The organism is Halomonas sp. PBN3, assembly GCF_000475415.1.
GTDB lineage: Bacteria > Pseudomonadota > Gammaproteobacteria > Pseudomonadales > Halomonadaceae > Halomonas > Halomonas shengliensis.
Map to the genome: position 1 here is coordinate 1 of NZ_AXCA01000176.1, position 46,654 is coordinate 46,654.

The window sequence follows — 46,654 nt, forward strand, 5'->3', positions numbered from 1 at the left end:
TGGCGGGCCCGAGGCGTGTCAGCCGTGGCCGCGGTCGGGGTGGGGCACCGGCTTCTCGCCGACCTCCTCGGGGCGCAGCTCCGCCGGGCGCCCGGCAGTCTTCTCCACGTGCTTGAGCTTGAGGTGAAGGCCGGTCTTGGCCAGCAGGTGAGCGCTCACCGGGGCGGTGATGAACAGGAACAGGGTGATCAGCATCTCCTGGATGTCCGGTTTGCCCTCGGTGACCCAGAAGTAGAGCATCGAGGCGGCCAGCATGCAGCCGATCCCCAGGGTGGTGGCCTTGGTGGGGCCGTGCAGGCGCATGTAGAAGTCGCGCAGGTGTGCCAGGCCCAGCGAGCCGATGAAGACGAAGGCGCCGCCGGCGATCAGCAGCAGCGAGATCACGCCTTCCAGAATCACGTAGTGTGTCATGGCCCCTCCTATTCGATGATGTCGCCGCGCAGCAGGTACTTGCATACCGCCACGGTGCTGATGAAGCCGAGCATGGCGATCAGCAGCGCCGACTCGAAGTAGGTCTTGGTGTTGAGCCACAGCCCCAGCAGCACGATCAGCGCGATGGAGTTGATGTACATGGTGTCCAGCGCCAGCAGACGGTCGGGCATGTCGGGGCCGATGGTCAGGCGGTAGACGTTGAGCGCCAGCGCCGCCACCACCAGGGCCAGGCAGGTAAAGAGAGCGACCTCTAGCATTCGTAGATCTCCTTCAGTGGCCGTTCGTAACGCTCGCGAATGGTCTCGATCAGTGCGTCATCATCCTCCACGTCCAGGGCGTGGATCAGCAGCGACTTGCCATCCAGGCGCAGGTTGGCCGACACCGTGCCCGGCGTCAGGCTGATGGTGTTGGCCAGCAGGGTGATGGTGAAGCGATCCTCCAGCATCAGCGGGTACTCCACGAAGTGGGGCCGCAGGCGCCGCCAGGGGTTGATGATCAGCCAGGCCACCTGGACGTTGGCGATCACGATATCGCCGAGTACGCGCAGCGCAAAGCGCAGCAGCAGACCCGGCTTCTTCACATGGGGCTGGGCGTCCCAGAAGCGGTGGGTCACCAGCGGGATGGCCACCGCCAGGGCGCCGCCCAGCAGGATATGGCCGAAGGCGACGCTGCGCACCATCAGCAGCCAGACAACCAGCAGCAGGATCGACAGCAGCGGGGTGGGCAGCCAGGGACGAGGCGTGATCATGGGGCGTCTCCCTCGGTGGACAGCAGGGCGCGGGTCACCGCCTCGGGGCGTGCCAGCTGCGCGGCGGTGGCGTCGGTGTAGTCGGCGAGGGGCCCGGCGAGGAGGACCAGTAGCGGCGAGGCGCCGATCAGCCAGGCCACGCCGAACCACTGGCGCGGCGGCAGGCGCTGGCCATCCGCCTCGCCGCTGCTGCGCCAGAACAGCGTCGAACCGGCCCGGGAGAGGGCGACGATGGCGGCCAGCCCCGACAGCAGCAGGATCGGCCACAGCCAGGCCCGCTGGCCGCCCTCGGCGGCCACCAGCAGCAGCGCCTTGCCGATCGCCCCGGAGAGCGGCGGCATGCCGGCCACCGCCACCGCGCCGGCGAAGAACAGCAGCGCCAGCCAGCGTCCCTGGCGCAGCGGCCGGCCCCTGACGATGCGGGTGCCCGCCTTGCCGCGCTGGGCGCCGATCATCTCGGCCAGCAGGAAGAGCCCGCCGGTGACCAGGGTGGTGTGGATCAGGTAGTAGAGCAGCGCGGAGATCGCCGCCGGGGTACCGATGCCGATGCCCGCCAGCAGGGTGCCCACCGAGACCAGCACCAGGTAGGCCACCAGCAGGCGCAGGTCGCGCGCCGCCAGGGTGCCGGCGCTGGCGGCCACCAGGGTGGCCAGGGCGAACCACCACACCCAGCCCTGCTCCAGGTCGGCCAGGGGACCGGCGCCCTCGCCGAACACCAGCGAGTAGACCCGCAGGATGGCGTAGATGCCGACCTTGGTCATGATGGCGAAGAGCGCGGCCACCGGCGCCGGGGCCGCTGCGTAGGCCCTGGGCAGCCAGAAGTAGAGCGGCAGGATCGCCGCCTTGAGGCCGAACACCACCAGCAGCATCAGCGCGCCGGCCATGACCAGCCCCTCGCGCTCGGCGGGCAGCGCGGCGAGGCGCGTGGCCATGTCGGCCATATTGAGGGTGCCGGTGGCGCCGTAGAGGATGCCCACGCTGATCAGGAACAGCGATGAGCCCGCCAGGTTGAGCACCACGTAGTGGACCCCGGCCATGATGCGATCGCGGCCGCCGCCGTGCAGCAGCAGGGCGTAGGAGGCGAGCAGCAGCACCTCGAAGAACACGAAGAGGTTGAACAGGTCGCCGGTGAGGAAGGCGCCGTTGAGGCCCATCAGCTGCCACTGGAAGAGGCCGTGGAAGTTGCTGCCGCGCTCGTCGTCGCCGGCGCAGGCGAACACCACCGCGCCCAGCGCCAGCACCGCGGTGAGCAGCACCATCAGCGCCGAGAGGCGGTCGAGCACCAGCACGATGCCGAAGGGAGGCTGCCAGTCGCCCAGGGCATAGTAGGTCACCTCGCCGCCGGCGGCACGCACCACCAGGGCGATGGCCACCAGCAGCAGGGCCAGGGTGGCGCCGACGCCCACCAGGCGCTTGACGCGCACGCTGCCCTGGCGCTGGAACAGCAGCAGCAGGCCGGCGACCAGCGGCACCACCACCGGCAGCACGATCAGGTGAGACATCATCGGCGACCCTCCCCGGCTTCATGCTTGCGGCCGTCGACGTGGTCGTTGCCGGCCTCGCTGCGCGCCCGCATGGCCAGGATCACCACGAAGGCGGTCATGGCGAAGCCGATCACGATGGCGGTCAACACCAGCGCCTGGGGCAGCGGGTCGGCGTAGTCGCCTGCCCCGTCGACCAATGCGGCGCCATCGGTGGTCAGGCCGCCCATGGAGAACAGGAAGAGGTTCACGGCATAGGAGAGCAGGGTCAGGCCCACCACGACGGGGAAGGTTCGCGAGCGCAGGATCAGGTAGAGCCCGCAGGCGGTGAGAACACCGGTGGTGATGGCGTAGAGGCTTTCCATCAGGAGGACTCCTTGGAACTGTCGGGAGACGGTGCGCTTGCGGTGCTGGGCTCCTTGGCCGGGCGGTGCGGCGTGGTCACCTTGCCCAGGTTGGCCAGGATCATCAGGGTGGCGCCGACCACCGCCAGGTAGACCCCCAGGTCGAAGAGCATGGCCGTGGCCAGCTCGAACTTGCCCACCAGCGGCAGCGAGAAGTAGCCGAACGAGGAGGTCAGGAACGGATAGCCGAACAGCCAGCTGCCCAGGCCGGTCAGGGTGGCGATACCCACCCCGGCCACCGCCACCGGCTGGTAGGGGAAGTCGAGTCGCTGCTGGGCCCACTCCACCCCGCGAGCCATGTAGAGCAGGATCAGCGCCACCGCGGTGACCAGTCCGGCGATAAAGCCGCCACCGGGCTCGTTATGGCCGCGCAGGAAGATGAAGGCGGAGACCAGCAGCGCCAGCGGCAGCAGCGCCATGGAGATGGAAGTCAGGATCGCCGGGTAGCGGTCCGGCGACCACACGCGGCCTTCACCGTCGCTGTGGGGCATGAACACTCGCAGCCGGTTGAGCAGCTTGAAGATCGCCAGGCCGGCCAGGGCCAGCACGGTGATCTCGCCCAGGGTATCGAAGCCGCGGAAATCCACCAGGATCACGTTGACCACGTTGTGGCCGCCACCACCGGGCACGCTGTTCTCCAGGAAGAAGCCGGAGATGGGGGTGGTGTCGCGGGTCAGTACCGCATAGTTGAGGCTCGCCACCACCAGCCCCAGGGCCCCGGCCAGCACCACGTCGCGCAGGTTGCGCCGGTTGGAGGACTCGGTGGGGGTCTTCTGGGGCAGGAAGAACAGCGCCAGCATCAACAGGATCATGGTCACTACCTCGACCGAGAGCTGGGTCAGCGCCAGGTCCGGGGCCGAGAAGCGAGCGAAGGTCAGCGAGACCACCAGGCCCACCACCGAAAGCATGATCAGCGAGATCAGGCGGAAGCGGTGGGTGACCGCGGTAGCGATGCCGCCGAACACCAGCAGGGCAGCGCCCAGCAGCACCACGCCGTCGACGGGCTGGTTGCCGAGTGCGCCGGTCAGCCCGCTCATGCGCGCCAGGCCCAGCCCACCCATCAGCAGCGAGGCGAACAGCAGCCAGGTCATGTAGCGCTGCAGGGAGCCGCCGTCGAAGCGGCCCAGGCTCCGCTCGGACCAGCGACCCAGGCGCTGCAGCGCCGCCTCGAACACCAGCCGGGCGTCGATGGGGCGGAAGCCACGATGGAAGTGGCGCAGGTCGGCATGGCGCCAGTAGGCCGCCGCCCCGGCGACCAGCGCCACCACGCTCATCCCCAGCGGCAGGTTGACGCCGTGCCAGATCGCCAGGTGGAACGCGAAGGGCTCGCCCAGCACCGCCGCCACGGCCAGGCCCAGCAGCCCCTCGGCGAGCACCGGCGCCAGGCCCACCAGCACGCACAGCACCACCAGCAGCTCCACCGGGGCTCGCATCAGCCACGGCGGCTCGTGGGGTGCCTTCGGCGGCGCCTGCCTGGCGGGCTTGAAGAACACCGCATGCACCAGGCGCAGGGAGTAGGCCACCGAGAGGATGCCACCGATCGTCGCCAGCACCGGCAGCACCCAGCTCAGCCCCGCCAGCACCGGGGTCTCCAGGGTCTCGGTGAAGAACATCTCCTTGGAGATGAAACCGTTGAGCAGCGGCACCCCGGCCATGGCCGCCCCGGCCAGGCTGGTCAGCAGGGCGGTGACCGGCATGGCCGTCTTCAGGCCGCCCAGGCGGCCGAGCTCGCGGGTGCCGGTCTCATGGTCGATGATGCCGGCGCTCATGAACAGCGCCGCCTTGAAGGTGGCGTGGTTGAGGATATGGAAGAGCGCGGCGAGCACGGCCATGGGGCTGCCGATGCCCAGCAGCACCGTGATCAGCCCCAGGTGGCTCACCGTGGAGAAGGCCAGGATGCCCTTGAGGTCGGTCTTGAGCAGGGCGAACCAGGCGCCATAGAGCATGGTGGCCATGCCCACCAGGGAGACCACCGCCGACCACAGCTCGCTGCCGGCGATGGCCGGGTGCAGGCGTGCCATCAGGAAGATGCCCGCCTTGACCATGGTCGCCGAGTGCAGGTAGGCGGAGACCGGGGTCGGCGCGGCCATGGCATGGGGCAGCCAGAACTGGAAGGGGAACTGCGCCGACTTGGTGAAGGCGCCCAGCAGCACCAGCGCCAGCATCAGCGGGTAGCGCGGATCGGCCAGGATCGCCTCGCCGCCGGCCAGGACGTCGTCCATGGCGTAGCTGCCCACCATGTCGCCCAGCAGCAGCAGGCCGGCGAGCAGCGCCAGGCCGCCGGCGCCGGTCACGGTCAGCGCCATGCGCGCCCCCTTGCGGGCGTCGCTGCGATGCGACCAGAAGCCGATCAGCAGGAAGGAGGAGAGGCTGGTCAGCTCCCAGTAGAGCCACAGCAGGATCAGGTTGTCGGCTATCACGATGCCGACCATGGAGGCCATGAACAGGATCAGGTAGGCGTAGAAGCGCCCGAAGGGCTCCTCCGGCGCCAGGTAGAAGTGGGCATAGAGCAGGATCAGCAGGCCGATGCCCAGGATCAGCAGGTTGAAGAGCAGCGACAGGCCATCCAGGCGGAAGGCCAGCTCGAGCCCCAGGGTGGGTATCCAGGCGACGCCGGCGCGCAGCGCCTCGCCGGCGGAGAGGGCCGGCAGCTGGGCCAGCATCAGCGCCAGCGCCAGCGCCGGCAGCGCGGCGCTGGCCAGGGAGCAGAAGCGCCGGCCGCGTCGGGCCGTGGCGATCGGCACCAGCATCCCCGCCAGCGGCAGCAGGGCTATCCACATCAGTGTCATCGGTCGCTCATCCTGCGAAGGTGAAGTGGGGGAGGGGCGCAGGATGCCCGCTGGGCCGGAGGATGCAAGCGACATCGGGCCGCATCCCGTCCCTGGGGCGCTGGCCCGTCCACGGCGGTACGCCGTTCATCCTAACGCAAAGCGCACTTCCACGCGCTACCCCACCCTTGTGTTTCAATATCTTGTATGGCTAAAGTGACCCGGTCGACCAACGGGAGGGCGTACCATGCAACTCGCCGTGCTGGGAGGTTTCGTGGTGGCGAGCCTGGTGCCGCTGCTGCACCGCTGGTTCGGAGCAGGCACCGCGCGGGTACTGGCGCTGCTGCCGGCGGCCATCGCCGCCTGGCTGCTGGGTCAGTGGCCGCTCATCGCCGCGGGCGAGACCCTGTGGCTCGAGTGGGCCTGGGTGCCGGGCCTCGACATCACCCTGACCTTCCTGATCGATGGCCTGGCGTGGCTCTTCGCCATGCTGATCTCGGTGATCGGCACCCTGGTGCTGCTCTACGCCGGCGACTATCTCCACGGCCACCGCGACCTGCCGCGCTTCCTGGTGGTGATCACCGCCTTCATGATGTCGATGCTGGGCCTGGTGCTGGCCGACAACCTGGTCGCCCTGTTCGTGTTCTGGGAGCTGACCAGCATCACCTCCTACCTGCTGATCGGCTTCAACCACACCGACCTCGCCGCCCGCAAGTCGGCCCAGCAGGGGCTCTTCGTCACCGTGGGCGGTGGCCTGGCGCTGCTCGCCGGCTTCGTCATGCTGGCCCAGGCCGGCGACAGCTGGTCGCTGGCCGAGCTCACCACCCGGGGCGAGGCGCTCAAGGCCCACGCCCTCTACACGCCGCTGCTGATCTGCGTGCTGCTGGGTGCCTTCACCAAGTCGGCCCAGTTCCCCTTCCACTTCTGGCTGCCTAACGCCATGGCGGCACCCACCCCGGTCTCGGCCTACCTGCACTCGGCGACCATGGTCAAGGCCGGGGTCTACCTGCTGGCGCGGCTGCATCCGGCGCTGGGCGGCACCGAGCCCTGGGTGATCACCCTCTCCCTGGTGGGGGCGCTGACTATGGCCACCGGCGCCTTCCTGGCGATCCAGCACACCAATATCAAGAAGCTGCTGGCCTACTCCACGGTGATGGCGCTGGGCACCCTGACGATGCTGCTGGGCATCGGCAGCGAGTACGCCCTGACCGCCTTCGTGGTCTTCCTGCTCGCCCACTCCCTCTACAAGGGCGCGCTGTTCATGGTGGCAGGCATCCTCGACCACGAGGCGGGCACCAAGGACGTCACCGCCATGGGCGGGCTGCGTCACCTGATGCCACGCACCGCCCTGGTCGCCGCGGTGGCGGCGCTGTCGCTGGCCGGGCTGCCGCCGCTGCTGGGCTTCCTCGGCAAGGAGCTGATGCTGGAGGCGGTGCTGGGGGCGGCCCACTACCGTGGGGTGATCCTGCTGCTGGCCTTCGTCGCCGCCTTCCTGACCCTGGCGGTGGCGGCCATCGTCGCCCTGCGCCCCTTCTTCGGGCCGCTGCGCGAGACCCCCCGGGTGCCCCATGAGGCCCCGGCCGGCATGCTCGTCGGTCCCGCCCTGCTGGCCGCGCTCTCGCTTGCGTTCGGCCTGGCGCCGGGGCTGCTCGACCCGCTGGTCGATGCCACCCTGGCGGGGCTCGGGGTGGCCGGGGCCGAGACGCACCTGGCGCTGTGGCACGGCATCAACCTGCCGCTGCTGCTCTCCCTGGCGAGCCTGGCGCTGGGGGCCCTGGTGGCCCGCCGCTGGGATCGCCTGCGCGGCCAGCTGGCGCGCCTCGAGCCGCTGATGGCGCGCGGCCCCGAGGCGGGCTACGAGGCCCTGATGGCCGGCATGGTGCGCCTCGCCGAGTGGCAGACCCGTTTCCTGCAGAACGGCTATATTCGCAACTACCTGGTGATGACCCTGCTGGTGCTGGTGGGGCTGGTCGGGCACGCCCTGCTGGTGCGCCACACGCCGAGCCTCTCCTTCGCGCTGGACGTCTACCTCCACGAGGCGATGGTGGCGGGGCTGATGGTGGCCGGGGCGATCGCCGCCTGCGTGATGCCCTCGCGGCTCGCCGCGGTGGCCGCGGTAGGGGTGATGGGCTTCTCCATCGCCCTGACCTTCGTGCTGTTCAGCGCACCGGACCTGGCCATCACCCAGCTGCTGGTGGAGACCCTGACGGTGATCCTGCTGGTGCTGGTGCTGTTCCGGCTGCCGCGTTTCGCGACCCTCTCGACCCCGGCGGAGCGGCTGCGCGACCTGGCGGTGGCGGGGCTCTCCGGCGGGCTGGTGACGTTGCTGATGCTTGCCGTGCTCTCCGGCGAGCGGCTGCCGCGCATCTCCGACTATATGGTCGCCAACAGCCAGCCGCTGGGTCACGGCCACAACATCGTCAACGTCATCCTGGTGGACTTCCGCGCTCTGGATACCCTGGGCGAGATGTTCGTGCTGGCGCTGGCGGCCATCGGCGTCTATGCGATGCTGCGCTTCCACGCCGAGGAGTACGATGCCAGGGATGCCGCCAACACCCGGAGGAGCGACGATGGTTAGATCCGGCACGCTGATCCTCAACGTGGCGGCGCGGCTGCTGCTGCCGCTGCAGCTGCTGTTCTCGCTGTTCCTGCTGCTGCGCGGCCACGACGAGCCGGGTGGCGGCTTCATCGCCGGGCTGGTCGCCGCGGGGGGCTTCGCCCTCTACCTGTTCGCCTACGGGCGGCGCGCCCTGGGGGCCATGCTCAAGGTCTCGCCGCGGGACCTGGTGGGGGTCGGCCTGCTGCTGGGGGTGGCCTCCACGCTGCCGGCCTGGTGGCATGGCCAGCCCTTCTTCACCGCCCAGTGGTGGACCATCCCGGTGATCGACTTCAAGGCCTCGACGCCACTGATCTTCGATATCGGGGTCTACCTGGTGGTGCTGGGCTCGGTGCTCACCGCCATCACCGCCCTGGTCAAGACCGACCATGAAGAGGACGACAGACGCTGAGGAGGTGTCATGGAACCCTTGCTGGCCGTGGCGATCGGCACGCTGTTTGCCGCCGCCATCTACATGATGCTGCGCCGCTCCATCGTCAAGCTGGTGATCGGCCTGATGCTGCTCTCCAACGCCGCCAACCTGCTGATCTTCGCCACCGCCGGCCTGACCCGGGGCGCGCCGCCGCTGGTGCCCGAGGGGCTCACCGCCCCCCAGGGGGCGGTGGCCGACCCGCTGCCCCAGGCGCTGGTGCTCACCGCCATCGTCATCGCCTTCGGGGTGCTGTCGTTCGCCGTGGTGCTGGTGCGGCGCGCCTGGGAGATCGTGCGCGCCGATGATCTGGACCGGATGAAGGAAACCGACACGTGAACCCCGAGATCGCGCTGCCCATCCTGATCCCGCTGATGTCGGGGGCCGTGTCGTTGGTGTTCTGGCGCTCGCGGCTGATGCAGCGGCTGGTCGCCGTGGGCGGTACCGCGGCTTTGCTGCTGACCAGCGTCTGGCTGCTCGCCGCGGTGAACCGCGAGGGGATCCTGGTGATGCACATGGGGGGCTGGGCGGCGCCCTTCGGCATCAGCCTGGTGGCCGACCTGCTGGGCGCCATCATGGTGGTGCTCACCGGCATCATCGGCTTCGCGGTGGCCCTCTACTCGCTGGCCACCGCCGGGCGCGGCCACGAGGCCTACGGCTACTTCCCGCTGATGCACCTGCTGCTGGCCGGGGTGGCCGGCGCCTTCCTCACCGGCGACATCTTCAACCTCTACGTGTGGTTCGAGGTGATGCTGGTGGCCTCCTTCGCGCTGCTGATCCTGGGCAGCGAGAAGCCGCAGATGGAGGGGGCGATCAAGTACGTGACCCTGAACCTGCTCTCCTCGGTGATCTTCCTGATCGCCGTGGGGCTGCTCTACGGCATGGTGGGTACCCTCAACATGGCCGACATCGCCCGGCGGCTGGCCGAGGTGGAGGAGCAGGGCATGGTCGACGCCCTGGCGATGATGTTCATGGTCGCCTTCGGCATCAAGGCGGCGGCCTTCCCGCTGTTCTTCTGGCTGCCGGCCTCCTACCACACCCCGCCGGTGGCGGTGTCGGCGCTGTTCGCGGGGCTCTTGACCAAGGTCGGGGTCTATGCGCTGTTCCGGGTGTTCACGCTGATCTTCCACCACAGCCCCGGCTATACCCACGAGATCCTGCTGTGGGGGGCGGGGCTGACCATGCTCACCGGGGTGCTGGGCGCGGCGGCCCAGTTCGAGTTCCGCCGTATCCTGTCGTTTCACATCGTCAGCCAGATCGGCTACATGATCCTGGGGCTGGCGCTGTTCACGCCGCTGGCGATCATCGGCGGGGTCTTCTACATCATGCACCACATCATCGTGAAGACGAACCTCTTCCTGGTCAGCGGCATCGTCCATCGGCTGCGCGGTAGCTACCAGCTCAAGCGCCTGGGTGGCTTCTATCGCAGCCATCCGTGGCTCGCCGTGCTGTTCCTGATCCCGGCGCTGTCGCTGGCCGGCATCCCGCCGCTCTCGGGGTTTTTGGCCAAGTTCATCGTGATCCGTGCCGGCATCGAGGCCGAGGCCTACGGGGTCACCGCCATCGCCCTGCTGGTGGGGCTGCTGACCCTCTACTCGATGATCAAGATCTGGGCCGAGGTGTTCTGGAAGTCGGTGCCGCCGGAGGGGGACGTCGACCCCTATCCCGAGGTGCGCCAGCGCGAGCTGTGGCTGATGGTGGCGCCGGTGGCGGGGCTGGCGCTGTGTACCCTGTTCATCGGCCTCTACCCGGCGCCGATCCACGCCCTGGCCGAGGCCTCGGCGGCCCAGCTGCTGGACCCGGAGGCTTACATCCGGGCGGTGCTGGGCGCCCAGGGGGAGGGAGTGCCATGATCGGTGCGGCCTGGAACCTGCTGCTGGGGGGCGCCTGGGTGTTGCTCACCGGCGACTTCAGCGGCCTCAACCTGCTCGCCGGCCTGGTCTTCGGCTACCTGGTGCTGGCGCTGATCCAGCCCCAGGTACCGGCGCTTTCCGGCTATGCCCAGCGCCTGCCGCGGCTGCTGGCCTTCATCGGCTTCTTCCTCAAGGAGCTGGTGATGGCCAACCTCAAGGTGGCCTTCGATATCGTCACCCCGCCCTGGTACATGAAGCCCGGGGTGATCGCCATGCCGCTCCAGGCGCGCAGCGAGTTCGAGATCGCCTTCGTCGCCAACCTCATCTCGCTGACCCCGGGCACCCTGAGCCTGGACGTCTCCGACGATCGCCGGGTGCTCTATATCCACGCCATGTTCCTGGACGACGAGGAGGAGCTGAGGCGCGACCTGGCGGAGCTGGAGCGCCGTGCCCTGGAGCTGTTCCATTGATTCCCCTGACGAGCCCGAGAGGAGGGTGCCCATGTCGCCTATCATCCTGCTGAGCCTGGCGCTGATGGCGCTCGCCCTGTGCCTGGCCTTCGTGCGCCTGTTCCGGGGCCCCAGCCTGCCCGACCGGGTGGTGGCCCTGGAGCTCTTCTCGTCGATCCTGGTGGGCATCATCGGGGTGGTGGCCATCGCCACCGATGTCGCCAGCCTGCTCGACGTGGCCATTGTCATGGCGCTGATGGCCTTCATGGCGGCCATCGGCTTCGCGCGCTTCCTGGAGCGGGGAGGGCCACGCGATGACTGAGCTACTCACCGAGCTGCTGATCCTGGTCGGGGCCGTGTTCATGCTGCTGGCGGCGTTGGGGGTGGTGCGCCTGCCCGACCTGCTCACCCGCATGCACGCCACCACCAAGGCGGCCACCCTGGGCGCCACCCTGATCATGCTGGCGGTGGCCCTCCACTTTGCCCAGGTGGCGGTGGTGGCCCGCGCCCTGGGGGTGATCCTGTTCATCCTGATGACCGCGCCGGTGGCCGCCCATGTGATCGGCCGTGCGGGCTACTTCGTCGGTTCGCGGCTGTGGGAGGGCACGGTCAAGGACGAGCTCAAGCCCCACTACGACCCCCTGACCCACGAGCTCAAGAGTGGCCGCGAGGGTCAGGGCAAGCCTCGCCCCGACGAGTCCGACGCCCCCTGATGACGCGCCTTGCCAGCGCCATGAGGCCGCCCACGGGCGGCCTCATGCGTTGAGGGCAGGGGATCGGTTTTATTTGTACAGAAGCTTTACTAATATTTGTATTGTGTTAATGATTGTCGAGGCCTCGCCATGCACCGCAAGCCCCACCTGCCCAGAAGCCCTGCCGGCACTGTGCTCGGCCCTTCGCCTGGCTGGCGCCGGTGGCCTGGCAGGGGGTCGCCATCAATGCCTTCCTCGCCTATGCCGCGGTGATCCTCTCCTTCCTGGGCGGCATCCAGTGGGGGGTGGCGATGTCGCTGGAGGCCGCCGGCGGTCCCGGCTTCCGGGCCCGGCTGATGCTCAGCATGGCCCCCAGCCTGATCGCCTGGCCGTCATTGTTGCTGCACCCGGTGACCGGGGCCTGGGTGCTGGCGCTGGGCTTCGTGGTGGTGCGCCTGCACGAGCTGGGGCGCGACAGCCGTGAGCTGCTGCCGAGCTGGTTCCAGTCGCTGCGCCACCTGCTGACCGCGGTGGTGCTGGCCTGCCATGGCGCAGTGATCTGGCGGCTCGCCGGTGCCTGACGGGGCTGGCCGCGGGGCGCCAACTGCGCGATGATCGCGACTCGTTGCCCGTTTCGCCAAGGAGAGCCCCATGCAACGGATGACCCTGACCTGCTGCCTGGCCCTCGCCCTGCTGGCCGGCTGCCAGAGCGGCCCGGCCCTCGAGGCGCAGGCCGCCGATGACGCCGTATCGGCACCCGCCGAGGCGGCGCCCGAGGCCACCACCGCCGAGACGCCGGCGGCCGAGAGGCCTGCCGCCGGCGAGACCTTCGACGCCTGGCTGTCACGCTTCCGCCGCGAGGCCCGCGCCGAGGGCATCTCGGCGGCGACCCTGGAGCGGGCCCTGGCCTCGCTGCGCTATCGCCCCCGGGTGATCGAGCTCGACCGCTCCCAGCCCGAGTTCGTGCGTCCCATCTGGCAGTACCTCGACAGTGCCGTCTCCGCCCGGCGGGTCACCACCGGTCGCGAGCGCCTGGCCGAACACCGTGACACGGCGCGGCGCATGGAGGTGCGCTACGGGGTGCCGGCGGAGGTGATCGTCGCCATCTGGGGCATCGAGAGCAACTACGGCGGCAACTTCGGTGACTTCTCCACCCTCGAGGCGCTGGCCACCCTGGCCTACGACGGCCGGCGCCGCGACTTCGCCCGCGGCGAGCTGCTCGCCGCCCTGCGCATCATCGAGGCCGGCGACATTGCCCCCGAGCGCATGCTGGGCTCCTGGGCCGGCGCCATGGGCCACACCCAGTTCATCCCCTCGAGCTTCGCGGCCTACGCCGTGGATGGCGACGGCGATGGCCGCCGCGACATCTGGGGCAGCATCCCCGACGTCATGGCCTCCACCGCCAACTACCTGGCGCGGGCCGGCTGGCAGGAGGGGCAGCCCTGGGGCGTCGAGGTGACGCTGCCCGAGGGGTTCGACTACGCCCAGACCGAGCTCTCCCATCGCCGCCCCGCCCGGGAGTGGGCCGCGCTGGGGGTGCGCCCCGTGGACGGCGGTGCCCTGCCGGCCTTCGATGCCGCCGCGGTGATCACCCCGGCCGGGGCGGCCGGCCCCGCCTTCCTGGTGGGCCCCAACTTCCGCGCCATCTTGCGCTACAACAACGCCACCAGCTACGCCCTGGCGGTGGGCAGCCTGGCCGACGAGATCGCCGGCCGCGAGGGCATCGTCGGGGGCTGGCCCCGCGACGAGCAGCCGCTGGCGCGCACCCAGGTGCGCGAGATGCAGCGCGAGCTCAATGCCCGCGGCTTCGAGGTGGGCACCCCGGACGGCATCCTGGGGCCCAATACCCGGCGCGGCCTGCGCGAGTATCAGGCGGCGATCGGCGAGGTGCCGGATGGCTTCGCCACGCGCCGCCTGCTGGAGCGCCTGACCCGATGACTTCATCAAGGAGACGAGGATGACGATGCGATGCAAGGCCTGGGCCCTGGCGGCCGCCCTGCTGGCCGGCGCCGCGCCGGCGCTGGCCGAGGAGAAGGTGTTCGGCTGGGTGGAGAAGGCCCTCGTCGAGCCCTGGGGCGTGGAGGTCAAGGCCAAGCTGGATAGCGGCGCGCTGACCTCGTCGCTTGACGCCCGTGACATCGAGCGGTTCGAGCGCGACGGCGACCGCTGGGTGCGCTTCCGCCTCAAGCTGGAGGACGAGGAGAGCGGCGAGGTGTTCAGCGAGCGCCTGGAGCTGCCGCTCTACCGCAGCCTCAGGCTGCGCGGTGCCGGCGGCACCGACCGTCGCCCGGTGGTGCTGATGAAGGTGTGCATCGGCGACACCATCTACGAGGAGCAGTTCAGCCTGCGCGACCGCGGCGACATGAACTACCCGCTGCTGCTCGGCCGGCGCACCATCGGTCACCTGGGCCTGCTCGACGTGCGTGAGACCTTCCTCAGCGAGCCGCGCTGCGACGACGACTCGCCGCTGGTGGAGCACGACCCGGAAGAGGAGGAGGGCGTCGAGGATCCCTGACCCATGGCATGGCTCCCGGTGAGGGCCGGCGCAGAGCCGGCTTAGAGCAGAGCCGGCCTAGAAGAGCCGCGCCAGCAGGGCGGTGACCGCCGTCTCCACCCGCAGGATGCGCGGCCCCAGGTGGATCCCCTCGCACCCCGCCGCGAGCAGTCGCTCCACCTCCCAGGGGATGAAGCCTCCCTCGGGGCCCACCAGCAGCAGCGTCGGCTCGTCGAGGCCCCGCGGGCAGGCCGCCGGCATCCCCGGGTGGGCCAGCAGGCCCCGCCGACCCTCGAGCAGCCCGGGCAGGGTGTCCTCCACGAAGGGGCGAAAGCCCCGCGCCAGGGTGACCTCCGGCAGCCGGGTGTCGCGGGCCTGCTCCAGGCCCAGCACCAGGTGCTGGCGGATCTTCTCCGCCTCGAGCTCCGGCGACATCCAGTAGCTCTTCTCCACCCGTCGGGTGTGCAGCAGGGTGATGCGCTTCACCCCCAGGGCGGTGACGTGTTCCAGGGTGCGCGCCAGCATGCGCGGGCGCGGCAGCGCCAGCACCAGGTGCACCGGCAGCGCCGGCGGCGGCGCCTGGTCGAGCCCCTCCAGGGCGAAGGTGGCCGCCTGCGCGTCGAGGGAGAGCAGCTCCCCCCGGCCGATGGCGCCATCCACCACGCCGACGGTCAGGCGGTCCCCCGGGGCGGCGCGGTGCACCTCGCGCAGGTGGCGCAGGCGGCGCGGGTCGGTCACCCGGGCAAGGCCCTGATGGGCGATATCGTCGGGGGCTAGCAGGATCAGGTTCATCGGGGACTCGCCGCGTTGGAAATCGAAAGAGGACTATGCCTTGCATGGTCGGTGTCGCGGTGCACAATGGTCCCACAGGGGCAGTCGTCCCCCCATGACGAATGAGGAGCAGCGCCGTGCGCGTGATTCGCAAGTATGCCAACCGCAGGCTCTATGATACCCAACAGAGCCGCTATGTGACCCTCGAGGACCTGCGCCAGCTGGTGCTCGACAGCGAGCCCTTCCGCGTCGAGGATGCCAAGAGCGGCGAGGACCTGACCCGCACCATCCTGCTCTCCATCATCATTGAGCAGGAGCAGGCCGACGGCGACGCCGAGGTCTTCTCCAACGACCTGCTGGCCCAGTTCATCCGCGTCTACGACATGGCCCAGCCGCTGCCCCTGGCACGCTACCTGGAGCAGGGCACCCGACTGATGATGGAGCAGCAGCAGCGCATGCAGGACCAGTGGCAGCAGGCCATGCGCCACTCGCCCATGGAGCTGATGCGCGAGCTTGCTGAGGAGAACATGAAGTTCTGGCAGCAGACCATCGGCCAGGCCACCGGCGCCGGCAGCCAGGAGGGCCACAAGGGCAAGGAGGATGGCGGCAAGGGCTGAGCCGGCCGTCACGCATCCGCCCCGGCTTTCTGACATAATGCCGCCTCGATTCGAAACGCCGCCCCGGCGGCCAGCAGCATGAAGGTGGATAGGATGAAGGTGCTGATCATCGGCGGCGGTGGCCGCGAACACGCCCTGGCCTGGAAGGTCGCCCAGTCGCCCGCGGTGACGCTCACCTATGTGGCGCCGGGCAATGCCGGTACCGCGCGGGAACCGGGCCTGACCAACGTCGATATCGCCGCCGACGACCTCGAGGGGCTGGTGGCCTTCGCCCGCGAGGCGGCCGTTGACCTCACCATCGTTGGTCCCGAGGCGCCGCTGGTGCTCGGCGTGGTGGACCGTTTCCGCGAGGCTGGCCTGACGATCTTCGGGCCCACCGCCGGCGCCGCCCAGCTCGAGGGCTCCAAGGCCTTCACCAAGGACTTCCTGGCCCGCCACGCCATCCCCACCGCCGAGTACCGCACCTTCACCGCGGTGGCCCCGGCCCTCGACTACCTGGCCGAGCAGGGCGCCCCCATCGTGATCAAGGCCGACGGCCTGGCCGCCGGCAAGGGCGTGATCGTCGCCATGACCCTCGCCGAGGCCGAGGCCGCGGTGCGCGACATGCTCGAGGCCAACGCCTTCGGCGATGCCGGGGCGCGGGTGGTGATCGAGGAGTTCCTCGACGGCGAGGAGGCGAGCTTCATCGTCATGGTGGATGGCGAGACGGTGCTGCCCATGGCCACCAGCCAGGACCACAAGCGGGTCGGGGAGGGCGACAGCGGTCCCAACACGGGCGGCATGGGGGCCTACTCGCCGGCGCCGGTGGTCACCGACGAGGTGCACGAGCGCATCATGGCCCGGGTGATCCGGCCCACGGTGGAAGGCATGGCCGCCGAGGGCCACCCCTACACCGGCTTCCTCTACGCCGGGCTGATGATCGACGCCGCGGGCAACCCCAAGGTGATCGAGTACAACTGCCGCTTCGGCGATCCCGAGACCCAGCCCATCATGCTGCGGCTGAATTCCGACCTCGCCGCGCTCTGCCTGGCCGGGGCGCGCGGCGAGCTCGCCGGCCACACCTGCGAGTGGGACACCCGCGCCGCGGTGGGCGTGGTGCTGGCGGCCGGCGGCTACCCGGGCAGCTATCGCAAGGGCGATGCCATCGAGGGCATCGAGGCGGCCGAGGCCACCGGCTGCAAGGTGTTCCACGCCGGCACCGCCGAGCAGGGGGGGGAGCAAGAGCCCCAGCTGGTGACCGCCGGCGGGCGGGTGCTCTGCGTCACCGCCCTGGGCGAGGGGGTGGCGGCCGCCGCCGCCAACGCCTACCGCGGCGTCGACGCCATCCGCTGGGAGGGCGCCTTCTGCCGACGTGACATCGCCCACCGGGCGATCGCCCGGGAGCGCGGCGAGCGCTGAGCCAGGCCGCGGCCCACCATAACAAGACCCACAAGGAGGCGAGCATGGAGCGCGTCAGGCTCGAGTTTCCCGAGGCGGCCATCGTCCACCGCCAGCCGCTGACGGTGCGCGTCACCGACATGAACTACGGCCGCCACCTGGGCCACGATGCCCTGGTGTCGCTGCTCCATGAGGCGCGCATCCAGGCCCTGGCCGCGCTGGGGCTCAGCGAGTGGGACCTGGGCGGCTATCCCAGCGTGGTGGCGGATCTCGCGGTGCAGTACCAGTCCGAGGCGCGCTGGCCCGATGCCCTGGTGGTGGAGACGGCGATCCCCGCCCCGCAAGGCAAGGCGCTGACCGTCTTCCAGCGGGTGGTCCATGCCGAGGGCGGCCGCCCGGTGGCCACGGCGCGCCTCAACCTGCTGCTGGTGGACCCCGCCAGCGGCCGGCCGGTGGCGGTGCCCGAAGCGGTAAAGGCGGCTCTCGCCGTGGCGGGAGAGGCCTGATGTCCCGGGAGTATCCGATCATCGCCGTGACCGGCTCCTCCGGGGCCGGCACCACCACGGTGAAGCGCACCTTCGAGCGCATGTTCGCCCGCGAGGATGTGCACGCCGCCTTCGTCGACGGCGACGCCTTCCATCGCTACACCCGCGAGGAGCTCGGGCGGATCTTCCGCGAGGAGCCGGAGCGCAAGGACGAGCTCTCCCACTTCGCGGTGGAGGCCAACCTGCTCGAGGAGCTGGAGACGCTGTTCCATGAGTACGGCGAGGGCGGCAGCGGTACCTATCGCCACTACATCCATGCCGAGGACAAGCAGATGATCGAGGCCGGCTACCGGGTCGGCACCTTCACCGAGTGGCAGTCGCTGCCCTACGGCACCGACCTGCTGTTCTACGAGGGGCTCCACGGCGGCCTGGTCACGCCGGAGCACGACATCGCCCGTCACGTCGACCTGCTGGTGGGGGTGGCCCCCACCATGAACCTGGAGTGGATCCAGAAGATCGACCGCGACACCAAGCTGCGCGGCTACTCCCAGGAGGCGGTGATCGATACCATCCTGGGCCGCATGGGTGACTATGTGCGCTATATCCAGCCACAGTTCTCGCGCACCCATATCAACTTCCAGCGGGTACCCACGGTGGACACCTCCAACCCCTTCGAGGTGCAGGACATCCCCACCGACGCCGAGTCCTTCGCGGTGATCCGCTTCCGCGACCCGGCGACGGTGGACTTCCCCTACCTGCTGGCGATGATCCAGGATGCCTTCATGAGCCGTCCCCATACCCTGGTGGTGCCCGGCGCCCGGGTGTCGCTGGCCATGGAGCTGATCCTGGGACCGCTGGTGCGCCACCTGCTGGCCCAGCGGCGCTTCCGTTGACCGCGACCCTGCCCACAAGGAGGCCCGAGATGGAGTGCCTGTTCTGCAAGATCATCAATCGCGAGATCCCCGCCGAGATCGTCCATGAGGATGACCAGGTGGTGGCCTTCGAGGACATCAACCCCCAGGCACCCACCCACCTTCTCCTCATCCCCCGCAAGCATATCGCCACCCTCAACGACCTCGAGGAGGGGGATGCGGCGCTGGTGGGACGGCTGCAGCTCACCGCCGCACGCCTGGCCAGGGAGCGGGGCTTTGCCGAGGAGGGCTATCGGGTGGTGATGAACTGCAATGACCAGGGCGGGCAGACCGTCTATCATATCCACATGCACCTGATGGGCGGCCGACGCTTTACCTGGCCGGCTGGGTAGTCGGCGTTACTGCGGGCAACCGCGCGATCGACGGTGTTCGGCGCATCGGGTGCATCCCGCCTACCGACAAGACGACGGCGCCACCCTCCCGGGTGGCGCCGTCGTGCCTTGATACCTCGACGCGCTACGCCTCCACGATGGTGTAGGAGTGGGTCACCTCGACCCCGCCCTTGACCAGCATGATGGAGGCGCTGCAGTACTTCTCGGCGGAGAGCTCCACGGCGCGTGCCACCTGCTTCTCCTTGAGCCCCTTGCCGGTGACGGTGAAGTGGACATGGATCCTGGTGAACACGCTGGGGGTGGCGTCGGCGCGCTCGGCCTCGATGCTCGCCACGCAGTCGCTGACCTCGGCGCGGGCCTTCTCCAGGATATTGAGGATATCGAAGGAGGTGCAGCCGCCCATGCCCATCAGCAGCAGCTCCATGGGGCGCGGGCCGGTGTTTCGGCCGCCGTGGTCGGGCGGCCCGTCGATGACCACGCTGTGGCCGCTTCCCGATTCGGCGACGAACTGGCGGCCGTCGGTCCATTTCACGGTGGCTTTCATGTCTCGAGTGTCCTTGTCGTTCGCTGGATATGTCGCCGGGGCGGTGCCCGGCGCCCCTGGCGGTGTGCTTTTGACGCAGCGGTGAAAACGATGAGCAGCATACCAGCTGCATCGTATGGGCTCAGCTGCGAGGGAAACCCGGGCTCAGTTCCCTGTCCAGTGCGTCGAGCCTTGCCGGCGTGCCCACGTCCACCCAGCGGCCACGGTGGTGGTGTCCTGCCACGCGCCCTTCGGCCATGGCGCGACGCAGCAGCGGCGCCAGGGCGAAGGCACCTGGGGGTTCGCCGGCCACCAGCGCCGGGTCGAGCAGGCCGATGCCGGCGTAGGTGAGGCGTGGCTCGCCGTCGGCGCGGACGCGGCCGGCAGCGTCGAGGTGGAAGTCCCCGGCCGGGTGGTGGTCGGGGTTGTCCACCAGCACCAGCCGCGCCAGGTCGTGATCCTCGAGGTCGGACAGGCCGGCCGGGTCGAGGTCGCACCAGACGTCGCCATTGATCAAGAGGAAGGGGGCATCACCCAGCAGCGACAGCGCCTGGCGGATGCCGCCGCCGGTCTCCAGCGGCGTCGCCTCGCGGCTCCAGGCGATGCGTACCCCGTGGTCGGCGCCATCGCCCAGCGCCGCGATGATCTGCTCGGCGCGGTAGCTGACGTTGATCACGATCTCGGTGATGCCCGCCGCGCGCAGGCGCTCCAGGTGGTGGACGATCAGCGGTCGCCCTCCCACCGGCAGCAGCGGCTTGGGGCAGCGGTCGGTCAGCGGGCGCATGCGGGTGCCGAGGCCCGCGGCGAGGATCATCGCCTTCATGCCGCCTCCTCCAGGCGCGCCAGCAGGGCAGGGCGGAAGGTCTCGGTGAGCCAGGCCCGGAAGGCATCGTGGCCGGTGAGGCCCGCCAGGCTCTCCTCCAGGTGGGCGAGGAAGTGGGGCAGGCGCTCCAGGTAGCCGCGCTTGTGGTCGCGCAGGGTCAGGCGGCAGAAGATGCCCAGCACCTTGAGCGAACGCTGGGCGGCCATGGCGTCGGCCCAGGCCAGGAAGGTGGCCTCGCCAGTGCTCGCGGGCAGGCGGCCGTCGGCCACGGCGCGGCGGCGGAAGGCCTCGACCATGTCGGCGAAGGCCTCTCTGGCGAGGCGGCGGTAGCGCCCGCGCAGCAGCGAGACCAGGTCGTAGGTGACGGGGCCGGCCACCGCGTCCTGGAAGTCGATCAGCACCAGCGCGTCGCCGCGCACCATCAGGTTCATGGCGTCGAAGTCGCGGTGCACCGTCACCACCGGCTGGGCCAGGGCCGACTCCACCAGTGCCTGGCGCAGCGCCGCCCAGCCCGGCGGCGGCGCGAGCCCCAGCCACTCGCCGAGGCACCAGTCGGGGAAGAGGTCGAGCTCGCGGCCGAGCAGGGCGGCGTCATAGCGCGGCAGCTCATCGGGTCCGGCGCGGTTCTGCAGCTCATGGATCAGCGCGATGGCGCGCCCGAGCCAGGCCCGCTGGCCTGCGGCGTCGTCGAAGCACTGCTGCAGCGGGGTGTCGCCGAGGTCCTCGAGCTCCAGGAATCCTGCCGCCAGGTCGTCGGCATGGAGGTGCGGCACCGGCAGCCCGGCGGCCTCCCAGCGCCGCGCGATGGCCACGAAGGGACGGGAGTCCTCCTGCTCGGGCGGCGCGTCCATCAGCATGCGGCGGCTGGCATCGGGCAGGGTCAGGCGGAAGTAGCGGCGGAAGCTGGCGTCGCCGGCGGCCAGGCGCAGGTCGAGGGCCTCGGGGGCCAGGCCGTGGCGCTCGGCGGCCCAGCGGGCGAGCCGTTCGCGGCGTGAGGCGTCGTGGGCGGCGTCGGTCATGGGGCTCCTGGAGGTGGCCGGTTGACGGTGGTGGGCGGGCGCCGCATGCTGGGCGCTGCATCGCTGGCGCCGGCAGCACAGGCCGACGGCGGCCTGTATAATAGCGTTTCACCCCGCCGAGGACATCGACCAAGATGGGCAAGCGACTCTCATGGATGACCCTGGCAGGCCTGGCGGCCACCACGCTCGCCGGCGGACCGCTGCTGGCGGCGCCCCCCGAGCCCCTTCCCGCCGAGCGCCTCGACTTCGAGCCCTGGGGCAGCGAGCGGCCGGCGGATGCGCTGTGCCGCGGGCGCTACGTGATGCCCGCGTATCGCCTGCCGCCCCCCGAGCCCGGCAAGGTCGCCAGCGAGTCCCGGAGCGCCAGCTACGGCGAGGATGGCGAGACCCTGCTGCGCGGCGAGGTGGTGCTGCGACGCGATGACGCCCAGCTCGAGACCCCCCAGGTGCGGGTGCCGGCCAGCCGCGAGCGCGCCTTCGCCGAGGGGCCCATGGCGCTGCGTGACCGGGGCCTGCTGGTGCGCGGCGAGGCCGGCGAGCTCTCGCTGGTCAGCGATGCCGCCAGCATCGATCAGGCCCACTACGTCTTCCATGACCGCCACCTGCGCGGCGATGCCCAGCGCCTGGCGCGCCTGGAGGATGGCCGCTATCGGCTCACCTCGGCCGCCTTCACCACCTGCGATCCCGGCGACAACCTCTGGCGCCTGGTGGGGGGTGACGTGGTGCTCGACCGCGAGAGCGGCTTCGGCACCGCCCGGCATGCCCGCCTGGAGGTGAAGGACGTGCCGGTCTTCTACTGGCCCTGGGTACGTTTCCCCATCGACGACCGTCGCCACACCGGCTTCCTGTGGCCGGCGGTGGGCTTCTCCACCGACTCCCTGGACTACGCCCAGCCCTTCTACTGGAACATCGCCCCCAACCACGACGCGACCCTCACCCCGCGCTGGATCAGCGATCGCGGCCTGCTGCTGGGGGGCCAGTACCGCTACCTCTTCGCCGAGTCGGCCGGGCAGATCGAGGGCGCCTGGCTCGGCAGCGACGACGGTGGCGACGGCGACAACCCCTATGACCCGGCGCGCCGCTACCAGGGCGAGGATCGCTGGTACCTCGACTACCGCCACGCCGGCACCCTGAGCCCGCGCAGCCGCTACCGGCTGCGCTACGGGGCGGCCAGCGATGGCCGCTACTTCGACGACTTCGGCAGCGACTTCGCCGAGCAGAACACCTCGGCCATGGAGCGCCTGGCCCAGGTCGACTACCGCGGCGACACCTGGCGCCTGGACGCCCGTGCCCAGGGCTTCCAGAAGCTCGACGACCCGCTGCTCGACCGCGACAAGCCCTTCTACCGCCTACCCAGCCTCAGCGCCGCGGCGCGCTGGCGCCAGGCGAGCGGCTTCTACCAGCACTGGAACTCCAACTACAGCTATTTCTGGCGCGACGTGGAGGAAGACGAAATCCCGTTGGAGCGGGAGGCGGCCACCGGCTCGCGGCTGCATCTGTCGCCGGCCCTGGGCTGGCGCCTCGACGAGAGCTGGGGCCACCTGGAGCCGCGCCTGGAGTGGCTGGGCACCGCCTACGACCTGGACTACGGCGAGCGCGACACCGACCGCGACACCTCGCTGACCCGCAGCGTGCCGGTCAGCTCCGTGGACGCCGGCCTGGTGTTCGAGCGCGAGCTCGACCTGGGCGGGCGCGGCTACCGCCAGACCCTGGAACCCCGCGCCAACTACGCCTATGTGCCGGCCCGCGACCAGAGTGACTTCCCCGACTTCGACACCAGCGAGCGCGCCTTCTCCTGGGGCCAGCTGTGGTCGCCGCACCGTTTCTCGGGCAGCGACCGGGTGGGCGACCTCAACCGCCTCTCCCTGGGGGTGGAGTCGCGGCTGCTGGAGGACGACAGCGGCCGCCAGCGGCTCTCCCTGGGGCTCGGCCAGGCGCTCTACTTCGAGGACCGCACCATCGACATGGATGGGGATCCGGACAGCTTGCCGGATCGTGAACGCCGCTACGCGGACTACTACCGCGCCACCCGCGACCGCTCACCGCTGGTCACCCGGCTCGACTGGCGGCTCACCGATCGCTGGCGTACCGGCTGGCAGTGGCTCTACGACGATCACCTGGAACGCACCGAGCGCGCCGGGGTCGACCTCCAGTACCGTTCGCCCGCGGGGCATGCGCTGAACCTCGGCTATCGCTGGGAGTTAAGAGGCTTCGACCCCTCACTGGATCAGGATGACGACGACTTCCGTCCCTACGATCGCGAGGAGTACGACGTCTCCTTCGCCTGGAAGGCGGGGCAGCGTGTCGACTTGATCGGCCGTCTGCTCTACGACAACACCAACGACCGTGCTCTCGAGCAGCTCGCCGGGGTGCAGTGGAACGACTGCTGCTACGGCGTGCAGCTGGTGTGGCGCGAGTGGATCGACGACAACGACACCGGCGTTGAAAGAGACGATTTCACCGACCGCGGGGTCTTCCTGCGCTTCGTGTTCAAGGGCCTCGGCGGCGTCGGCCGCGAGGCGGACAGCTACTTCGAACAGGCCATCCCCGGCTACCGCAGCACCGCCTTCTGAGCCGGATGGCAGAGCACCCGACAACGATGAGAGGACCGCACAACATGCGCACCCGCCGCACCCCCCTGCTGGCCACCGGCCTGGCCATGGCCCTGGGCCTCGCCACCCTGCCCGTCGGGGTCCAGGCCCAGGAGTTCCCGTCCACCCAGCGTGAGGCCCTGGATCGCATCGTGGCGGTGGTCAACGAGGGGGCGATCATGCAGAGCCAGCTCGAGGATCGCCTGGCCCAGGTGCGTAGCCAGATGGGCGCCCAGCAGCAGGAGCTGCCGCCCGCCGGGGCCCTGCGCCAGCAGGTGCTGGAGCAGATGATCCTCGAGGAGATCCAGCTGCAGATGGCCGAGGAGGCCGGGCTCACGGTGGATGACACCGAGCTCAACCGGCAGGTGCGGGGCATCGCCGAGCGCAACGGCATGACCCTGGAGCAGTTCGCCGACGCCCTGGAGGCCGACGGCCTGACCCTTGCCAGCGTGCGCGAGGAGATCCGCCGCGAGCTGACCCTGCGCCAGCTGCAGCAGCGCCGCGTGGGCAGCCGGGTCAACCTCTCCGAGCGCGAGGTGGAGCGGGTGATGGAGCAGGAGGGGCTCGGGCGCGAGCAGGCCCAGCAGCGGCTCTTCCAGCGCCGTGCCAACGAGGAGCTCGACGCCTGGCTGCAGGAGATCCGCTCCCAGGCCTTCATCGACAACCGACTCGACGCGCGCTGATGACGGCGCCGGCCCCGGTACTGGCGCTGACCTGCGGCGAGCCGGCCGGCATCGGACCGGAGCTCTCGCTGATGCTGGCCGCCGAAGGGGTGGCCGGAGCCCGGCCGGTGGCCGTGGGCGACCCCGGCCTGCTCGCCGAGCGCGCCGCGGCCCTGGGCCTGGCGGTGGAGCTCGTCGAGCTTTCCCCCGGCGAGGCGGTGCCCGACGCCACTCCCGGCCGGCTGGGGGTGTGGCCGGTGGCCCTGCGCACACCGTCGCGCCCCGGCGTGCTGGCGCGTGCCAACGCCGACCATGTGCTGGAGACCCTGGACGTGGCGATCCGCGCCTGCCGCGAGGGCCATGCCGCCGGCATGGTCACCGCGCCGCTGCACAAGGGGGTGATCATCGAGGCGGGCCATGCCGGCTTCACCGGCCATACCGAGTACCTGCGCGACGCCTGCGGGGTCGAGGAGGTGGTGATGATGCTCGCCACCGATGCCGCCCTGCACGCCGAGCGGCCCGGCTGGGCCGGCGGGCGCTCGCTGCGGGTGGCGCTCGCCACCACCCACCTGCCGCTGCGCCGGGTGGCCGACGCCATCACCGCCGAGGGGCTGACCCGGGTGCTGCGCATCCTCGATGGCGACCTGCGCCGCCGGTTCGGCATCGCCGCGCCGCGCATCGCGGTGTGCGGGCTCAACCCTCACGCCGGCGAGGACGGGCATCTGGGGCGCGAGGAGCTCGAGGTGATCACCCCGACCCTGGCGGCGCTGCGCGCCGAGGGGCTCGCCCTTGACGGGCCGCTCCCCGCGGATACCCTGTTCACCCCGCGCCACCTGGAAGGGGTCGACGCGGTGCTGGCCATGTACCATGACCAGGGCCTGCCGGTGCTCAAGTACGCCGGCTTCGGGCGTGCCGCCAACGTCACCCTGGGGCTGCCGCTGGTGCGCACCTCGGTGGATCACGGCACCGCCCTGGACCTGGCTGGCACCGGCCGCGCCGACCCCGGGAGCCTGCGGGTCGCCGTGGCGCTGGCCGCCGAGATGGCCGGCCGTGGCCCCACCCAATAGTGATAGAAGGACACCCCTGAATGGCATCTCGCCCCCCGGTTCACCGGGCCCGCAAGCGCTTCGGCCAGAACTTCCTGCGCGACCCGGGCGTCATCTCGCGCATCGTGCGGGCCATCGCGCCGCGCCCCGGCGAGCGGATCGTCGAGATCGGCCCCGGCCAGGGGGCGCTCACCGAGCCGCTGCTGGAGGCCGCCGGCGGCCGCCTGGAGGTGATCGAGCTCGACCGTGACCTGATCCCCGGGCTGCGGGTGCAGTTCTTCACCTACCCCGACTTCGTGATCCACGAGGGCGACGCCCTCAAGGTGGACTTCCGCGCCCTGCGCGGCGAGGGCGCGCCGCTCCGGGTGGTGGGCAACCTGCCCTACAACATCTCCACCCCGCTGATCGCCCACCTGCTGGAGGCGGGCGACGCCATCGCCGACATGCACTTCATGCTGCAGAAGGAGGTGGTGGAGCGCCTGGCCGCCGTGCCGGGCGGCGCCGACTGGGGGCGGCTCTCGGTGATGGCCCAGTACCGCTGCCGGGTGGAGTCGCTGTTCGTGGTGCCGCCGGAGGCCTTCGTGCCGCGTCCCAAGGTGGATTCCGCCATCGTGCGCCTCACCCCCCACGCCGCGCTGCCCCACCCGGCCCGCGACGAGGCCCTGCTGGCGGCGGTGGTCAAGCAGGCCTTCGGCCAGCGCCGCAAGACCCTGCGCAACAACCTCAAGGGGCGCATCAGCGCCGAGGCGCTCGAGGCGCTGGGCATCGACCCCGGCCGCCGTCCCCAGACCCTCGACGTGGCCGAGTTCGTGCGCATCGCCAACCACCTGGCGGATGCGGAGGAGGCCTCATGAGCGAGGCGCTGGCGGGCCCCGTCGACGGGGTGAGCGTGGAGGTGGCGCCGGAGTTCCGGCCCGACGAGTCGTCTCCCGCCGAGGGGCGTTACGTGTTCAGCTACACGGTGACGGTGCACAACGCCTCGCGCCACAGCATCCAGCTGATGGCGCGCCACTGGACCATCACCCAGGGCAGCGGCAAGGTGCAGGACGTGCGCGGCAAGGGGGTGGTTGGCCAGCAGCCGGTGATCGGCCCCGGTCAGCGCTTCCGCTACACCAGTCGCGCCATCCTCGACGGCCCGGTGGGGGTGATGCAGGGCGACTACACCTGCGTCGACACCGCCACCCAGCGCCCCTTCGAGGTGCCCATCGCCCCTTTCCGCCTGGCCTGCCCCAACCAGGTCCACTGACCCCGTCCCGACCTTGCCACAAGCGCCGCGCCAGACAACAGGGAGAGCCCATGACCACCTACGCCATCGGCGACCTCCAGGGCTGCCACGCCGAGTTCGTCGAACTGCTCGAGGCCCTCGACTTCGATCCCCGTCGCGACCGGCTGTGGCTGGCCGGCGACCTGGTCAACCGCGGCCCCGGGTCGCTGGATTGCCTGCGCGAGGTCGAGGCGCTGGGCGATGCCGCCCTGACGGTGCTCGGCAACCATGACCTGCACCTGCTGGCGGTGGCCCGGGGCGGGGCCCGGCTCAATCGCAAGGACACCCTGGACGCCATCCTCGACGCCGCCGATCGCGAGCGACTGCTCGACTGGCTGCAGGCGCGCCCGCTCACGGTGCGCGAGACCCTCGCCGGTCGCGACACCCTGATGACCCACGCCGGCCTGCTGCCCTGCTGGTCCCTGGCCCGGGCCGAGGCGCTCGCCGGCGAGGTGGAGGCGGTGCTGGGCGGCGAGGGGGCCGGCGCCTTCCTCGAGCGCATGTACGGCAACGCCCCGGCGCTGTGGCGGGATGACCTCGACGGCATCGACCGCCTGCGTGCCATCGTCAACGTCTTCACCCGCATGCGCTTCATCGACGCCGAGGGGCGGCTGGACTTCGCCGCCAAGGAGGGGCTCGACAGCGCCCCGGCGGGCTACGCTCCCTGGTTCCGTTTCCCCCGCGACGACGATGCCCGGCTGGTCTTTGGCCACTGGGCCGCCCTCCAGGGCAAGACCCCGGGCAGCCGCGTCGACGCCCAGGCCCTGGACACCGGCTGCGTCTGGGGCGGCAGCCTGACCGCCCTCGACCTGGAGAGCGGCGAGCGTATCTCGGTGCCGAGCCATCGGCGCTGGGCCTGCTAGGCTCTCTGGCTGGCGACACCCGACCCATCGATACCCAACCCGTCGGCCATCAACCGACCCGACTCCCTGACGAGGCGCCCATGAACTTCCAGCATCTCGATATCGCCACCCTCGCGGCCTGGCTCGAGGCGGGCGAGGAGCTCGCGCTGGTGGATATCCGCGACCCCCTGAGCTTCGCCCAGGGCCATATTCCCGCCAGCCGCCGGCTCGACAACGACAGCGTTGCCGGCTTCCTCGACGAGACCCCCGCCGAGCGGCCGGTGGTGGTGGTCTGCTACCACGGCCACTCCAGCCAGCAGGCCGCCGCCTGGCTGGCCGGCCAGGGCCTCGCGGCCGTCTACAGCCTCGACGGCGGCTTCACCGAGTGGCAGCTTCGCCATCCCGACCGGGTGGAGGCCTGAGCATGGCCCGTGATCCCGCCGTGGCGGGACTCGCCGTCTACCGGGTGGGGGGCGCCGTACGCGACGCCCGCCTGGGCTGGCCGGTCACCGACACCGACTGGGTGGTGGTGGGGGCGACCCCGGAGGCGCTGCGCCGCCGCGGCTTCAAGCCGGTGGGGCGCGACTTCCCGGTCTTCCTGCACCCCGAGACCCACGAGGAGTACGCCCTGGCGCGCACCGAGCGCAAGGCGGGCCATGGCTACACCGGCTTCGTGGTCCATGCCAGCCCCGAGGTGACCCTGGAGGAGGACCTGGCGCGCCGTGACCTGACCATCAACGCCATGGCCGAGAGCCCGGAGGGAGTGCTGGTGGACCCCTATGGCGGCCTGGCCGACCTGGAGGCGCGGGTGCTGCGCCATGTCTCGCCGGCCTTCGTCGAGGACCCGCTGCGGGTGCTGCGCACCGCGCGCTTCCTGGCCCGCTACGCGGGGCTCGGCTTCACCATCGCCGAGGAGACCCGGGGGCTGATGCGCGAGCTGGTGGCGAGCGGCGAGCTGGGTCACCTGGTGCCCGAGCGGGTGTGGGCAGAGACCGAGCGGGCCCTGGCCGAGCCCTGGCCCGAGGTCTACTTCCAGGCGCTCCACGACTGCGGCGCCCTGGCGGTGCTGATGCCGGCGCTGGCGGCGGATGGCGAGGCGCTGGACGAGGCGCTGGGCCGGCTGCATCGTCTGCCCGAGGAGGGGGAGGGCGAGGCGCTGGCGTGCTGGCGCTGGGCGCGGTTGGTGGAGCACCTCGAGGACGCGGACCGGCGTGAGCTGGCCGAGCGGCTGCGTCAGCCCAAGGCCTTCCTGGCCCTGGCGCGGCAGGTCGCCAGGACCCGCGAGCTGGTGGCCGCGGCGCGCCTGGCGCCCCTCGACGGGGCCCGTATCCTGGCCTGGCTGGATGGCATCGACGCCTGGCGGCGCGGCGAGCGGGTGGCGCCGCTGATCAGCCTGGTGAGCCTGGAGGCCCCCGAACTGGCCGAGGCGCTGGCCGTGGCCTGGCGCCTGGCGGCCCAGGTACTGCCGGCGGCGCTGGTGGCGGAGGGGTTCAAGGGGCGCGAGCTGGGCGAGGAGCTCGCCCGGCGCCGCCGTGAGGCGATCGACGCCGCCCTGGGGTAGAGACAGGCCTGTCGCCGGGAAAGCCTTGAGCGAGCGGTGTTCCCTTGCGATCGCCCTGGGAGACAGGGCTATCGCAGTTACCGAACCAAGGGGCGCTGGGGATAAGCCGAAGAGGAGGTCCGAGGACCAGGGACGGCCGAGGTAGCGTACAGGGAGGTATTTACAGCGCCTCCTCGTAGGCTTATCGCCAGATCAGCCCCGAGCTATCGAGCAGCCAGGCTATCTGCGATAGCCCTGCCCTGGGAGAGGGGTGGGTCAGTCGGGATGCGAGATCTCGCGCCCGGCCCAGGTGAAGGCCACCGGCCACAGGCGCTGCTCGCCGGCGTCGAAGGCGCGCCACAGGTCGGCGTAGGTCTCGCCGCTCGCGGGGTGGCGCGCCGTGGGCAGCAGCTCGGCCAGCGGCTGGAGCACGAAGGCGTGCCGGGTGATCTCGTCGCGGGGCAGCATGACCCCGTCGTGCTCGCCGGTGAGCTCGCCCACGGTGAGCAGGTCGACGTCCAGGGTGCGGGGGCTGAACTTGGGGCTGTCGGCACGGCGGCCGTTGGCGAACTCCAGGCGCTTGCACCAGGCCTGCAGCTCGCCCACCGAGGCCTCGCTGTCGAAGGCCGCCACCAGGTTATAGAAGTTGCGCCCATCCTCGAAGCCCACCGGCTCACTCTCGAACACCCGGGAGACCACGAGGCCCTGGAAGTCCGCCGCCAGGGCGTCCAGGCAGACGCGCACATGGCGCTCGCGCTCGATGTTGCTGCCGATGCTTACCGTGACCCGCGCCATCATGTCGTCTCCGGCCGCTGGCCGCGTTCGATCCGTACCCCCACCGCGGCGGCGGCCGCCACGGCGCCGGGCTTGCGCACGCTCAGCCGCAGCCAGGGAATGCCGAACTCGTCGCGCAGTGTCTCGGCCAGGTGCTCGGCGAAGGTCTCCACCAGGGCGAAGGCGTGCGCGGCGGCGAAGGCCTGAATGCGCTCGCTGATGGCGGCGTAGTCCAGCGTCAGGGCGATATCGTCGTCGGCCGCCGCCGGGCGGATGTCGGTGGCCAGCGCCAGGTCGAGCACCAGGCGCTGGGTGATGGTGCGCTCCCAGTCGTAGACCCCGATGACGGTGTCGACGGCGAGGGACTCGATCAGCACTAGGTCCATGGCGGCTTCCGGGCGGGTCAGGGAATGGGGCGGGATTGTACGCGAGCCGCGCCGCGCCGAACACCTTGGCGGCTGGGCAGCCCGGGGAGGGGCTGTCAGAATGGCCGGGTTCCTGACGCAGGAGGGTCGGCCGTGGAGGCACCACTGATCACGCTGCTGCCGCTGGCGCTGCTGGGCTACCTCAGCGGCAGCTGGCTCGGCGCGCTCACCGTCTGCCGGCTGGCTGGCGTCGGCGACCCCCGCCTGGACGGCTCCTTCAACCCGGGGTTCTCCAACGTGCTGCGCCTCCACGGGCGGCGCCTGGCGCTGGCCACCCTGCTGGTGGATGCCGCCAAAGGCATGCCGGTGCTGCTGCTGGCGATCCTGCTGGGAATGCCCCCCTGGGCCCAGGGCCTGGTGGGGCTGGCGGTCCTGCTGGGCCACAGCTACCCGCTCTGGCACCGCTTCCGGGGTGGCAAGGCGGTGGCCAGCGCCTTCGGGGTGATGCTGGTGCTGACGCCGGGGGTGGCGCTGGTATGCGCCGCACTCTGGTCGCTGCTGGTCTGGCGGGTGCGCACCGCCGCGGTGGCCTCGCTGGCCAGCGCCGCCATGGCGCCGCTGGCCAGCCTGTGGCTGGCGCCGGACTTCGTGATCGTGGTGATCGCCTTCACCCTGTTGGTGCTGGGGCGCCATGTGCTCAATATCCAGCGCCTGGGCCGCGGCGACGAGCCACACCTCTAAGCTGGAAGCGCGTCGCTGCGTTCCTGGAAGCTTACGGCTGCCGCAGGGTATCCATCGGCCAGCGCGGTACCGCCTGCATGACGCCGGTCGCGTCACGCTCGCCGACCAGCAGGCGTTGGGCGCCGTCACATGACACGCTCGCCGGCCAGCAGGCGTTGGGCGCCGTCACATGAAGAGCGCGATCATGGCGCCGTTCAGCTTCCGGCAGGAGGTGTCAGGGTATCCATCGGCCAGCGCGGTACCGCCTGCATGACGCCGGTCGCGTCGCGCTCGCCGGCCAGCAGGCGTTGGGCGCCCACATAGGCGATCATGGCGCCGTTGTCGGTGCAGAAGCGTCCGCGCGGGTAGTAGGCCCGGGCGTCGCGCCTGGCGCACTCGTGCTCCAGCCGCTCGCGCAGGCGGGTGTTGGCGCTGACCCCGCCGGCCACCACCAGCCGCTTGAGGCCGGTCTGGTCCAGGGCGCGGCGGCACTTGATCACCAGGGTATCCACCACCGCCTCCTCGAAGGCGCGGGCCACGTCGGCGCGGGCCTGGTCGTCCAGGGCGCCTTCGGCCTCCAGGGTGCGGATGGCGGTGAGGGTGTGGGTCTTGAGGCCCGAGAAGCTGAAGTCCAGCCCCGGGCGGTCGGTCATCGGCCGCGGGAAGCGCAGCCGCCCGGGGTCGCCATGCTCGGCCAGGCGTGCCACCTGGGGGCCGCCGGGGTAGTCGAGGCCGAGCATCTTGGCCGCCTTGTCGAAGGCCTCGCCGGCGGCGTCGTCCACCGACTCGCCAAGCAGGGTGTAGCGCCCGAGGCCGCGGACCTCCACCAGCTGGGTATGGCCGCCGGAGACCAGCAGGGCCACGAAGGGGAAGGCGGGGCGGTCCTCCTCCAGCATCGGGGCCAGCAGGTGGCCCTCCATATGGTGGACGCCGAGCACCGGGATCCCCAGGGCGCGAGCCATGCCGTGGGCGGTGGCGGCGCCCACCATCAGCGCCCCCACCAGGCCGGGGCCGGCGGTGTAGGCGATGGCGTCCAGCCCGCTTCGGTCCAGGCCCGCCTCGTCGAGCACCTGCTGGATCAGCGGCAGCAGGCGGCGGGTATGGTCGCGGGAGGCGAGTTCCGGCACCACGCCGCCGTACTCGGCGTGCATGGCGACCTGGCTGTAGAGGGCGTCGGCCACGAGGCCGCGCTCGGTGTCGAAGAGGGCGACGCCGGTCTCGTCGCAGGAGGTCTCGATGCCCAGTACGCGCATGGTTCGGCTCGGTGGTGAAATCGGGCCGCCATTCTACCCGCCATGGGCGCGGAAAGCATTTGCAAAGGCCCGGTGCGGGGTCTAGACTGTCGTGCGCTGCAAGACTGGGTCGTGCACCCAGGGGCGGCATTCCGCGACCGATTGCCTCGTTTTCCGGCGCGCCACGGCGTTCCGGACGTTATTTCGTCGCGAAACGTGCCACCCGCAGGGGTGTGCGTACTAACCGAACTCTAGTTACCTAAGGTAGGTGAGTGCTTAATGCCTTCTGTCAAAGTACGTGATAACGAGCCGTTTGACGTCGCACTGCGTCGCTTCAAGCGTTCCTGCGAAAAAGCCGGTGTTCTCTCCGAGGTGCGTCGTCGCGAGCACTACGAGAAGCCGACCGCGGAGCGCAAGCGCAAGGCGGCCGCTGCCGTCAAGCGTCACGCCAAGAAGCTCCAGCGTGAGCGCAAGCGTTTCGAACGGCTCTATTGATCCGTACTGGAGACGCCGGGCCCTAGGCCCGTCGATCTCAGGAGGACGCCAAGCGGCCGCCATCCGGTGGCCGCTTGTTTTTTCGGGGTGGCCGCCGACGCCGCCACCCGCTGTGATCGCAGCGCCGATGCCGAGGTGATCCCGCTTCATGGCCGGACAGATTCCCCAGCGCTTCATCGATGACCTGCTGGCCCGCGTCGACGTGGTCGAGGTGGTGGGCGAGCGGGTCAAGCTGAAGAAGGCCGGGCGCAACTATTCGGGCCTGTGCCCCTTCCACCAGGAGAAGAGCCCCTCGTTCACCGTCAGCGCCGACAAGCAGTTCTATCACTGCTTCGGCTGCGGCGCCCACGGCAACGCCCTGCGCTTCCTGATGGAGTACGACAAGCTGCGCTTCCCCGAGGCGGTGGAGCAGCTGGCCGGGCGCCTGGGGCTCGAGGTGCCCCGGGAGGGGGCCGATGATCCGCGCGCCCAGGCCCGCGAGCGCAAGCGCAAGGCGGGGGTCAATCTGCTGGAGCTCTCCGCCAGCTTCTTCCGCGAGCGGCTGAAGATGCCCGAGGCGCAGGGGGCGCGCGCCTACCTGGAGGGGCGCGGCCTGGCGCCGGAGGTGATCGACACCTTCGGCATCGGCTACGCCCCGGCGGGGTGGGAGCACCTCAAGCGCCACCTCGGCGAGCGCGGCATCGGCGAGGCGGTGCAGGTGGAGTACGGCCTGCTGGTGCAGCGCGAGGAGAGCGGGCGTACCTACGACCGCTTCCGCGACCGGGTGATGTTCCCGATCCGCGACATCAAGGGGCGCACCATCGGCTTCGGCGGGCGGGTGCTGGGCGATGCCAAGCCCAAGTACCTCAACTCCCCCGAGACCCCGGTGTTCCACAAGGGGCGCGAGCTCTACGGCCTCTTTGAAGCCCGCCAGGCGGACCATCGCCTGGAGCGGGTGGTGATCGTCGAGGGCTACATGGACGTGGTGGCCCTGGCCCAGTTCGGCATCCGCAACGCGGTGGCCACCCTGGGCACCGCCACCACGGACGAGCACCTGTCGCGGCTGTTCCGCCTGGTCAATGAGGTGGTGTTCTGCTTCGACGGCGATCGCGCCGGTCGCCAGGCCGCCCAGCGGGCGCTGGAGACGGTGCTGCCGCTGATGATCGACGGCCGCCAGGCACGCTTCCTGTTCCTGCCCGAGGGGGAGGACCCGGACACCCTGGTGCGTCGCGAGGGCGCCGAGGCCTTCCAGGATCGCATCACCTGCGCCAGCCCGCTGTCGGAGTTCCTCTTCGACCAGGCGGCGGCGGGGCGCGACCTGGCGCGGCTCGAGGAGCGCGAGCGCTACGCCAGCCAGGTGCTCAAGGCGATCGGCCGGCTGCCCGAGGGGGTGCTGCGCTCGCTGATGCTCAGCGAGCTGTCGCGGCGCACCGGCGTGGAGGCGGCCAACTTCTCGGCGCTGCTGGCGAAGGCTGAGGGCGCCCCTGCGACGGGCGCGCCCTCGGGCGCCGGCCCGCAAAGCCGGGAGGCCGGCAGGCCGCCCGAGCCGCCGCCGGGCCCCGGCGAGGCCCCGGAAGCGGCAACAGGCCGCGCCGGGGCGCTCAGCCTTGCGGCGCGGGCCCTGCAGCTGCTGGTGCACGAGCCGGCGCTGGTCGAGGGGCTGCCCGCGGATGATGACTGGTGTCCGGAAGAGGATCCGGACGGGGCCCTGTGCCGCGAGGTGATCCGCCTGCTGCGCGCCGGGGGGTACCGCAGCCCCCAGGTGCTGCTGGCGCACTTCCACGGCACCCCGGAGGGGGAGCGCCTGGCGGCGCTGGCGCGGCGTGAGTTGCTGATCCCGCGGACGGCGCGGCGTGCCGAGCTGGAGGGGCTGGTGGGGCACTTCCGGCGTCATCGCCGCCGGCGCTCGCCCCAGGAGGAAATCGACGCGCTGCTGGCCAGGGAGAGGGCGGGGGAACGGCTGTCGCGGGAAGAGAAGCAGCGCCTGATGGCACTGATCACCGAACTGCACCGCTGACCGGGAGGTCAAAACGACAGTTCACATTGGCGCCGAGGTTGATTTCGCTCCTACCATCCCCACATAGGGATGAGCGCTCGGCACCGGCGTAACCTGACAACCTAACACACCTGAATGACCGCGCAAATAGATCGAACTGGCAGAAAGGTGCTTTCTGCCGCTATACTGTTCGGCTTCACGAGTTTTCTCCACCCAGCGCTTCAGGTGCTTCATTCTTCTTCGTCGAGATAGGGTTTCTATGGCTGGAAATGCGCAGCAGCAGTCGCGTCTGAAGGAGTTGATCGCGCGCGGCAAGGAACAGGGCTTCCTGACCTATGCCGAGGTCAACGACCATCTGCCCGAGGATATCGCCGACCCGGATCAGGTGGAAGACATCATCGGCATGATCAACGACATGGGCATCAGCGTCGTCGAGGAAGCCCCCGATGAAGACACCCTGATGATGTCGGATCACTCCACCGACGAGTCGGCGGCCGAGGAGGCCGTGGCGGCGCTGGCCGCCGTGGAGAGCGACGTCGGCCGTACCACCGACCCGGTGCGCATGTACATGCGCGAGATGGGCACGGTCGAGCTGCTGACCCGCGAGGGCGAGATCGAGATCGCCAAGCGCATCGAGGAGGGCACCCGCGAGGTGATGTCGGCGCTGGCCTACCTGCCCGGTGCGGTGGACTCCATCCTCGATGCCTACGACGCCACCCAGGACGAGGAGGCCCCCGGCCGCCTCTCCGACCTCTTCTCCGGCTTCATCGACCCCGACGAGGGCATCCCCGGCGTGGCCGAGGCGGAGGCGCCCGAGGAGGAGCCCCAGGCATCGGAGGATGACGACGAGGATGGCGAGGCCGAGGAGGAGAGCAGCGGCGGTCCCGATCCCGAGGAGGCGCGGGCGCGCTTCGAGCAGATTCGCGAGCAGAATGCCGCCGCCAAGGCCGCCATCGAGGCTCACGGCCGGCATGCCAAGCCCGCCCAGGAGGAGCTCGCGCGCCTGGCCGAGCTGTTCTCGCCGATCAAGCTGGTGCCCAAGCACTTCGAGCGCCTGGTGAACCAGGTGCGCATCAGCGTCGAGCAGGTGCGCGCCCAGGAGAAGGCGGTGATGCAGCTGTGCGTCAAGAAGGCGCGTGTCCCGCGCAAGACCTTCATCAAGGCCTTCCCGGGGCATGAGTCCGATCCCGAGTGGCTCGACGCCTTCGCCGCGGAGCACCCCAAGTACGCCGACCGCCTGGCACCGCTGCGCGCCGACATCCAGCGCGCCCAGCGCAAGATCGCCTTCGAGGAGGAGATGATTCGTCTGCCGGTGCAGGAGATCAAGGAGGTCAACCGCCGCCTCTCTATCGGCGAGGCCAAGGCGCGCCGCGCCAAGAAGGAGATGGTCGAGGCCAACCTGCGCCTGGTGATCTCCATCGCCAAGAAGTACACCAACCGCGGGCTGCAGTTCCTGGACCTGATCCAGGAGGGCAACATCGGCCTGATGAAGGCGGTGGACAAGTTCGAGTATCGCCGCGGCTACAAGTTCTCCACCTACGCCACCTGGTGGATTCGCCAGGCGATCACCCGCTCCATCGCCGACCAGGCGCGCACCATCCGTATTCCGGTGCACATGATCGAGACGATCAACAAGCTCAACCGGGTCTCCCGGCAGATGCTCCAGGAGATGGGCCGCGAGCCCACCCCCGAGGAGCTGGGCGAGCGTCTCGAGATGCCGGAAGACAAGGTGCGCAAGGTGCTCAAGATCGCCAAGGAGCCGATCTCCATGGAGACCCCCATCGGTGACGACGACGACTCGCACCTGGGCGACTTCATCGAGGACAGCACCATGATCCTGCCTATCGACTCCGCCACCGGCGAGGGGCTGATCGAGGCCACCCGCAACGTGCTCGGTGGTCTCACCGCGCGCGAGGCCAAGGTGCTGCGCATGCGCTTCGGCATCGACATGAACACCGATCATACCCTTGAGGAGGTCGGCAAGCAGTTCGACGTCACCCGCGAGCGGATTCGCCAGATCGAGGCCAAGGCGCTGCGCAAGCTGCGCCATCCCAGCCGCTCCGAGCCGCTGCGCTCTTTCCTCGACGAGTAGGGCGCGACGCGCCGGTCCCGGCCGGCGCTCGTCCCATCAAGAAGCCCCCGCAGGCCAGGCCTGCGGGGGCTTCTTCGTTGCTGACGGCCGTGCCGGGAGTCAGCCCGCCCGGCGGGCCAGGGCCCAGCGGCGCGCCAGCAGCAGCAGCTCGATCACCGCGATCAGCAGCAGGGCATAGCCGAACAGCTCCACCACCTCCTCGGCGGCGTTCTTGAAGTCGCGCAGGTAGTGCTCCTGCAGGATGGCGCGCCACATGTCCTGGCGCCCGTAGAGCCGCGAGAAGACGTAGGTGGTGAGGAAGCCCGCGGCGAACAGCCCGAAGGAGAAGCTGTTGGCGTAGGCGGCAAACTCGGCCACGAAGCGCCGTCGCCGGCGGATCACCACGGCCAGGATCGGCAGCAGCGTCAGGCTGACCAGCAGCTGCCAGGCACCGTCGAAGACCCGGGCATCGAGCAGCGCATCCTGCTCGCGGATCAGCGAGGCAAACAGGAAACCGAACATCAGCAGGGCGACGAGGCGCAGCTGGCGTAGCCCGAGCATCACGTAGAGCAGCAGGGCGGAAGCGGTGGCCAGTAGGCCGGTCTGGGCCAGCTCGGTGAAGCCGCGTTCGGAGAAACGCGCATCGGGGAAGTGCAGGGCCTCGAGGTAGACGCCCTGGGCCAGGGCGCCCACCAGCAGGATATAGAGTGTGGCGCGCAGGCAGGTGGCCCCGAAGCCGATCGGCCAGGAGGCGGGAGGCGGAGGTGACATGGTGCTGGGTCCGGCTTGACGTGTAAGCGCATCATTTTACCGGGCTTTGTGCGCCGCGGCGAACCCGGATGGCGACTTGTTTGCAAGCTATTGATATTTCGGGGTCTACACCATTAGTCGAGTTTGCACCTTGGGCCTATTGCCCCGCCGCGGGCTCTTCTCTAGCTTACGTTAACGTAAAGTGCTGGCGCGATGCCGGCGCCGTCCGAAGCGGATGGCACAACAACGACAACAAGCACCACGGCGGGTCCCACGGGGCCCCGAGAGGACGATCCATGACCCAGGCGTTCATACTGGAGACTCGCGGGTTGACCAAGGAGTTTCGCGGCTTCACCGCCGTGGACGACGTCAACCTGCAGGTTCAGGAGGGGCATATCCATGCCCTGATCGGCCCCAACGGGGCCGGCAAGACCACCGTCTTCAACCTGCTCACCAAGTTCCTGCCGCCGACCCGCGGCGAGATCCTCTATCGCGGCAAGCCCATCACGCGCATGAAGGCCAACGAGATCGCGCGCCTGGGCCTGGTGCGCTCCTTCCAGATCTCCGCGGTGTTCGGTCACATGACCGCGCTGGAGAACGTGCGGGTGGCCCTGCAGCGCAAGCTGGGCACCTCCTTCCACTTCTGGAAGCCCGAGAGCAGCCTCGATCACCTCAATGCGCGCGCCCTGGAGCTGCTCGACCAGGTGGGCCTCGCCGAGTACGCCGACGTGCTCACCGTGGAGATGCCCTACGGCCGCAAGCGCGCCCTGGAGGTGGCCACCACCCTGGCGCTCGAGCCCACGGTGATGCTGCTCGACGAGCCGACCCAGGGCATGGGCGCCGAGGACGTCGACCGCATCGTCGAGCTGATCCGCCGCGTCTCGAAGGGGCGCACCGTGCTGATGGTGGAGCACAACCTGAGCGTGGTCAGCCGGCTGTGCGACCGCATCACCGTGCTGGCGCGCGGCAGCGTGCTGGCCGAGGGCGACTACCAGGCCGTGTCGAAGAATCCCCAGGTGCGCGAGGCCTACATGGGCAGCGACGCCGCCGCGGAAGAGGAGGCCAGCGCATGAGCCAGGCAGCCGAGGCCCTGCGCGAGACCCGCGCGGCCACTCCCCAGCATGATGGTGTCGAGATGCTGCGGGTCAGCGACCTGCACGCCTTCTACGGCGAGTCGCACATCCTGCATGGCGTCGACTTCGACGTGAAGCGAGGCGAGCTGGTGACCCTGCTCGGCCGCAACGGCGCCGGGCGCAGCACCACCCTCAAGGCGATCATGAACATGGTCGGCCGGCGCACCGGCTCGATCATGATCAACGGCAACGAGACCCTCGGCATGAAGCCCCATCGCATCCCGCGGCTGGGCATCGGCTACTGCCCCGAGGAGCGCGGCATCTTCTCGAGCCTCGACGTCGAGGAGAACCTGCTGCTGCCGCCCACGGTGCGCTCCGACGGCATGAGCCTCGACGAGATCTACGCCATGTTCCCCAACCTCTACGAGCGCCGCCGCAGCCAGGGCACCCGGCTCTCCGGCGGCGAGCAGCAGATGCTGGCCATGGCGCGCATCCTGCGCACCGGGGCGCGACTGCTGCTGCTCGACGAGATCACCGAGGGCCTCGCCCCGGTCATCGTCCAGGCGCTCGGCGAGGTGTTGGTCAAGCTCAAGGAGCGTGGCATGACCATCGTGCTGGTGGAGCAGAACTTCCGCTTCGCCGCACCGCTGGCCGACCGTCACTTCGTGATGGAGCACGGTCGCATCATCGAGGAGATCACGGCCGCCGAGTTGCCCTCGCGGCGCGACCACCTCAACGCCCTGCTGGGGGTGTGACGGCGCGCCCGTCGCCCGGCAGTTTCACCACCGCCAACCGTATCGACAACAACAAACCGCCCCTCTGTGGGCCACGGAGTCAACCATGAGCTTCCATCGCAAGTCACTCGCCACCGGTATCGCCCTGGCCACCGCCACCTTGATGGCCAGCGGCGCCCAGGCCCAGATGAGCGACGATGCCGTGCGCATCGGCTACCTCGCCGACATGTCCGGCACCTACCGTGACCTCGCCGGTCCCGGCGGCCTCGCGGCCCTGGAGATGGCCATCGAGGACTTCGGCGGCGAGGTCAACGGCGCCCCCATCGAGGTGTTCAGCGCCGATGACCGCAACAGCGCCGACGTGGGTGCCAACACCGTGCGCGAGTGGTTCGACACCCGCAACGTCGACCTGGTCGCCGGCCTGGTGGCCTCCTCGGTCTCCATCGCTGCCACCAAGGTGATCGAGGAAAACGATGGCCTGGGGATTGTCTCCGGCTCTGCCGCCTCCAGCGTGACCAACGAGCACTGCACCCCCAACCATATCCACTGGGTCTATGACACCTACCCGCTGGCCAACGGCACCGCCAAGGCGGTGGTCGAGCAGGGCGGCGACACCTGGTTCATGCTCACCGCCGACTACGCCTTCGGCCATGCCCTCGAGGGGGACGTGACCAAGGTGGTGGAGGAGAACGGTGGGGAGATCGTCGGCGGCGTGCGCCATCCCTTCCCGACCAGCGACTTCTCCTCCTACATCCTCCAGGCCCAGGGCTCCGGGGCCAAGATCGTCGGCCTGGCCAACGCCGGCGCCGACACCGTCAATGCCATCACCACCGCCAGCCAGTTCGGCCTGACCCAGTCCGGCCAGCAGCTCGCCGGCCTGCTGATCTTCCTCAACGACGTCCACTCCATGGGCCTCGAGGCCACCCAGAACCTGCTGCTCACCACCGGCTGGTACTGGGACATGGACGACCAGGCGCGCGAGTGGGCCGATCGCTACTTCGAGCGTGTCGGCACGCGGCCGACCATGGTCCAGGCGGGCATCTACTCCAGCACCATGCACTACCTGGAGACCGTGGCCGAGGCCGGCACCGACGACCCCGAGACCATCCGCGCGGCCATGGCCGAGCGCCCGGTGGAGGACTTCTTCTCGCGCAACGGCCGCATCCGCGAGGATGGCCGCATGGTCCACGACATGTACCTGGCACGGGTGAAGACCCCGGAGGAGTCCACCGGCGAGTGGGACGTCTACGAAATCCTCGCCACCATCCCCGCCGAGGAGGCCTACCGCCCGCTTTCCGAGAGCCAGTGTGACCTGGTCAACAACTGAGCGGATGCGGCATGGCGGCGGCTTCGGCCGCCGCCCCTGACGGGAGGTCCATGACATGACGATGATTTTCGGGGTGCCGTTGATGGTGTTCATGGGCCAGCTGATGCTGGGCCTGATCAACGGTGCCTTCTATGCCCTGCTCAGCCTGGGGCTGGCGGTGATCTTCGGCCTGCTGAAGATCGTCAACTTCGCCCACGGTGCGCAGTACATGCTGGGTGCCTTCGCCGCCCTGCTGGGGCTGCAGTACCTGGGCATCAACTACTGGGTGGCACTGCTGCTGGTGCCGCTGGTGGTGGGCGGCCTGGGGGCGCTGATCGAGCGCTTCATCCTGCGTCGCATCGCCCACCTCGACCATCTCTACGGGCTGCTGCTCACCTTCGGCCTGGCGCTGATCTTCGAGGGCTCTCTGATCAACTTCTTCGGCGTCTCGGGCTCCAGCTACCCGACGCCGGCCGCCCTCGAGGGTGGCCACAACCTGGGCTTCATGTTCCTGCCCACCTATCGCGCCTGGGTGCTGGTGGCGGCTCTCGGCGTCTGCCTGGCCACCTGGTTCATCATCGAGCGCACCCGGCTCGGCGCCTACCTGCGCGCCGGCACCGAGAACCCGGCGCTGATGCAGGCCTTCGGTGTCAACGTGCCCCAGCTGATCACCCTGACCTACGGCTTCGGGGTGGCGCTCGCCGCCTTCGCCGGGGTGCTGGCCGCGCCGCTCTATCCGGTGTCGCCGACCATGGGCTCGAGCCTGCTGATCGTGGTCTTTGCCGTGGTGGTGATCGGCGGCATGGGCTCGATCCTCGGCGCCATCCTCACCGGCCTTGGCATGGGCCTGATCGAGGGCCTGACCAAGGTGTACTACCCCGAGGCCGCCAACACCGTGATCTTCCTGGTGATGGTGGTGGTCCTGATGCTGCGTCCCGCGGGACTCTTCGGCAAGGAGGCATGACGCCATGTCGGCAACCCAGACCCTGACCCCGGCCATGCAGCGCCGCCGCCAGGCCAAGCTGCGCCGCAACACCCTCTACCTGGTGTTGATCTCCATCGGCCTGGCCGCCCCCTTCGTGGCCTACCCGGTGTTCCTGATGAAGGTGCTGTGCTTCGCGCTGTTCGCCTGCGCCTTCAACCTGCTGCTCGGCTTCGCCGGCCTGCTCTCCTTCGGGCACGCCGCCTTCCTGGCCACCGGCGGCTACTTCACCGGCATCATGCTGGCCAGCTACCCCGGGCTCACCCCCGAGCTCGGCATCCTGATCGGCACCTTCGCCGCCGTGGTGCTGGGCACCCTGTTCGGCGCCCTGGCGATCCGCCGCCAGGGGATCTACTTCGCCATGGTAACCCTGGCGCTGGCGCAGATGATGTTCTTCTTCTTCGTCCAGGCGCCCTTCACCGGCGGCGAGGATGGCCTGCACGGGGTGCCGCGCGGGTCGCTGTTCGGCCTCATCGACCTGAACAGCAACCTCAACATGTACTACTTCGTGTTCGCGGTGTTCCTGATCGGCTTCGCCATCATCCACCGTACCGTGCACTCGCCCTACGGCCAGGTGCTCAAGGCGATTCGCGAGAACGAGCCGCGGGCGGTGTCGCTGGGCTACAACGTCGACGCCTACAAGCTGCTGGCCTTCGTGCTCTCCGCCGGCTTGGCCGGCCTGGCGGGCGCCACCAAGACGGTGGTGTTCCAGCTCGCCTCGCTCACCGATGCCCACTGGCACATGTCCGGCGAGGTGATCCTGATGACCCTGCTGGGCGGCGTGGGCACCCTGTTTGGTCCGCTGGTAGGGGCCGGGCTGGTGGTCAGCCTGCAGACCCAGCTGGCGCAGTCGCCCCTGGGCAACTGGGTGAGCGTGATCCTCGGCGCCATCTTCGTGATCTGCGTGCTGAGCTTCCGCAGCGGCATCGTCGGCGAGATCCAGAAGATCGTGAAGAAGAACTTCAAGTAGCAGGACGTCACGTAAGGCGCGTCGCGCCATCGTCCAGCGAGGCGCCCTGCGGGGCGCCTCGTCGTTGCTGGCCGGGAAGGCGCTCCGGCAGGCGCGCCACCAGGTAGTCCAGGAAACGGTGCAGCTTGGGGGAGCGCTGGCGGTGGCGAGGGAAGACCGCCCACACCGCGGTATCGGCGTGGCGGTAGGCATCGAGCACCGAGACCAGGGCGCCGCTGGCCAGGTGCTCCTCGACGTAGTAGTCCGGCAGCTGGGCCAGCCCCAGTCCCTTGAGGGCCGCATCCAGCAGCGCCGGCCCCGAGTTGGCGCGCCAGCCGCCCTCCACGCGCACCTCGCGGCGCACGCCATCCACCGCGAAGCGCCACTGGTCACGACTGCCGATCAGGCAGCGGTGGCGGGGGAGCTCGGCCAGGGCATGGGGTTGGGAGATATGTTCGAAGTAGGCCGGGGCGCCGACCACATACTCGCGGCGCTCGCACAGTCGCCTGGCCACCAGGCTGGAGTCCTCCAGGCGGCCCATGCGGATCGCCACATCAAACCCCTCGTCGATGATATCCACCTGGCGGTTGGTGAAGTGCATGCGGACCTCCAGCTGAGGGTGTTCGAGCAGGAAGTCGTTGACCAGCGGGGCGAGAAAGCGCTCGCCGAAGGTGGTGGCGGAGGTGAGGGAGAGGCGCCCCTGGGGGCGGTCCTGGAGGTCATCGATCGCTGCCTCGGCCTCGCGAAAGCCGTCGAACAGATGGCGGCAGTGGCGGTAGTAGAGCGCCCCGGCGTCGGTCAGGTTGATCTGGCGCGTGGTGCGATAGAGCAGGGCGGTGCCCAGTTGTTGCTCGAGCTGGCTGACCAGCCGGCTGACGTGGGAGTTGGAGACCGAAAGCTCCCGCGCGGCCGCCGCAAAGGTGCCCAGCCGCACCACCTCGACGAAGGCTTCGATACGATCCCAGCGCTGCATGGACTCTCCTGAAGAATGCAAGATTATTGCTGTATGGCAATAATGTAATGCCTTTGGTGCAGTTTATACCGGTCCGGATTGTAGCCTAGACTGTATCTAAACTTTCCCAAGCGAGGAGAACGAATATGAAATCACGCGCCGCAGTCGCCCTGGAAGCGGGCAAGCCCCTGGAGCTGGTCGAGATCGACGTCGAGGGCCCCAAGGCCGGCGAGGTGCTGGTCAAGATGGCCGCCACCAGCGTCTGCCATACCGATGCCTACACCCTCTCCGGTGCCGATCCGGAAGGCAACTTCCCGGCGGTGCTGGGCCATGAGGGGGCCGGCGTCGTCCAGGAGGTGGGCGAGGGCGTCACCAGCGTGCGCCCCGGCGATCACGTCATCCCGCTCTATACCGCCGAGTGTGGCCAGTGCAAGTTCTGCCTCTCCGGCAAGACCAACCTGTGCGGCGCCGTGCGCGCCACCCAGGGCAAGGGCCTGATGCCCGACGGCACCAGCCGCTTCTCGCTGGACGGCAAGATGCTGCACCACTACATGGGCACCTCCACCTTCAGTGAGTACACCGTGGTTCCCGAGGTGTCCCTGGCGGTGGTCTCCAAGCAGGCGCCGCTGGACAAGATCTGCCTGCTGGGCTGTGGCGTGACCACCGGTATCGGTGCGGTAATGAATACCGCCAAGGTCGAGCCGGGCTCCACCGTGGCCGTCTTTGGTCTCGGTGCCATCGGTCTGGCGGTGATCCAGGGTGCCCAGATGGCCAAGGCCAGCCGCATCATCGCCATCGACGTCAACCCGGAGAAGTTCAAGCTCGCCGAGCAGTTCGGCGCCACCGACTTCGTCAATCCCAAGGAGTACAGCGACCCCATCCAGCAGGTCATCGTCGACCTGACCGATGGCGGCGTCGACTACTCCTTCGAGTGCATCGGCAACGTGAACGTCATGCGTCAGGCGCTGGAGTGCTGTCACAAGGGCTGGGGCGAGTCGATCATCATCGGTGTTGCCGGTGCCGGCGAGGAGATCAGCACCCGTCCGTTCCAGCTGGTGACCGGCCGGGTCTGGAAGGGCTCCGCCTTCGGCGGCGTGAAGGGCCGTACGGAGCTGCCGGGCTACGTGGAGCAGTACATGAACGGCGAGATCAATATCGACGACTTCATCACCCACGACATGCCGTTCGAAAAGATCAACGAGGCCTTCGAGCTGCTGCACAAGGGCGAGAGCATTCGTACCGTGCTGCACTATTGATCGATACGCGCTCGATGCTGCGCGTGATTGATTGGTACGCGCCCGTTACCGCGCGTGGTGATTGATAGGCGTCCGATGCTGAGGCATCGGGCGCCACTTTGTCGATCGGCGGCCGGAAGTTCCCGGCCGACAAGGAGAGTGAATTCATGACCATGACCGAGAACCTCGAACTGGTATCGGCCAACAAGAGCTTCGGCGGCTGGCACAAGCGCTACCGCCATCGCTCCCGGGCGCTGGATTGCGAGATGATCTTCGCCATCTACCTGCCGCCCCAGGCCGAGACCGAGCGGGTGCCACTGCTGTGGTGGCTCTCCGGGCTCACCTGCACCGACGAGAACTTCATGCAGAAGGCCGGCGCCCAGCGACTCGCCGCGGAACTCGGCATCGCCATCGTCTGCCCCGACACCAGCCCGCGCGGCACCGACCTGCCGGGTGAGCATGACAGCTACGACTTCGGCTCCGGCGCCGGCTTCTACGTCAACGCCACCCGGGAACCCTGGAAGCGCCACTACCGGATGTACGACTACGTCACCGAGGAGCTGCCCTCGGTGGTGCGCCAGCACTTCCCGGTCAACGGCCGCGAGTCGATCAGCGGTCATTCCATGGGCGGCCACGGCGCCCTGGTGATGGCGCTGCGCCGTCCGGGCCACTACCGCTCGGTGTCGGCCTTCGCGCCCATCGTCAATCCCACCGAGTGCCCCTGGGGGCAGAAGGCCTTCTCCGGCTACCTGGGCGAGGATCGCGGCAAGTGGACCCAGTACGACGCCTGCGAGCTGGTGGCCCGCGGCGCCTCCCGCCAGCCGCTGTTCATCGATCAGGGCGAGGCCGACGACTTCCTCGAAGAGCAGCTGCGCCCTGAGCGCCTCGAGGCGGTGTGCGCCGAGCATGACCATCCGCTGACCCTGCGCCGCCAGCCCGGCTACGACCACAGCTATTACTTCATCGCCAGCTTCATCGAGGACCACCTGCGCTACCACGCCGAGCGGCTGCACAGGAAGCGCTGAGCCCGGCGCCTCCCCCCGTTGCCTCCCGGGCCCTATACTGGCCGCAGGCTAACGCGGGCCCGGGATCAGGGCCCACCACGCGGGGAGAGACGCATGCGGCGAGGTCGGCGATGATCGCCAGGTGGAGACGACGGCTGTGGGGCTGGCTGTGGCGGGCGGCACTGGGCTTCTTGGCGCTCTCGGTGCTGCTGGTGCTGCTGTTCCGCCAGGCGCCGGTGTTCGGCTCCATGGTGATGGTGGAGCGCCAGGTGCACGCCTGGGTGGCCCGGGAGCCCCTCGACATCCAGCACCGCTGGCGGCCCTGGGACGAGCTCTCCGACCACGCCAAGCTGGCGGTGATCGCCGCCGAGGACCAGCGCTTCCTGGAGCACCATGGCTTCGATCTGGTGGAGATCCGCCGCGCCTGGCAGGCGAGCCGCAACGGGGGCCGCCTGCGCGGTGCCAGCACCCTCAGCCAGCAGACCGCCAAGAACCTCTTCCTGTGGACCGGGCGCAGCTGGGTTCGCAAGGGCCTGGAGGCCTGGTTCACCCTGCTGATCGAGGCGCTGTGGCCCAAGCAGCGCATCCTCGAGGTCTACCTCAACATCGCCGAGTGGGACAGCGGCGTGTTCGGCCTGGAGGCCGCGGCCCAGCACTACTTCGGCGTCTCGGCGGACCGGCTGAGTGCGGCCCAGGCCAGCCGCCTGGCGGCGATCCTGCCCGACCCGCGGGGGCGTGATGCGGCGCGGCCCAGCGCCGCGGTGGCCGAGCGCAGCGCCTGGATCCGTCGGCAGATGAACAACCTGGGCGGCGTCGCCTACCTCGAGCGCTTCTAGGCCCGCCCTCATGACCAAAAAGCGCGACAT

The 46,654-nt window shown here is 69.8% G+C and carries 51 protein-coding genes; 35 read left to right on the forward strand and 16 right to left on the reverse strand.

Annotated elements, in window-relative coordinates; translation table 11 throughout:
- Nucleotides 1-18: 18 nt before the first annotated feature.
- The 6 genes from Q673_RS31105 to Q673_RS31130 are packed head-to-tail and all read right to left on the reverse strand — an operon-like array spanning nucleotide 19 to nucleotide 5,854.
- Entirely contained in the window at nucleotides 19-411 is a 393-nt protein-coding gene (locus Q673_RS31105) for a Na+/H+ antiporter subunit G (protein WP_023006659.1), read from the reverse strand.
- Nucleotides 412-419: 8 nt separating this feature from the next.
- Nucleotides 420-689, reverse strand: a complete 270-nt coding sequence (locus Q673_RS31110; protein WP_023006660.1) for a K+/H+ antiporter subunit F — start codon at nucleotides 687-689, stop codon at nucleotides 420-422.
- Nucleotides 683-1,180, reverse strand: coding sequence for a Na+/H+ antiporter subunit E (locus Q673_RS31115; RefSeq protein ID WP_023006661.1), 498 nt, complete (start codon nucleotides 1,178-1,180; stop codon nucleotides 683-685). Before Q673_RS31115 ends, Q673_RS31110 begins: the two co-directional genes overlap by 7 nt.
- Nucleotides 1,177-2,685 carry a monovalent cation/H+ antiporter subunit D gene (locus tag Q673_RS31120; protein ID WP_023006662.1) on the reverse strand — a complete coding sequence of 503 codons (1,509 nt, stop codon included), beginning with the start codon at nucleotides 2,683-2,685 and terminating at the stop codon, nucleotides 1,177-1,179. Before Q673_RS31120 ends, Q673_RS31115 begins: the two co-directional genes overlap by 4 nt.
- Complete coding sequence (locus Q673_RS31125) at nucleotides 2,682-3,026, reverse strand: Na+/H+ antiporter subunit C (protein ID WP_023006663.1); 345 nt, start codon at nucleotides 3,024-3,026, stop codon at nucleotides 2,682-2,684. The genes Q673_RS31120 and Q673_RS31125 overlap by 4 nt, the downstream gene beginning before the upstream one ends.
- Entirely contained in the window at nucleotides 3,026-5,854 is a 2,829-nt protein-coding gene (locus Q673_RS31130) for a monovalent cation/H+ antiporter subunit A (RefSeq protein ID WP_023006664.1), read from the reverse strand. The genes Q673_RS31125 and Q673_RS31130 overlap by 1 nt, the downstream gene beginning before the upstream one ends.
- A 226-nt stretch (nucleotides 5,855-6,080) precedes the next feature.
- Between Q673_RS31130 and Q673_RS31135 the strand changes: the two genes are divergently transcribed.
- From Q673_RS31135 to rloA3, 10 genes are all read left to right on the forward strand, one after another.
- Nucleotides 6,081-8,411, forward strand: a complete 2,331-nt coding sequence (locus Q673_RS31135) for a putative monovalent cation/H+ antiporter subunit A (protein ID WP_023006665.1) — start codon at nucleotides 6,081-6,083, stop codon at nucleotides 8,409-8,411.
- A complete protein-coding gene (locus tag Q673_RS31140) occupies nucleotides 8,404-8,841 on the forward strand; it encodes a Na+/H+ antiporter subunit B (RefSeq protein ID WP_023006666.1) in 438 nt (145 codons plus the stop codon). Before Q673_RS31135 ends, Q673_RS31140 begins: the two co-directional genes overlap by 8 nt.
- A gap of 9 nt (nucleotides 8,842-8,850) precedes the next feature.
- A complete protein-coding gene (locus Q673_RS31145) occupies nucleotides 8,851-9,198 on the forward strand; it encodes a Na+/H+ antiporter subunit C (protein ID WP_023006667.1) in 348 nt (115 codons plus the stop codon).
- A complete protein-coding gene (locus Q673_RS31150; protein WP_023006668.1) occupies nucleotides 9,195-10,712 on the forward strand; it encodes a Na+/H+ antiporter subunit D in 1,518 nt (505 codons plus the stop codon). Before Q673_RS31145 ends, Q673_RS31150 begins: the two co-directional genes overlap by 4 nt.
- Entirely contained in the window at nucleotides 10,709-11,182 is a 474-nt protein-coding gene (locus tag Q673_RS31155; RefSeq protein WP_023006669.1) for a Na+/H+ antiporter subunit E, read from the forward strand. Before Q673_RS31150 ends, Q673_RS31155 begins: the two co-directional genes overlap by 4 nt.
- Nucleotides 11,183-11,213: 31 nt before the next feature.
- Nucleotides 11,214-11,483 (forward strand): monovalent cation/H+ antiporter complex subunit F, encoded by a 270-nt coding sequence (locus tag Q673_RS31160; RefSeq protein ID WP_023006670.1) that lies wholly within the window; start codon nucleotides 11,214-11,216, stop codon nucleotides 11,481-11,483.
- Nucleotides 11,476-11,874 carry a monovalent cation/H(+) antiporter subunit G gene (mnhG, locus tag Q673_RS31165; protein WP_023006671.1) on the forward strand — a complete coding sequence of 133 codons (399 nt, stop codon included), beginning with the start codon at nucleotides 11,476-11,478 and terminating at the stop codon, nucleotides 11,872-11,874. Before Q673_RS31160 ends, mnhG begins: the two co-directional genes overlap by 8 nt.
- Nucleotides 11,875-11,987: 113 nt before the next feature.
- Nucleotides 11,988-12,434, forward strand: a complete 447-nt coding sequence (locus Q673_RS31170; RefSeq protein WP_081712053.1) for a DUF3429 domain-containing protein — start codon at nucleotides 11,988-11,990, stop codon at nucleotides 12,432-12,434.
- A 70-nt stretch (nucleotides 12,435-12,504) separates the two neighbouring features.
- Entirely contained in the window at nucleotides 12,505-13,791 is a 1,287-nt protein-coding gene (locus Q673_RS31175) for a lytic murein transglycosylase (protein ID WP_023006673.1), read from the forward strand.
- Between the two features lie 19 nt (nucleotides 13,792-13,810).
- Nucleotides 13,811-14,368, forward strand: a complete 558-nt coding sequence (gene rloA3 / locus Q673_RS31180) for a retropepsin-like aspartic peptidase RloA3 (protein ID WP_023006674.1) — start codon at nucleotides 13,811-13,813, stop codon at nucleotides 14,366-14,368.
- Nucleotides 14,369-14,425: 57 nt separating this feature from the next.
- Here the strand turns inward: rloA3 and Q673_RS31185 are convergent, their stop codons facing one another.
- Complete coding sequence (locus Q673_RS31185; protein ID WP_023006675.1) at nucleotides 14,426-15,139, reverse strand: 16S rRNA (uracil(1498)-N(3))-methyltransferase; 714 nt, start codon at nucleotides 15,137-15,139, stop codon at nucleotides 14,426-14,428.
- Between the two features lie 116 nt (nucleotides 15,140-15,255).
- On the opposite strand from Q673_RS31185, the gene phaR reads away from it, so the two are divergent.
- The 5 genes from phaR (at nucleotide 15,256) to Q673_RS31210 (ending at nucleotide 18,861) form a co-directional block, all read left to right on the forward strand.
- Nucleotides 15,256-15,735: a polyhydroxyalkanoate synthesis repressor PhaR gene (phaR, locus tag Q673_RS31190; RefSeq protein ID WP_023006676.1), complete on the forward strand. Its 480-nt coding sequence runs from the start codon at nucleotides 15,256-15,258 to the stop codon at nucleotides 15,733-15,735.
- A 93-nt stretch (nucleotides 15,736-15,828) separates the two neighbouring features.
- On the forward strand, nucleotides 15,829-17,133 hold the full coding sequence (gene purD, locus Q673_RS31195; protein WP_023006677.1) for a phosphoribosylamine--glycine ligase: 1,305 nt from the start codon (nucleotides 15,829-15,831) through the stop codon (nucleotides 17,131-17,133).
- 44 nt (nucleotides 17,134-17,177) lie between these two features.
- Complete coding sequence (locus tag Q673_RS31200; protein WP_023006678.1) at nucleotides 17,178-17,618, forward strand: acyl-CoA thioesterase; 441 nt, start codon at nucleotides 17,178-17,180, stop codon at nucleotides 17,616-17,618.
- Complete coding sequence (locus Q673_RS31205; RefSeq protein WP_023006679.1) at nucleotides 17,618-18,490, forward strand: phosphoribulokinase; 873 nt, start codon at nucleotides 17,618-17,620, stop codon at nucleotides 18,488-18,490. Before Q673_RS31200 ends, Q673_RS31205 begins: the two co-directional genes overlap by 1 nt.
- A 29-nt stretch (nucleotides 18,491-18,519) precedes the next feature.
- Nucleotides 18,520-18,861, forward strand: a complete 342-nt coding sequence (locus Q673_RS31210) for a histidine triad nucleotide-binding protein (protein WP_023006680.1) — start codon at nucleotides 18,520-18,522, stop codon at nucleotides 18,859-18,861.
- A gap of 124 nt (nucleotides 18,862-18,985) precedes the next feature.
- Here the strand turns inward: Q673_RS31210 and Q673_RS31215 are convergent, their stop codons facing one another.
- From Q673_RS31215 to Q673_RS31225, 3 genes are all read right to left on the reverse strand, one after another.
- Nucleotides 18,986-19,405 (reverse strand): OsmC family protein, encoded by a 420-nt coding sequence (locus tag Q673_RS31215; RefSeq protein ID WP_023006681.1) that lies wholly within the window; start codon nucleotides 19,403-19,405, stop codon nucleotides 18,986-18,988.
- 121 nt (nucleotides 19,406-19,526) lie between these two features.
- Nucleotides 19,527-20,207: an N-acetylmuramate alpha-1-phosphate uridylyltransferase MurU gene (gene murU, locus Q673_RS31220; RefSeq protein WP_023006682.1), complete on the reverse strand. Its 681-nt coding sequence runs from the start codon at nucleotides 20,205-20,207 to the stop codon at nucleotides 19,527-19,529.
- Entirely contained in the window at nucleotides 20,204-21,226 is a 1,023-nt protein-coding gene (locus Q673_RS31225) for an aminoglycoside phosphotransferase family protein (protein ID WP_023006683.1), read from the reverse strand. The genes murU and Q673_RS31225 overlap by 4 nt, the downstream gene beginning before the upstream one ends.
- A gap of 134 nt (nucleotides 21,227-21,360) precedes the next feature.
- Here Q673_RS31225 and Q673_RS31230 point away from each other — a divergent pair, with 134 nt between their 5' ends.
- The 8 genes from Q673_RS31230 (at nucleotide 21,361) to Q673_RS31265 (ending at nucleotide 29,192) form a co-directional block, all read left to right on the forward strand.
- A complete protein-coding gene (locus Q673_RS31230; RefSeq protein ID WP_031218420.1) occupies nucleotides 21,361-23,799 on the forward strand; it encodes an LPS-assembly protein LptD in 2,439 nt (812 codons plus the stop codon).
- A 44-nt stretch (nucleotides 23,800-23,843) separates the two neighbouring features.
- On the forward strand, nucleotides 23,844-24,500 hold the full coding sequence (locus tag Q673_RS31235) for a SurA N-terminal domain-containing protein (RefSeq protein WP_023006685.1): 657 nt from the start codon (nucleotides 23,844-23,846) through the stop codon (nucleotides 24,498-24,500).
- Nucleotides 24,500-25,546, forward strand: a complete 1,047-nt coding sequence (pdxA, locus tag Q673_RS31240) for a 4-hydroxythreonine-4-phosphate dehydrogenase PdxA (protein ID WP_023006686.1) — start codon at nucleotides 24,500-24,502, stop codon at nucleotides 25,544-25,546. The genes Q673_RS31235 and pdxA overlap by 1 nt, the downstream gene beginning before the upstream one ends.
- 20 nt (nucleotides 25,547-25,566) lie before the next feature.
- A complete protein-coding gene (gene rsmA / locus Q673_RS31245) occupies nucleotides 25,567-26,379 on the forward strand; it encodes a 16S rRNA (adenine(1518)-N(6)/adenine(1519)-N(6))-dimethyltransferase RsmA (RefSeq protein ID WP_023006687.1) in 813 nt (270 codons plus the stop codon).
- Nucleotides 26,376-26,771 carry a Co2+/Mg2+ efflux protein ApaG gene (apaG, locus tag Q673_RS31250; protein ID WP_023006688.1) on the forward strand — a complete coding sequence of 132 codons (396 nt, stop codon included), beginning with the start codon at nucleotides 26,376-26,378 and terminating at the stop codon, nucleotides 26,769-26,771. The genes rsmA and apaG overlap by 4 nt, the downstream gene beginning before the upstream one ends.
- Nucleotides 26,772-26,821: 50 nt before the next feature.
- A complete protein-coding gene (locus Q673_RS31255; RefSeq protein WP_023006689.1) occupies nucleotides 26,822-27,652 on the forward strand; it encodes a symmetrical bis(5'-nucleosyl)-tetraphosphatase in 831 nt (276 codons plus the stop codon).
- An 80-nt stretch (nucleotides 27,653-27,732) separates the two neighbouring features.
- Nucleotides 27,733-28,053 carry a thiosulfate sulfurtransferase GlpE gene (gene glpE, locus Q673_RS31260; protein ID WP_023006690.1) on the forward strand — a complete coding sequence of 107 codons (321 nt, stop codon included), beginning with the start codon at nucleotides 27,733-27,735 and terminating at the stop codon, nucleotides 28,051-28,053.
- A 2-nt stretch (nucleotides 28,054-28,055) separates the two neighbouring features.
- A complete protein-coding gene (locus tag Q673_RS31265) occupies nucleotides 28,056-29,192 on the forward strand; it encodes a CCA tRNA nucleotidyltransferase (RefSeq protein ID WP_023006691.1) in 1,137 nt (378 codons plus the stop codon).
- Between the two features lie 255 nt (nucleotides 29,193-29,447).
- On the opposite strand, the gene folK is transcribed toward Q673_RS31265, so the two are convergent.
- Nucleotides 29,448-29,966 (reverse strand): 2-amino-4-hydroxy-6-hydroxymethyldihydropteridine diphosphokinase, encoded by a 519-nt coding sequence (gene folK, locus Q673_RS31270; RefSeq protein ID WP_031218422.1) that lies wholly within the window; start codon nucleotides 29,964-29,966, stop codon nucleotides 29,448-29,450.
- A complete protein-coding gene (gene folB, locus Q673_RS31275) occupies nucleotides 29,966-30,331 on the reverse strand; it encodes a dihydroneopterin aldolase (protein WP_023006693.1) in 366 nt (121 codons plus the stop codon). Before folB ends, folK begins: the two co-directional genes overlap by 1 nt.
- A gap of 132 nt (nucleotides 30,332-30,463) precedes the next feature.
- On the opposite strand from folB, the gene plsY reads away from it, so the two are divergent.
- A complete protein-coding gene (gene plsY, locus Q673_RS31280; protein ID WP_023006694.1) occupies nucleotides 30,464-31,051 on the forward strand; it encodes a glycerol-3-phosphate 1-O-acyltransferase PlsY in 588 nt (195 codons plus the stop codon).
- A 194-nt stretch (nucleotides 31,052-31,245) separates the two neighbouring features.
- On the opposite strand, the gene tsaD is transcribed toward plsY, so the two are convergent.
- Nucleotides 31,246-32,283: a tRNA (adenosine(37)-N6)-threonylcarbamoyltransferase complex transferase subunit TsaD gene (tsaD, locus tag Q673_RS31285; RefSeq protein ID WP_023006695.1), complete on the reverse strand. Its 1,038-nt coding sequence runs from the start codon at nucleotides 32,281-32,283 to the stop codon at nucleotides 31,246-31,248.
- 258 nt (nucleotides 32,284-32,541) lie between these two features.
- Here tsaD and rpsU point away from each other — a divergent pair, with 258 nt between their 5' ends.
- Both rpsU and dnaG read left to right on the forward strand, forming a co-directional pair.
- The gene (gene rpsU, locus Q673_RS36070) at nucleotides 32,542-32,757 is read left to right on the forward strand and encodes a 30S ribosomal protein S21 (RefSeq protein WP_016416934.1); all 216 of its coding nucleotides are present in this window, start codon (nucleotides 32,542-32,544) and stop codon (nucleotides 32,755-32,757) included.
- Nucleotides 32,758-32,905: 148 nt separating this feature from the next.
- A complete protein-coding gene (gene dnaG / locus Q673_RS31295) occupies nucleotides 32,906-34,753 on the forward strand; it encodes a DNA primase (RefSeq protein ID WP_023006697.1) in 1,848 nt (615 codons plus the stop codon).
- A gap of 21 nt (nucleotides 34,754-34,774) precedes the next feature.
- Here the strand turns inward: dnaG and Q673_RS36585 are convergent, their stop codons facing one another.
- Complete coding sequence (locus Q673_RS36585; protein ID WP_152527125.1) at nucleotides 34,775-34,966, reverse strand: hypothetical protein; 192 nt, start codon at nucleotides 34,964-34,966, stop codon at nucleotides 34,775-34,777.
- 25 nt (nucleotides 34,967-34,991) lie between these two features.
- Here Q673_RS36585 and rpoD point away from each other — a divergent pair, with 25 nt between their 5' ends.
- On the forward strand, nucleotides 34,992-36,824 hold the full coding sequence (gene rpoD, locus Q673_RS31300; RefSeq protein WP_031218427.1) for an RNA polymerase sigma factor RpoD: 1,833 nt from the start codon (nucleotides 34,992-34,994) through the stop codon (nucleotides 36,822-36,824).
- 99 nt (nucleotides 36,825-36,923) lie between these two features.
- Here rpoD and Q673_RS31305 read toward each other — a convergent pair whose 3' ends face one another.
- Entirely contained in the window at nucleotides 36,924-37,574 is a 651-nt protein-coding gene (locus Q673_RS31305; RefSeq protein WP_023006699.1) for a hypothetical protein, read from the reverse strand.
- Nucleotides 37,575-37,849: 275 nt separating this feature from the next.
- On the opposite strand from Q673_RS31305, the gene Q673_RS31310 reads away from it, so the two are divergent.
- The 5 genes from Q673_RS31310 to Q673_RS31330 all read left to right on the forward strand — a co-directional run bounded on the left by Q673_RS31310 (nucleotide 37,850) and on the right by Q673_RS31330 (nucleotide 42,618).
- Nucleotides 37,850-38,626, forward strand: a complete 777-nt coding sequence (locus Q673_RS31310; protein ID WP_023006700.1) for an ABC transporter ATP-binding protein — start codon at nucleotides 37,850-37,852, stop codon at nucleotides 38,624-38,626.
- On the forward strand, nucleotides 38,623-39,381 hold the full coding sequence (locus Q673_RS31315; RefSeq protein ID WP_023006701.1) for an ABC transporter ATP-binding protein: 759 nt from the start codon (nucleotides 38,623-38,625) through the stop codon (nucleotides 39,379-39,381). Before Q673_RS31310 ends, Q673_RS31315 begins: the two co-directional genes overlap by 4 nt.
- 85 nt (nucleotides 39,382-39,466) lie before the next feature.
- On the forward strand, nucleotides 39,467-40,687 hold the full coding sequence (locus Q673_RS31320) for an ABC transporter substrate-binding protein (RefSeq protein WP_023006702.1): 1,221 nt from the start codon (nucleotides 39,467-39,469) through the stop codon (nucleotides 40,685-40,687).
- 55 nt (nucleotides 40,688-40,742) lie between these two features.
- Complete coding sequence (locus tag Q673_RS31325) at nucleotides 40,743-41,630, forward strand: branched-chain amino acid ABC transporter permease (protein WP_023006703.1); 888 nt, start codon at nucleotides 40,743-40,745, stop codon at nucleotides 41,628-41,630.
- A gap of 4 nt (nucleotides 41,631-41,634) precedes the next feature.
- On the forward strand, nucleotides 41,635-42,618 hold the full coding sequence (locus Q673_RS31330) for a branched-chain amino acid ABC transporter permease (protein WP_023006704.1): 984 nt from the start codon (nucleotides 41,635-41,637) through the stop codon (nucleotides 42,616-42,618).
- 7 nt (nucleotides 42,619-42,625) lie between these two features.
- On the opposite strand, the gene Q673_RS31335 is transcribed toward Q673_RS31330, so the two are convergent.
- Nucleotides 42,626-43,570, reverse strand: coding sequence for a LysR family transcriptional regulator (locus Q673_RS31335; RefSeq protein WP_023006705.1), 945 nt, complete (start codon nucleotides 43,568-43,570; stop codon nucleotides 42,626-42,628).
- A gap of 125 nt (nucleotides 43,571-43,695) precedes the next feature.
- Between Q673_RS31335 and Q673_RS31340 the strand changes: the two genes are divergently transcribed.
- The 3 genes from Q673_RS31340 (at nucleotide 43,696) to mtgA (ending at nucleotide 46,624) form a co-directional block, all read left to right on the forward strand.
- Nucleotides 43,696-44,805, forward strand: a complete 1,110-nt coding sequence (locus Q673_RS31340) for an S-(hydroxymethyl)glutathione dehydrogenase/class III alcohol dehydrogenase (protein ID WP_023006706.1) — start codon at nucleotides 43,696-43,698, stop codon at nucleotides 44,803-44,805.
- 146 nt (nucleotides 44,806-44,951) lie between these two features.
- Nucleotides 44,952-45,809 carry an S-formylglutathione hydrolase gene (fghA, locus tag Q673_RS31345; protein ID WP_023006707.1) on the forward strand — a complete coding sequence of 286 codons (858 nt, stop codon included), beginning with the start codon at nucleotides 44,952-44,954 and terminating at the stop codon, nucleotides 45,807-45,809.
- Between the two features lie 110 nt (nucleotides 45,810-45,919).
- Nucleotides 45,920-46,624, forward strand: coding sequence for a monofunctional biosynthetic peptidoglycan transglycosylase (gene mtgA / locus Q673_RS31350; protein WP_023006708.1), 705 nt, complete (start codon nucleotides 45,920-45,922; stop codon nucleotides 46,622-46,624).
- Nucleotides 46,625-46,654 lie beyond the last annotated feature (30 nt).

Coding starts and splice junctions, on each gene's coding strand:
- mnhG (WP_023006671.1), top strand. CDS start 11,476: ATGACTGAGCTACTCACCGAGCTGCTGATCCTGGTCGGGGCCGTGTTC.
- Q673_RS31185 (WP_023006675.1), bottom strand. CDS start 15,139: ATGAACCTGATCCTGCTAGCCCCCGACGATATCGCCCATCAGGGCCTT.
- Q673_RS31335 (WP_023006705.1), bottom strand. CDS start 43,570: ATGCAGCGCTGGGATCGTATCGAAGCCTTCGTCGAGGTGGTGCGGCTG.
- Q673_RS31135 (WP_023006665.1), top strand. CDS start 6,081: ATGCAACTCGCCGTGCTGGGAGGTTTCGTGGTGGCGAGCCTGGTGCCG.
- Q673_RS31160 (WP_023006670.1), top strand. CDS start 11,214: ATGTCGCCTATCATCCTGCTGAGCCTGGCGCTGATGGCGCTCGCCCTG.
- Q673_RS31255 (WP_023006689.1), top strand. CDS start 26,822: ATGACCACCTACGCCATCGGCGACCTCCAGGGCTGCCACGCCGAGTTC.
- Q673_RS31110 (WP_023006660.1), bottom strand. CDS start 689: ATGCTAGAGGTCGCTCTCTTTACCTGCCTGGCCCTGGTGGTGGCGGCG.
- folB (WP_023006693.1), bottom strand. CDS start 30,331: ATGGACCTAGTGCTGATCGAGTCCCTCGCCGTCGACACCGTCATCGGG.
- rloA3 (WP_023006674.1), top strand. CDS start 13,811: ATGACGATGCGATGCAAGGCCTGGGCCCTGGCGGCCGCCCTGCTGGCC.
- Q673_RS31320 (WP_023006702.1), top strand. CDS start 39,467: ATGAGCTTCCATCGCAAGTCACTCGCCACCGGTATCGCCCTGGCCACC.
- Q673_RS31175 (WP_023006673.1), top strand. CDS start 12,505: ATGCAACGGATGACCCTGACCTGCTGCCTGGCCCTCGCCCTGCTGGCC.
- murU (WP_023006682.1), bottom strand. CDS start 20,207: ATGAAGGCGATGATCCTCGCCGCGGGCCTCGGCACCCGCATGCGCCCG.
- Q673_RS31130 (WP_023006664.1), bottom strand. CDS start 5,854: ATGACACTGATGTGGATAGCCCTGCTGCCGCTGGCGGGGATGCTGGTG.
- dnaG (WP_023006697.1), top strand. CDS start 32,906: ATGGCCGGACAGATTCCCCAGCGCTTCATCGATGACCTGCTGGCCCGC.
- fghA (WP_023006707.1), top strand. CDS start 44,952: ATGACCATGACCGAGAACCTCGAACTGGTATCGGCCAACAAGAGCTTC.
- Q673_RS31325 (WP_023006703.1), top strand. CDS start 40,743: ATGACGATGATTTTCGGGGTGCCGTTGATGGTGTTCATGGGCCAGCTG.
- Q673_RS31315 (WP_023006701.1), top strand. CDS start 38,623: ATGAGCCAGGCAGCCGAGGCCCTGCGCGAGACCCGCGCGGCCACTCCC.
- Q673_RS31235 (WP_023006685.1), top strand. CDS start 23,844: ATGCGCACCCGCCGCACCCCCCTGCTGGCCACCGGCCTGGCCATGGCC.
- pdxA (WP_023006686.1), top strand. CDS start 24,500: ATGACGGCGCCGGCCCCGGTACTGGCGCTGACCTGCGGCGAGCCGGCC.
- Q673_RS31145 (WP_023006667.1), top strand. CDS start 8,851: ATGGAACCCTTGCTGGCCGTGGCGATCGGCACGCTGTTTGCCGCCGCC.
- Q673_RS31340 (WP_023006706.1), top strand. CDS start 43,696: ATGAAATCACGCGCCGCAGTCGCCCTGGAAGCGGGCAAGCCCCTGGAG.
- purD (WP_023006677.1), top strand. CDS start 15,829: ATGAAGGTGCTGATCATCGGCGGCGGTGGCCGCGAACACGCCCTGGCC.
- Q673_RS31265 (WP_023006691.1), top strand. CDS start 28,056: ATGGCCCGTGATCCCGCCGTGGCGGGACTCGCCGTCTACCGGGTGGGG.
- mtgA (WP_023006708.1), top strand. CDS start 45,920: ATGATCGCCAGGTGGAGACGACGGCTGTGGGGCTGGCTGTGGCGGGCG.
- Q673_RS31105 (WP_023006659.1), bottom strand. CDS start 411: ATGACACACTACGTGATTCTGGAAGGCGTGATCTCGCTGCTGCTGATC.
- tsaD (WP_023006695.1), bottom strand. CDS start 32,283: ATGCGCGTACTGGGCATCGAGACCTCCTGCGACGAGACCGGCGTCGCC.
- Q673_RS31120 (WP_023006662.1), bottom strand. CDS start 2,685: ATGATGTCTCACCTGATCGTGCTGCCGGTGGTGGTGCCGCTGGTCGCC.
- Q673_RS31155 (WP_023006669.1), top strand. CDS start 10,709: ATGATCGGTGCGGCCTGGAACCTGCTGCTGGGGGGCGCCTGGGTGTTG.
- apaG (WP_023006688.1), top strand. CDS start 26,376: ATGAGCGAGGCGCTGGCGGGCCCCGTCGACGGGGTGAGCGTGGAGGTG.
- glpE (WP_023006690.1), top strand. CDS start 27,733: ATGAACTTCCAGCATCTCGATATCGCCACCCTCGCGGCCTGGCTCGAG.
- Q673_RS31210 (WP_023006680.1), top strand. CDS start 18,520: ATGGAGTGCCTGTTCTGCAAGATCATCAATCGCGAGATCCCCGCCGAG.
- Q673_RS31205 (WP_023006679.1), top strand. CDS start 17,618: ATGTCCCGGGAGTATCCGATCATCGCCGTGACCGGCTCCTCCGGGGCC.
- folK (WP_031218422.1), bottom strand. CDS start 29,966: ATGGCGCGGGTCACGGTAAGCATCGGCAGCAACATCGAGCGCGAGCGC.
- Q673_RS31200 (WP_023006678.1), top strand. CDS start 17,178: ATGGAGCGCGTCAGGCTCGAGTTTCCCGAGGCGGCCATCGTCCACCGC.
- Q673_RS31225 (WP_023006683.1), bottom strand. CDS start 21,226: ATGACCGACGCCGCCCACGACGCCTCACGCCGCGAACGGCTCGCCCGC.
- rsmA (WP_023006687.1), top strand. CDS start 25,567: ATGGCATCTCGCCCCCCGGTTCACCGGGCCCGCAAGCGCTTCGGCCAG.
- Q673_RS31125 (WP_023006663.1), bottom strand. CDS start 3,026: ATGGAAAGCCTCTACGCCATCACCACCGGTGTTCTCACCGCCTGCGGG.
- Q673_RS36585 (WP_152527125.1), bottom strand. CDS start 34,966: ATGAAGCACCTGAAGCGCTGGGTGGAGAAAACTCGTGAAGCCGAACAG.
- Q673_RS31115 (WP_023006661.1), bottom strand. CDS start 1,180: ATGATCACGCCTCGTCCCTGGCTGCCCACCCCGCTGCTGTCGATCCTG.
- Q673_RS31305 (WP_023006699.1), bottom strand. CDS start 37,574: ATGTCACCTCCGCCTCCCGCCTCCTGGCCGATCGGCTTCGGGGCCACC.
- Q673_RS31330 (WP_023006704.1), top strand. CDS start 41,635: ATGTCGGCAACCCAGACCCTGACCCCGGCCATGCAGCGCCGCCGCCAG.
- Q673_RS31215 (WP_023006681.1), bottom strand. CDS start 19,405: ATGAAAGCCACCGTGAAATGGACCGACGGCCGCCAGTTCGTCGCCGAA.
- Q673_RS31230 (WP_031218420.1), top strand. CDS start 21,361: ATGGGCAAGCGACTCTCATGGATGACCCTGGCAGGCCTGGCGGCCACC.
- Q673_RS31310 (WP_023006700.1), top strand. CDS start 37,850: ATGACCCAGGCGTTCATACTGGAGACTCGCGGGTTGACCAAGGAGTTT.
- rpoD (WP_031218427.1), top strand. CDS start 34,992: ATGGCTGGAAATGCGCAGCAGCAGTCGCGTCTGAAGGAGTTGATCGCG.
- rpsU (WP_016416934.1), top strand. CDS start 32,542: ATGCCTTCTGTCAAAGTACGTGATAACGAGCCGTTTGACGTCGCACTG.
- Q673_RS31140 (WP_023006666.1), top strand. CDS start 8,404: ATGGTTAGATCCGGCACGCTGATCCTCAACGTGGCGGCGCGGCTGCTG.